We start from the raw sequence: 42,868 nt of genomic DNA, 5'->3' as shown, positions 1-42,868 counted from the left end.
GACGGCGCCTTCGACGCCCTCAAGGACAAGCAGCGGGCCGAGGAAGCCCTCATCCGCCTCGAACACGGACAGCCCATCCGCTTCGGCGCCGACGGGGCCAAGGGGGTCGTCCGCAACCAGACCACCGGCGACCTCGAAGTGGTCACCGTCACCGAGGACAACGCCTCCCGGGTCCTGGTCCACGACGCCCACGCAGAGTCGCCGACCACCGCGTTCGCGCTGTCGCGCCTGGCCGACGCGGACACCCTGCACCACACCCCCATCGGCGTCCTGCGCGCCGCCCCACGCCCGGTCTATGACGCGCTGATGAGCGACCAGCTCGACGCGGCCGTGGAGCAGCAGGGCAAGGGCGACCTCGCCGCCCTCCTCGCGGGCGGCGACACCTGGACCGTCATCGGCTGACGCCCCCACCCGGTACGGCCGGGTACGGGCCCGGCACGGCGTGCGCCGTGCCGGGCCGTACCGCGTCAGCGAGACCCCCGGGCGTCGTACGCCTCCCTGGCCGCGGCGACCTCCTCCTGGCGCCGACGCGTCCACTCCGCGAGGGACCGCACCTGCCCGGCCGCCTCGCGGCCCAGGTCCGTCAGCGAGTAGTCGACGCGGGGCGGGATCACCGGCCGGGCCTCGCGGTGCACGAGGCCGTCCCGCTCCAGGGTCTGGAGGGTCTGCGTGAGCATCTTCTCGCTGACACCGCCGATCTCGCGGCGCAGTTCGCCGGGGCGGTAGGCGCGGTCCAGCAGGCGGTCGAGGATCAGCACGCCCCAGCGGCTGGTCACGTGTTCGAGCAGCACCCGGTGCGGACAGGCCGCCAGGTTGTCGACGCCGGACGTCCGGGCTGCCCGTTCTTCGCTCACCTTCACGCCCGTACCTTACTTCAAGGTGGGTACTTTCAGAAAGTTAGTAATGGTTCTACGGTGGAGACCGTCCACCCGCATCCACCGTTTTCCCAGGAGCCCCCCATGAGCATCGTCGTCACCGGAGTCACCGGCCACCTCGGCCGTCTCGTCGTCGAGCAGTTGCTGGACGACGCCGCGGTTCCGGCGGACCAGGTGACCGCGGTCGTGCGTGACCCGGCCAGGGTCGCCGACCTCGCCGAACGCGGCGTCCGTGTCGCCGTCGCCGACTACAACGAGCCCGAGACGCTCACCGGCCTCTTCGCCGAGGGCGACAAGGTGCTGCTCGTGTCGGGCAACGAGTTCCACCGCGACCGGGTCGCCCAGCACCGCGCGGTCCTCGAAGCGGCGAAGGCGGCCGGCGTCGCGCTCTTCGCCTACACCAGCGCCCCCGGCACGCTGACCGCCGCGCTCGCGGACGACCACCGCGCCACCGAGGAGGCCGTCGTCGCCTCCGGCGTCCCGTACGTGCTGCTGCGCAACGGCTGGTACCACGAGAACTACACCGAGAACCTCGCCCCCGTCCTCGAACACGGCGCCGTCGTGCAGGCCGCGGGCGACGGCCGGGTCGCGTCCGCCTCGCGCGCCGACTACGCCGCCGCCGCGGTCGCGGTGCTGACCGGCGAGGGCCACGAGAACGCCACGTACGAACTGGGCGGCGACACCGCCTGGAGCTTCGACGAGTACACGGCCGAGCTGAGCCGTCGGACCGGCCGCGAGATCGCGTACAAGCGGGTCACCGAGGAGGAGGTCGCGGGGATCCTGACCGGCGCCGGGGTGCCCGCGCCCGTCGCCGCCGTCCTCGCCTCCGTCGACACCTCCATCGCGAAGGGTGAACTGGGCGTGGTCACCGGCGACCTGTCCCGGCTCGCGGGACGCCCCACCTCGCCGATCGCCGAGTCGATCGCCGCCGCCCTCAAGGGCTGACCGCGCCCCCGCACGCCCAACTCCCGTACGGCAAGGGGCCGTACGGGAGTCGCACCCGGCCTGTCATGACCGAATCGCGATACGGACATGACAGCCGACGCGGGCGGAGTTACGTTCGTGCACGGCTGCACCCGCGCAGCCGCGCACGAAGGAGGGGCCGTGGCCGCCAGGTCGAGGAGCGACGCGAGGGTCGGACTGCTGAACGGCTTCGCGGCCTACGGGATGTGGGGCCTCGTCCCCCTGTTCTGGCCACTGTTGAAGCCGGCCGGCGCCGCGGAGATCCTCGCCCACCGGATGGTCTGGTCGCTCGCCTTCGTCGCCGTCTCCCTGATCGTGGTGCGGCGCTGGGCGTGGGCCGGTGAACTCCTGCGCCAGCCACGGCGCCTGGCCCTCGTGACGGTCGCCGCCGCGGTGATCACCGTCAACTGGGGTGTCTACATCTGGGCGGTGAACAGCGGCCACGTCGTCGAAGCCTCGCTCGGCTACTTCATCAACCCCCTCGTGACCATCGCGATGGGCGTGCTGATCCTCAAGGAACGGCTGCGGCCCGCGCAGTGGGCGGCGGTCGGCGTCGGCCTCGCCGCCGTGGTCGTCCTGAGCGTCGGCCACGGCCGCCCGCCGTGGATCTCGCTCTGCCTGGCGTTCAGCTTCGCCACGTACGGGCTGGTGAAGAAGAAGGTCAACCTCGGCGGCGTCGAGTCGCTGGCCGCCGAGACCGCGATCCAGTTCCTGCCCGCCCTCGGCTACCTGCTGTGGCTCTCGGCGCACGGCGACGCCACGTTCGGCTCCCGGGGCGCCGGCCACGCCGCCCTGCTCGCCTCGACCGGCGTCGTCACGGCGGTGCCGCTGGTGTGCTTCGGGGCGGCCGCGATCCGCGTCCCGCTGTCGACGCTGGGGCTGTTGCAGTACCTCGCCCCGGTCTTCCAGTTCGGGCTGGGCATCCTGTACTTCCACGAGGCCATGCCGGCCGAACGCTGGGCCGGATTCGCCCTGGTCTGGCTGGCGTTGACCCTGCTCACCTGGGACGCCCTGCGCACCGCCCACCGCCGCGCTGCCCGACCGCGGCTCGCGGCGGGCCTCCCGGGGCCCGGGACCGGCACGCCCCGCGCGCCACGGCCGGCGGCGAGCACGGGTCCCGTCGGGGGCGGGGACACGGACGGCCCGGGACCCGTCGCCAACCGCGACGTGCAGGTCTGACGCCCGGCCGGGGCGCCGTAGCCCCGCGCGACCACTCGGCGCAGCCTGACGGCAGGTCAACTTCACGTGTGGTTACCGGCGGTGTCCGTTGCCCGGCCCTTCCCCCAGCAAGTATGAGTGGGGTCATGACGACGCAGACGCCATCGCCCGCCGCCGCCCCGCTGCACTGGAAGCTGGTCATCGACGCCGCCGCCCCGCACACCCAGGCCGACTTCTGGGCCGCCGCGCTCGGCTACGTGGTGGAGGACAACAGCACCCTCGTCGGGCAGTTGCTGGAACAGGGCGCCCTCCCGCCCGCCGCCGCCGTCGAGTTCCACGGGCGGCTCGCCTTCCGGGACCTGATCGCCGTGCGCCACCCCGACGACCCGTACGACGAGGCGACGGGCACCGGGCTGGGCCGGCGGCTGCTCTTCCAGCGGGTGCCGGAACCGAAGACCGCCAAGAACCGCCTCCACCTCGACCTGCACGTCGGCGCGGAACGCCGCACGGCCGAGGTCGAGCGCCTGGAGGCGCTGGGCGCCGCCCTGGTGCGGCACGTGAGGGAACCGGCCGGCGAATGGGTCGTGATGACCGACCCCGAGGGCAACGAGTTCTGCGTGCAGTGACGCCCGGGGAGCCGCCCCGGGCGGCCTCTTCCGTCAGTCGGCGGTGGGGGCGGACGCCCGGCGGGCGCGTTCGGCCAGGCGGCCCATGCGGGCGCGGGCGGACTCCAGCTCCTCGATGTCCTCGGCCGCCGGGCCGTCCTCGTCGGCGAGTTCGGTCCACAGGGCGATCAGCTCACGCCCCAGCCGCAGCCCCAGCTCCGGGTCCCGCACGGCACGCCACGCCGACGCGGCGCTCTGCACATTGCCGTACGCGGCCTCCGCGTCGCCCGTGCGCCTGCGCACGCGCACGAGGTCCAGCGACAGCCCGAGGGACCGCACCGGGTCGCCCGCCAAGTACGCGATGTACGCGCTGAGTTCGCGCAGCCGCAGCACTTCGGGGTGGTTCTCGCCAAGGGTGTGGGCCGCCTGTGCCACGGTCTGCTCGGACAGCTCGGCGGCGGCCGCGATCCGGCCCTCCTTGACGGCGTCGTTGATCAGGGCGATCGGCTCCGCGAGCAGCGCGGACACCCCTCCCTCACCCGCCAGGGACGCCGGTTCGTCGCTCAGGACCGCCTCGGCGACGGCGTCGAAGCCGCGCGCCGGGGTCGGCCTGGGGTCGGGTTCCGGTTCCAGCCCGAGGAACGCGGGCGACACGGGGTCGGCGGCCGGCCGGACCTCGCTCCGCACGGGCCCGGCCCCCGCGTCCGGTGCGGGCGACCGCGGGGCGACGTCCCGGACGGGCGCGCGGCCGGCCTCGTGGCCCGGTGCGCGGACGGTGTCCGGGACCGGCGGACGGGAGTCCATGACCGGCGGCGGCCCGAACGCGCCGAGCGGAGCCGGGGGTTGGGGCTGCGGCTGCGGCTGCGGCTGCGGCTGCGGCTGCGGCTGCGGCTGCGGCTGCGGCGAGGCTGTCCCGGGGACCGCGCGGAGCGGGAACGTCGGCACGTTCGTCCGCGCGTCGCCCTCGGGTCCTCCCGCGCCGGGCGCGGGGTCCTCGGCCGTGGCACCGTCCGCGGCCACGTCGGCCGCGGCTCCGTCGGGCGCCGCCGTGTGGTCGACCGGGACGTCGCCGGGCGGCGCGTCGTCCGACGCCGCGTCGCCCGGTCCCGGCACGGGCTCCGGTACCGCGCGCAGGGGGAACGTCGGCGCGGTCTCCCCGGTCCCGGCGGACGCCGCGCGCAGGGCGTGGGTCGCCTTGTCGCGGTGCGGCGGCAGCGGCTCGTACGGCTGCGGAAGCGGCGGCGGTGACTGGGGCCGTTCCGTCGGTCCGGACGGCTGCGGGGCCATCGGCACCGGCTCGCCCGCGAGGCTGCTCGAACCGTCGCCGTGCACCCGGAGCGGGACGACGTAGCCGATGCGCTCGTCATGGACGGTGGCCAGGACGGGTCCGCCCGTGGTGAGCGCGAGGCGTTGCAGGTGGTTCAGGACGGCGTGCTGGATCTCCTGGCCGGGCGCCGCGACGATCCCGGCACCGTCGACGGACGCGCCGGCCGCGGCCGTCCCCGGTCCCCCGGGCACCGGGACGCGGACGTCGACCGGAACACCCGCGGGCGGGGGCACGGGGGTGGACGACGGGCCCGCCGAACGCGCCGCGCGCTTCGCTTCCCGCTTGTTGTCGCGGCTGAGTCGAGACATCGGTTCCCTCAATCGGAAGCGCCGGGAAGCCGGCGGACGACGCGTGCGGGTTCCATGGTGCTCCTCCCGGCGCGAGGTTCGCGTTCCTCGGCGTCACGATGGGGTTCCTGGGGCGATGGGCCCACTGCCGAGTGTCGCCGCCCGCACGCGGTTCTCGGGTCACCGTGACGTCACAGACTCGCACCAGGAACGCCCGTCCCCACGCGGTGCCGTGCCGGGGAACGGGAAGGCTTCGGGAAGGTCGTGGAGTGCGGGACACTCGTCGCTCGCACCGCGCACGTCCTCGCGGCGGCCTCACGATTCGCACCGCGCGCGTGATGCGCGCGACACTCGTCGCTCGCGGCGGGCGCGACGGCCCGCGATGCCGCCCGGACCACCGCGGCGACCACGAGCGGCACACGGCCACGACGGCAACAGCGACAGCGACAGCGACGAAGGAGGCGGGCGGCCATGGAGCCGGACGTACGGCGGGGGCCGGAGATCTGGATCCGTGGCCCGGTGGACGCGGACGCGCACACGCGGGCGGCGGCGAACCCGCCTGCGGCGGGCACCGCGTGGCCCGAGGCCGCGGGATCCCAGGCACCGGTCCGGCACCAGACACCGGACGCGTCGATGCCGGGTTCCCCGGCGCTCCCCGCGCCCGCGCCCGGTGCCGCCGTCCCTTCCCCCGGCGGGCCGTTCGGCGCCCCGGTGCCGCACGTGTCGCCCGCCGCCCGGCGGTTCTCCTGGCTGGGCGCGCACGGCGGTGCGGGAGTGACCACGCTCGCCGCCGTGTTCGGCGGGCACGACTGCGGACGGGACTGGCCCTCCCCCGGCGATCCGCAGTCCCTGCTGCTCGTCGCCCGCACGCACGCGGCCGGTCTGGCCGCCGTGCTGCACGTCCTGGAGATCTTCCGCCGGGGCGAGGCACCGCACGGGCTGGACCTGGACGCGGTCGTCCTGGTGCCGGACGCCCCGGGACGGCTGCCCCGGCCGCTCGCCCAGCACGTACGGCTCGTCGAGTCCGTCATCGACGTCTACCGAGTGCCCTGGGTGCCCGCCTGGCGGCTGGGCGACCTCGACGGGGGCCCGCCGCGCGAGGCACAGCCACTGGCCCGCCTCACGGGCACCGCGCACCGCACACGCTGAACGGGGCCGCCGGGCAACGGAGTTGGGTCCGGTCCGCCGGGCCCGGCGCGAAGTCCGCTACGCGGTGACGTCCTTCGCCGTGAACCGCGCCCAGGCGGCCGACCCGAACACCACGGCGTACAGGGCCTGGACCCCGAGGTTGCGGACCATGTCGTGCCAGTAGACCGGGTCGCGGACCAGGTCGGCGAACGACAACCAGTAGTGGGAGAAGAAGTACGGCTGGAGCGCGTGCAGTTGGGGGATCTGGTCGAGGATCTGCACGGTGATCAGCAGGCCCACCGTCGTCGCCATCGCCGCGATGCCGCTGTTGGTGAGGGTGGAGACGAACAGGCCCAGGGCGGCGATGCCGACGAGGGACGCCGCGACGAGGACGGCGATCAGGGCCGCCCGGCCGAGGCCCTCCGCGAAGCCGATGCGGGTGCCGGAGATGGTCGTGACGTCGCCCAGCGGGAAGAGCGCGGCCCCGACCGCCAGCGCCGAACCGGCGACCACGAAGGTGGCGGTGAGGCAGAACACCATCGTGGTCGCGTACTTGACGAGCAGCAGCCGGGTGCGGCCGGCCGGGGCGACCAGCAGGTAGCGCAGCGTTCCCGCGTTCGCCTCCCCCGCGATCGCGTCCCCCGCCACGACGCCGACCGCCATGGGCAGGAAGAACGGCAGCGTCGCCGCCAGCGCGGTGAAGACCAGGAACAGGCCGTTGTTGGTGACCTGGGAGATGAACGCCGTTCCCGCGCCGCCCTGTTCACCGCCGGCCGGGGACCCGTCCCCCGTCTCGATCCTCACCGCGATGCCGACGAGCACCGGGACGGCCGCCAGCACCGCGAGGAGCGCGAGCGTGCGCCAGCGCCGGAAGGTGATCGCGAGCTCGCTGCGCAGCAGCCCGAGGGTCCACAACGGGCTTGTCCCGCGCACCGGTCGGGCCGGTCCGTCGTCCCGCGGGGCCCCGTCCGGGACGGCGGTGTCCGCCGCCGTCACCGCCGACGTCGGCCGCTCGTCATCCCGCGACATCGAAGCCCTCTCCCGTCAGTGCCACGAACGCGTCCTCCAGCGAGGCCCGTTCGACGACGAACCCCCGTACGCGGACGCCCGCCGCGACGAGGGCGGCGTTCACCTCGGCCAGGTCGCGGCCGGGCGGCGGCTCGGCGGTCAGCCGGTCGCCGGTGACGTCGACGTCGGTGGCGCCCTGCTCCTTCAGCACCCCCGCCGCCGCGCCGGCGTCGGGCGTGGTCACCACCAGGCGGCCCCGCAGGCCCTCGGCGAGGTCGGCCACGGTGCCCTGCGCCAGGAGCCGGCCCCGGGCCATGACGGCCGCGTGGGTGCAGATCTGCTCGATCTCGTCGAGCAGATGCGAGGAGAGGAAGACCGTCGTGCCGTCGGACGCCAACTCCCGTACCAGCGAACGGATCTCCCGCATGCCCTGCGGGTCGAGGCCGTTGGTCGGTTCGTCCAACACCAGCAGTCTGCGCGGCTGGAGGAGGGCCGCCGCCAGTCCGAGGCGCTGCTTCATGCCCAGCGAGTACGCCCGCGCCTTGCGCCCCGCCGCGGCGGCGAGCCCCACCCGGTCCAGCGCCGCGCCGACCCGCTCCCGGCGGGTGCGCGGATCGGCCGTCGGGTCGGCGGAGTCGTAGCGGACGAGGTTGTCGCGGCCCGAGAGGAAGCCGTACAGAGCCGGGCCCTCGATGAGCGCGCCGACCTGCGGGAGCACGGTGCGCACCGACCTCGGCACGGGACGGCCCAGCACCTGGGCGGTGCCGGATGTCGGTGCGACCAGGCCCATGAGCATGCGGATGGTGGTGGTCTTGCCGGAGCCGTTCGGCCCGAGGAAGCCGAAGACACTGCCCGCCGGGACGGTCAGGTCCAGCCCGTCCACGGCGAGTTGACCACCGCCGTAGCGCTTGGTCAGTCCCCGGGTCCGGATCGCCGGGACGGTCTGCGGTTGCCCCATCTGGCTTCCTCACTTTCCGCACCGGCGCCGACCCGCCCCGGTGACAGCCGACTCGGCCCCGCCCGCGGGGCCGTCACGGACGCGTCCCGCCCGTACGGAGTGACCGTACGGGCGGGACGACGGGCCGACTCGCGGGCGACGGCGGTCAGTTGGCCGCGTCGGCCACCTTGACCAGGGCCGCCTTGTTGACGGCGCCGACGTAGACCTTGCCGTCGTCGGTGACGAGGGCGTTGACCAGCCGGGTCGAGAAGACGGTGCCCTTGCCGAAGTCGCCGCTCACGCGGTCGCCCAAGGAGGCGAGGAATCCGCCCGGTTCACCGCCGCCGGAGCCCGAGGGCACGCCCTTGCCGCCGGTGTCGAAGGTGGCGACGGAGTTCCAGCCGGTGCCGACGACCTTGGCGCCGTCCAGTTCGTCCAGCCCGCCGCCGAGCGGGCCGCCGGACCGTTCCGCGTGGCCCTTGGCCGCACCGGCGGCCGAGTCGCCCTCGGTCACCTTCGCGCCCTTGGGCGGGGTGAAGTCGAAGGTCGACGCGGCCGGCTTCGCGAAACTGACCTTGGTGAAACCGGCGTCCACGGCGGCCGCGCCGCCACCGGCGGGCGTCAGCGTGAACTTGAGCGGTGCCCCGGTCTTCGCGTCCACCGCCACGGCGATCCGGCCGACCGTGCTGGCCCCGGACGACGCGGGCCTGATCACCAGCTTGTACGCGTCGCGTCCGGCCACCCGCTCGGTGCCGTCGACGCTCAGGGAGGTCGTCCCGTCGGCCGCCTTCAGCGCCTGGTCGGTGAGCTGCTTCGGCGTGAGCTCCGCGCCCTCGTCGCGCTGCGCGGCCGCGTCGCCGGAGACGGTGCTGTGGTACACCGTGTTCGACTTGCTGTCGTAGCCCCAGACGTTCTTGCCGTTGTGGATCAGGCTGTACTCGGCGGCGTCCTCCAGGAGCGAGACCTTCGAGCGGTCGGGGCCGTCGGCGGCGACCCTCAACGTGTGCGTGCCCGTGGCGAGTTCGGTGAGCTTGGACGTCGGGTCGGCGGAGGAGCCGCCGCCCGTCGCGTCCGCGCCGAGCGAGGACTCCAGGCCGCCGAGGTCGGGCAGGCCCAGGTCGGTGCTCACCTTCACGGTGCCGGACAGTTGCTCCACGTCGGACGCGGCGATCTTCTCGACGAGCTGCCGCGCCGTGATCTTCGGCAGGTCGGGGTCGCCGGAGGCAGCGAGCGCCGGGACCAGCCCGATGGTCGCCGCCGCCACTCCCACCACAGCGACGGGAACGACGTACCGCACCGCTCTGCCCCGCCCGGTCCGCGTGTCCTCGGTCTCGTCGGCGGTCGTGCTGTTCTCGGATTCGTACGGTGCCATGTCTGCCTTACCTCCGTCGTCGGCGGCGGCTGTCCGTCGTGTGTCCTCGCGTTCTCGTTCCCGGTCCACCCCGCGCCGCCATTCTCACCCGAATCGGTGAGGTGTGGTGTTTTCCGTGCTTCCCATCTGACCAAAACGGGCGCGGCGAATCGTCAGACCGCGGGCTCAACTCCGCGTACTGCTGCGGTATGACACGGACGGCCGCCACCGGCCCCGACCCGTAGGGGTCCGCGCGGGCCGCGCAACCGCGAGCACCGGGACGGGAGGGCCGGGCAACGGAGGGACGGGGCGAACGGGCCCGGGAAGAACGGCATCCCGCACTGTGACGCGGATCACATCACCGGGCGCGCCGCCGTGCGGGTGGTCCGGGGGCCGCCGCGCGCCGGCGCGGACGGCACGTCATCCGGCGCGGTGCACCACGGCGTCGCAGAGTTCGACCAGCGAGTCCTTCGCGTCGCACTCGGGCAGGGGCGCGAGGGCGGCGCGCGCATCCTCGGCGTACCTGACCGTGTCGCGGCGGGCCTGCTCCAGCGCGGGGTGCGCGCGCAGGGCCGTCAGCGCCTCGGCGAGCCGGGCGTCGTCGGACAGGTCGGAGTCGAGCAGCTCGCACAGCGCGGCGTCCTCGGCGAGCCCGAGCCGGGCGGCACGCTCCCGCAGCCGCAGCACCGGCAGCGTCGGCACGCCCTCGCGCAGGTCGGTGCCGGGGGTCTTGCCGGACTCGTGCGAGTCGGAGGCGATGTCCAGCACGTCGTCGGCGAGCTGGAAGGCGACGCCGAGCCGCTCGCCGTACTGGGTGAGGACGTCCACGACCGTGTCGTCGGCGCCGGACATCATCGCGCCGAAGCGGCACGCGACCGCCACCAGCGAACCCGTCTTGCCGCCCAGGACGTCGAGGTAGTGCTCGACCGGGTCACGGCCGTCCGTGGGGCCCGCGGTCTCCAGGATCTGGCCGGTGACCAGCCGTTCGAACGCCTCCGCCTGCACCCGCACCGCCTCCGGGCCGAGGTCGGCCAGGATGTACGAGGCACGGGCGAAGAGGAAGTCCCCGGTGAGGACGGCGACGGAGTTGCCCCAGCGGGTGTTCGCGCTCGGGACCCCGCGGCGCACGGCCGCCTCGTCCATCACGTCGTCGTGGTACAGCGTCGCCAGGTGGGTCAGCTCCACGACCACGGCCGACGGGACCACGCCCGGCGCGTACGGATCGCCGAACTGGGCCGCGAGCATCACGAGCAGCGGACGGAACCGCTTGCCCCCCGCGCGCACCAGGTGCTGGGCGGCCTCCGTGATGAAGGGGACCTCGCTCTTGGTGGCTTCGAGCAAACCTTCCTCGACGGCCGCCATTCCGGCCTGGACATCGGCTTCCAGAGCCTGGTCCCGCACGCTCAGCCCGAACGGCCCGACGACGGTCACGAGGGGTCTCCTGTCTGCTGACGTCTGATGACGATTACACGGTCGGTCTCAAGGTCGGTCATGCGATCGACGACATGTTTGTCGATCTGTCGCTGCCATCACTCAAGTCAGCGTATCCGGTCACGTTTCGATCACCGATAGCGCCCACGGTTACAGGCCAGGCGGTATTGGAGCACGCCGGGCATCCTTCCCATCGGCCGGTAAGAAAGGATATTTGCCGACCGCGCTTCCGCCCACCGGGAAGCCCGCCCGCCGCACCCTCTCCGCCTCCCCCTTCTACCCCCGTTCGACGTGCGCAGCGTGACACGGAGAAGGGGAGAAAGGGCAGGAGACCCCCGCCTCCCGCGCGCACGCCGATCCCGATGCCCGATTCGCACCTCTTGCGGTTCACCGCCCCTTTGGTCACTGATTGCGCTCCGGTCGCCTCCCCAGTGAGTTGGGTCACGCGGGCCGCCGGCCCCTCCGGCGCCCCACACCTCGCGTACAGGCTTGCCGCGCAAGCGAGTTGAGCGTTGGCGATCGCAAAGGATCAAGGCCGCGATACCTCCCAGAACAAGATCAATCGGACGTTGTGTGCATCGCATACTTGTTCCGGACATGCGCGGTCGCATACGTTCCCGGCCTGTCGGGCGGACGCCTAATCCTGCCGCCGCCCGGTGCCACCCATCGACCGAGACACTCACGCACGGCAGGAGCGGGGGACCCAGGTAAGTCGCCGGGTCGCACGGCACACGCCGTGACGGACCGGCTTGGGGTGAAGACGCGACCGCGAGGCCGCGACCGGGCACCTCCCAGCCCGAACCCGACAGCTCACCTCGCAGGCGCCGGAGAGGAAAACACCATGTCCCGACTGGGTCTTCGTCGTCACGCCCGAACCAACCGCATCACCCGTGCCCTGGCCATCGCCGGCACCGGTGCCGCCGTCGTCGCCGTGCCGCTGCTCGGCGCGAACACCGCCTCGGCCGCCACCACGACGTCCACCGCGACGACCGCCACCACCACCGCGGCCCTCACCGCCTCCGCCGGGTACGGCAACAACCTCGACGGCTGGATCCGCGAGTCGCTCTCGATCATGTCGCAGCAGGGCATCCCCGGTACCTACAACGGGATCTACCGCAACGTGATCCGCGAGTCGTCCGGCAACCCCCAGGCCATCAATAACTGGGACTCCAACGCCGTGGCCGGCACGCCCTCGAAGGGCCTCCTCCAGGTCATCGACCCGACCTTCCTGGCCTACCACGTGTCCGGCACCTCGTACGACCCGTACGACCCGGTCGCCAACATCACCGCGGCCTGCAAGTACGCGGCCGCCCGGTACGGCTCCATCGACAACGTGTACGGCGCGTACTGACCGTTCCGTTCCCGGCAGGGAACACGGCCGGACGGCCGGCGGGGCGGGCACGGCGGTCCCGCCCGGCCGGTCGGGCCGGCCCCGCCCGGCCGCCCCGCACGGGGTGCTCAGGCAAATATGCGATCGAGGACGACGGCGATGCCGTCGTCCTCGTTCGACGTCGTGATCTCGTCGGCCACCGCCTTGAGTTCGGGATGGGCGTTGGCCATGGCGACGCCGTGGGCGGCCCACCCGAACATGGGCACGTCGTTGGGCATGTCCCCGAAGGCCACGGCCTGCTCCGCGCGCAGTCCCAGGTGGCCGGCGGCCAGCGAGAGGCCCGTGGCCTTGGTGATGCCGCACGGCTGGAGTTCGACCATGCCCGGCCCCGACATGGTGACCGTGGCGAGCGACCCCACCACCGCGCGGGCGGCGGCGGCCAGGTCGTCGTCCGGCAGCCCGGGGCGGCGCAGCAGCACCTTGCTGATCGGCGCGCGCCACAGGTCGTCGCGCCGTCCGACCCGCACGGCGGGCAGCGTGGGATGCGGCATCGCGTACCCGGGCTCGATCAGGGTCAGCCCGTCGACCCCGTCCTGGTCCACGGCCGCGTACACCTGGCCGACCTCCGCCTCGATCTTGCCGAGCGCGGTCTCCGCCAGCTCCCGGTCCAGGGTGACCGACCACAGCAGCCGGTCCGACCCGACGTCGTAGAGCTGGGCGCCCTGCGCGCACACCGCGAGTCCGGCACCGCCGGATCCGCCCGGTCCGCCGAGGCCGTGCAGCAGCGGGCGTACGCGGGGAGCCGGCCGGCCCGTCACCACCAGGTGCCGGGCACCGGCCGCGGCGGCCCGCGCGAGCGCGGCGAGCGACCGTTCGGACACCGTGTCGTCGCCGCGCAGCAGCGTGCCGTCCAGGTCAGTGGCGATGAGGGCATATGCGGTGGGTGCGGCCATGCCCAGAGAATACGGAGACGGCGCCCCCGCGTTCCCCCTGTGAACAGGACTGACGGAACTCCCCCTGTTCCCCGCGCCCCTCCCCTATCCTGCCCTCCGCACTCACCGGGGCCCCCGTGCTCACGGCGGCCCCGGCAGCCCCACCCGCCCCACCGTTTCTGGACCTCGCGCCCGGCCCCGCGGCGGCCCCCCTCCCGGCCCTCCTCACGGCCTCAGACGTCACCGCCGTGGGCCGCCGCCAGGTGCCGGGCCAGCCGCGGCGAGGCGAACTCCGTGCCGCACACGAACCGCATCACCGGACCGTACGACGACGCCGCCGGCAGGCCCGTGAAGTACAGGCCCGGCACCGAGGAGACGTAACCCGCGCCGAGCTTCGGCGTCCCGCGGCTCACGGCGAGATCCGTCCGCAGCTCGTGCCCGAGGAAGTCCATCGCCGCGATGTCCACCCGGTACCCGGTCGCCGCGATGACGTGGTCCGCGGTCAGTTCGGCGGCCCGACCGGCCGCCGTCCGCACGGTCAGCACCGGCCTGCCCTCCCGGATGCCCGCCCCCGTGACGGCGGCGACCTCCCGCACCTCGACCGCGTCCTCGAACCGCTCCCGCAGCCACCATGCGCCGAGCGGGCCGAGGACGCGGCGCACCAGGAAGTGCCGTGTCCTTGCCGGGAGATAGCGGTACGGGTGGGGGTAGTAGCTGAGCGCCCACAGCGACCACGCCCGGCCGAAGGGCGACTCCGGGCGCAGCCTCGGCTGGCCCCACGGGGGCGCGCCGAAGGCGACCCGGCCGGTGCCCCGCGACACCACCCGGACCCGCGCCCCGGCCTCCGCCACGAGCACCGCCGTCTCCAGCGCGGACTGGCCCGCGCCCACGACGACGACGTCCTTGCCCTCGTACCGGGTCAGGTCGTGGTGCTGCGAACTGTGCGACACGGCTGCCGCCGGGCTCGGCCCGTCCGGTGCCGCGCCCGCCAGTTCGGGCGGCAGATGGGCCAGGCCCGACAGGCCCGTGGCCACCACGACGGCCCGCGCCGAGAACAACTCCCCCGAGTCCAGCTTCAGTTCGAAGCCCCCGGCCGGCCGCCTGTCGACCGACACGACCCGGACGCGTTCCAGTTCGGGCACCAGCCGCTGCTGGAACCAGTCCCCGTACCCGATGAAGGTCTCCACCGGGATGATGTCCTCGTCCGTGACCAGCCGGGGTGTGCCCACGGCGTCGCAGTAGTCGGCGAGGGTGTGCCCCGGCTGCGGTGCGTCGATGCTGGACGCGGCGGGGGTCGACTTCAGCAGCATCCCCGCGGGCATGTGGTCGCGCCAGCTCACCATGGGCTCGCCGAAGACCCGTACGGGAATGCCGCCGGCTCGCAGGTGGGCGGCGGTAGACAGGCCGAACGGGCCCGCGCCGATGACCGCCACCGGTCCGTCCGGATGTGTCCGCCGCTTCGGCTGCGTCTGACGAGTCGGTTGGTTCACGAAATCCCTCCCCGGGACGTCATGTGGTCACTTCGTGAAAGCAAAGGCCGGGGTCCCGTGCGAGCGGGGCGACGGCTCGTGGCGGAGGAGGCCGAGGCCTCGCGGCAGGAACAGGACAGGTGCGGGAGGGCGCGGGAGGCCCGGAAGGCGCGACGGGCCGGGGCCCTGCGCACGGACGGAAGCTCCAAGGTCTCGACGCGGAGGCCGAGTTGCGCGTCGGCGCGACGGCGCGACGGCGCGTCAGCCGGGCGGGGGCGGGGCCGGCCGGTCCTCCGGCCCGGCCGGGTCACCGGGTCCGGAGGGGGCACCGGGGCGGGCGGGGCCGCCCGGTCCGGAGGGTCCACTCGGTCCGGCCAGGCCGTCGGGTCCGGCCAGGCCGACCGGTCCGTCCAGGCCGGTCGCACCGCTGCGGCGCCCCGTGCGCCAGAGCTGGTAGAGGTGCTTGGCGCCCGGCCGCACGAACCGGGCGAGCATGGTGAAGAAGGGCCGCATGTCGTCGCGGGCGAACCAGGCCAGTTCCGTCCCGCTCGCCCGGACCGGCGCGTGCGGTGTCGTGTAACCGCTGCGGCGGTAGGCGAGAAGGGCGGGCAGGTCGATGTTCTCCACGACGTAGCGGTTGCCGGCCCGCTGCTCGCCCTCGGGGACGGCGCGGCCCGTCAGGTCGAGATGCATGGCGCGGACGACGTCCACCCCCGACTCGTTCTCGAAGAGCCGGAACTGGGCGCCCATGCGGGGGTTGAAGTCGAGGAGCTTGTAGCGACCGTCGCGACGGTCGAAGCGGATGTCGAGGTCGATGATGCCGGCGAAGCCGATCTGCTTGATGAAACGGGCGGCGAGGTCCGAGAGTTCCGGATTGTCGACCACGTACGCGTTCGCCGTCATTCCCGCGTGCGGCGGCCACGAACGGACCTTCACCCCGGTGAACATCGCGAGCGGCGTCGAGTCCGCGTCGAAGTACGCGTGCACGATCCAGTCCTCCGCGGACTCCCGCGGCAGGTACTCCTGGAGGATCACCCCCGGCCGTTCGCCCCAGTCACGGGCCAGCGCGAGCAGCGCCGCACGGTTCCCGATCCGGGTGGTACCCGCCACCGCCGGGCGTCTGCGCCGTACGAAGGCCTCCCGGTTCTTGGCCACCAGCGGGAAACTCGCCTTCTCCGCGAACGCGACGACGTCCTCGTACGACTCCGGGAAGGCGGCGGCCGGGCTGGGAACGCCGTGCTCACCGCACAGTTCGTGCAGTCCCTGCTTGCTGGCGAGGCGGCGCGGCAGGCCCGCGTCGACCCTCGGGAAGAGGAAGAGGTCGCCGAGTTCGTCCTGGTGCTCCGCGACGAGGACGGCCGCCTCCTCGTCGGTCGGGATCAGCAGGGTGGGTCTGCCGATGCGGCGTCCCACCCGCCGCAGCCCCTCCACCAGCCGCTCCGGGTCCTCCGTGCCCGTCGTCGGCCAGACGAACGCGCCGCGCAGATAGCGGGACAGGGCCGCCGGCGTGTAACGGTCCTCGCAGATCGCGTACATGGGCACACCGAGCCGCCCGAGGCTGCGGATCGCGCCCACACCGCCGTGGTGCAGTGGATAGTTTCCGAACTTGACGATCAGGCCCGGCACTTCACAATTGGCGCGCGGCATGCCGACGCCCTGGACGGTATGACTGGCCACGGGTTCCCCCCACGTGTACCCCGGGGACCGGATCCACCCCGTCCGAGTCCCCCAAAGGACGCTAAGCCGGAATTGACCGCTCCGACAACACCTATCCGGACATTGCGAACTCTTTAGACACCAGCCACGAGGGGCACCCGCCCCTAACCTGGGACGCGGCAGGGCCGCGCGCCCCGCGCGAACCGGTCCGCCGGCCCACCGACCCCGCACCACGACCCGCCCGTCCGACGACCCGGCCCCCGGCCGGTGCCCCGCCGACCCGACCGACCGACCGCCCGAACGACCGCCCCGCGGGCGCCCGGCCGCCCCGCACTCCCGGGCACGCCACCGGCGCCCGCCCGGCCCGCACCACCGACCCCGCTCCGGCGCCCGCCCGGAGCACGCACCACGCACCACCACGTCATGAGGTACGGCGTCACCCACGCCGCCGACGATCACCAGCGCACTCCCGAACACCCCGACGAAGAGGAAAGAGAGGCCGCACCGCCATGCCCCCCTTCGACGTCCCCGAGGGCGACCCCTTCGGCCCGCACAACCTTCCGTACGGCGTCTTCAGCCCCGCCGGCTCGACCCGGCGGACCGTCGGCGTCCGCCTCGGCGACCACGTGCTCGACGCGGGCGCCGCCGCCCTGACCCTCGGTTCCCCCTACGCGTCGCTGCTCGCCCGCCCCAGCCTCGGCCCCCTGCTCGCCGCCGGCCGCACCGCCTGGTCGGACGTGCGCCGCGCCCTCACGGCGTGGACGACCGTCCCCTCCCACCAGGAGACCGTCGCCCCGCTGTTCCACCCGCTGTCCTCGGTGACCCTGCACCTCCCCTTCGAGGTCGCCGACTACGTCGACTTCTACGCCTCCGAGCACCACGCCCGTAACGTCGGGCAGATCTTCCGCCCGGACGCCGCCGACTCCCTCACCCCCAACTGGAAGCACCTGCCGATCGGTTACCACGGCCGTGCCGGAACCGTCGTGGTGTCCGGCACCGACGTCGTACGGCCCTCCGGGCAGCGCAAGGCGCCGACCGACCCCGCACCGGTGTTCGGCCCGTCCGTCCGCCTCGACATCGAGGCGGAGGTCGGCTTCGTCGTCGGCACCCCCTCCCGGCAGGGCGAACCGGTGGCCCTGGCCGACTTCCGCGAGCACGTGTTCGGGCTGTGCCTCCTCAACGACTGGTCCGCCCGCGACATCCAGGCCTGGGAGTACGTGCCGCTCGGCCCGTTCCTCGGCAAGTCGTTCGCCACGTCGGTGTCCGCCTGGATCACCCCGCTCGACGCCCTCGACGCGGCCCGTGTCGCCCCGCCGCCCCGCACCCACCCGCTGCTGCCCTACCTCGACGACAGCGCCGGCGCCGTCGGCGGCAGCCCGGACGAACCCGGCGGCTACGACCTGCGGATCTCCGTCGCCGTGAACGGGCACACCGTGTCCACGCCGCCGTTCTCCGCCATGTACTGGACCGCCGCGCAGCAGTTGGCCCACCTGACCGTGAACGGCGCCTCCCTGCGCACCGGCGACCTCTTCGCCTCCGGGACGGTCAGCGGGCCGGCCGAGGACGAGCGCGGCTCCCTGCTGGAGCTGACCTGGAACGGCAGCCGCCCTCTCCAACTCCCGGGCGGCGCGCGGGCGTTCCTGGAGGACGGCGACGTCGTCACCCTCACGGCACGGGCACCCGGCGCGAACGGGACCCTGCTCGGGCTCGGAGAGGTGACCGGGCGCGTGGTGGCGGGGCGGGGGGAGAGCGGGGCGGCGGGGGCGTGACCCCCCGGGGGCCCTCCCCCCTCCCCCTCCCGCCCCGCCCCCGCCGAATTCGCTCCCGGGTTCGGCGTGCCACAGCCACTGACGTGGGCCGCCAACGCCGTCATACTGGCGGCGGACGACAGCCCGCCTCCCGGCCGCGCTGCGCGCCCTCCCCGATCTCCGCCCTCCTCCGATCGATTCCGGAGTCCGTGGCATGACCGTCTGCCTGCTCCTGCTGAGCATGGTCGCCCTGATGGCGGCCGTGCCCGTCCCGCGCGCGCTGACCAGGGCCGAGTGGCCCGACCGGGACCCCGTGGTCGCGCTGTGGACCTGGCAGTGCCTGGTCGTCACCGTTCTGCTGTGCTGCCTGGCCGCCCTGACGCTGGGGGCGGCCGCCGTGTTCCACACCGTGCGCGACCACGTGTTCGCCCCGGCCCCGCCCCGGGTGACCGCCGCGTACGACCTGTCCGCCACGCCCGCCTGGGCCGCCACGCTGACCCTGCTGCTGGCGTGCGGCGCCGCCTGGACCACCGCCATGCTCGGCCGGGAGCTGGTCGAGGCCCGCCGGCGTCGCCGCCACGACCGGGCGCGGCTGCGGGAACGCGCCCCCGACCTGCCCGCCGGACTGCCCTCCGCGCGGGGGCCGTTGCTGGTGCTGGAGGACGAGTACCCGGACGCCTGGTGGCTGCCCGGCCATCCCGCCCGGCTGATCGTCACCACCGGCGCGCTGCACCGGCTGACCGCGCACCAGCTCGACGCGGTCCTCGCCCACGAACGCGGTCACGCCCGCGCCCACCACGACTGGCTGCTGCACCTGTCGACCGCGCTGGCCACCGGCTTCCCGCGCGTCCCGCTGTTCGCCCACTTCTGCGACCAGACCCACCGCCTGGTGGAACTCTCCGCGGACGACACCGCCTCCCGTCGTTACGGCCACCTGACCACGGCGCTGGCCCTGATCGAACTCAACCAGCACCGCGGCGTGCTCTCCTGCGCCTCCAGCCACCGGCTCCTGGGCGAGCGGGTCGACCGGCTCCTCCAGCCGCAGCCGCGCCCCGACCGCAGGCACCGGGCCCTCGCCACGACGGCCGCGGCACTGGTGCCGCTGCTGCCGCTGCTGATCACCTTCGCCCCGGCGCTCGGCGTCCTCGGCTGACCTCCGGGACCGCCCCGCCGCCCGCCTTCACCGACGCGGCCGCCGCGGTCTCCGCGGCTGCCGCCGAGAGCGCCTCGGCCGTCGCCGCGTCGGCCGGCAGGAACGCCTCCAGCTTCAGCTCGGAGAGCGTCACGTCGACCGCGGTGGCGAACGTCGTCACCGTCGTCATCAGGCACAGGTCCCCGAACCGCGACCGCAGCCGGAGCGGGACGGCGAACCCGAGAACCCCGGCCGACGGCCCCGGTTCGGGAACGTACGCGGCGAGTTCGGCGCGCAGGTCCGCCTGGTGCCCGAGCCGGGCCAGGATGTGACGCGCCCACTCGGCGAGGTTGCGGACGCGGGGCGCCAGGCCGTCGGGGTGCAGGGCCAGGCGGTAGACGTTCGAGCCCGGCCCCACCAGCTCGGGCGCCGCGCCCTCGGTGATCAGACCGACCGCCGGGTTCGCGGCGATCAGGGTCCCGGCCCTGTCCACGACCAGCGCCGGGTAGGGCATGTGACCGCGCAGGAGGTGGTCGATCGCCGTGCGCACCGGGGCCAGTTCCGGGCCGTCCAGCGACGACTCCGGGAGGACCGGCGCGTAACCGGCGGACAGCAGAAGCTCGTTGAGATCGCGCGGCGACAGCTCCAGGGACTCGCCGAGCCGTACGACCATGGTCCGGCCGGGGACGGATCTGCCCGACTCGATGAAGCTGAGGTGCCGCTGGGTGGTGCCCGCCCGCAGCGCCAGGTCGAGCTGACTGAGGTGGTGACGGGTGCGGTGCTCGCGCAGCACCCCGGGGAGGCCGGCCACCGGTGTTTCCGCTCGAGAAGAGTCCACCGCCCCGTTGTAGTCGCCCCCGGAGGCAACGGGCCATTCCCTGCCGGGAATTGTCGTCCTTCCCTCCGGGCCCGAGTCTCGTCGGCATGGACATCGGTGTACTGCTTCCGACCGGAACCACCCTGTGGGGCGCGGGCGAGGGCCCGCGTGAACTGCTCGCTCTCGGCCGCCGCGCCGAGCGCTCCGGGTTCTCCTCGCTCTTCGTCAACGACTCCCTGACCGGGCCCCGCGTCGAGGCGCTCACCGCACTCGCCGCGCTCGCCCCGGTGACGGACAACGTCACCCTTGGCACGGCCGCGCTGCTTCCGTTCCTGCGCCGACCGGTCCAGGCCGCGCAGTCACTCGCGTCGCTCGACCTGCTGTCCGGAGGGCGGCTCGTGGTGACCGTCGGCGCGGGTTTCCCCGGCCGCTTCGGCCGCCCCCTCTACGCGTTGTCCCAGGTGCCCTGGGAGCGGCGGTTCGCCCGCCTGGACGAGACCGTCGCGCTGTGGCGGGCCCTGTGGGACGGCGCCCCCTCCTTTCACGGCGAGTTCTTCCACGCCGACGAACTCCCGTCCACGACACGGCCGTTCCGCACCGCGCACCCTCCGGTCTGGCTCGGCGGCGCGACTCCCGCCGCCCTGGAACGGGCCGGCCGGCTGTACGACGGCTGGCTGCCCTACCCGCCCGACCCCGCCGACTACGCCTCCGGTCTCGCCGCCGTCCACGGCGCCGCCGCGGGAGCCGGACGCGACCGCGGGGGCATCACGCCCGCGCTGTTCGTCTCCGTACGGATCGACGACGACGCCGCAGGCGGACGCCGCGTACTGGACGACTACGCCCGCGCCGCGTACGGCTTGCCCCTGACGGAGCTCGAAAAGATCCAGGCGGTGGTGACCGGGACCGCCGCCCACGTGCTCGACCGCCTGCTGGAGTACGCGGCGGCCGGTGCCCGGCACCTCGTCGTGCGCCTCGCGGCGCCGGACCTGCGCTCCCAGAGCGAGCAGCTCGACCGTCTCGCCGCCCTGATCCCGGCCGGCGGGGCCCCGACGGCCACCGGCGCCGCCCCTGCCTCCGGCAGGCAGTGACCCGGGACCAGGGCCCTTCCGTCACCGGCGGGTCGCCCGCCGCCTTCGGGATCCGCCCTCCCGGCGGGCCCTCGGTCCCGTCGCCCGTCAGCCCGCCCGTCCCCCGTCCCCCCTCACATCCAGTCGTCGTCCGGCTCGGGCTCCGGCTCGAACTCGAAGTCGTCCGGCTCCCGTTCGGGCTCACCCGCCAGTTGCTGCGCCCGCTGGTCCGCGGACGTCGCGGCACCCGCACCCGCGGCACGGCCACCGGCCCGCGCACCGGTGCTCGCCGCACCGGCCGGGGCGTCGGCCCCGCTCCCGCTTCCGGTGCCGCCGGGGGCGTCCAGCCCGGCGAGCACCCCGAGCACTCCCTCGCCGTAGTTCACGAGCTTCTTCTCGCCGACCCCGCCGATCGTGCCCAGTTGGGCGACCGAGGTGGGCCAGACCGTGGCGATCTCGCGGAGCGTGGCGTCGTGGAAGATCACGTACGCCGGGACGCCCTGTTCCCTGGCCTGCTCGGCGCGCCACGCGCGCAGTGCCTCGAAGGCGGGGAGCAGCTCCGGCGGCAGTTCGACGGCCGCGGCCTTGGACTTGCGTTCGCCCCGGCCCGCGGAACCGCGCGCGGTGGCCGCCTTCTTGGGTTCCTTGCGCAGCGGCACCTCCCGCTCGCGCCGCAGCACGGTGCCGCTGTCCTCGGTGAGGACGAGGGTGCCGTACTCGCCCTCGACCGCGAGGAGGCCCTGCGCGAGCAACTGCCGTACGACGCCCCGCCATTCGCCCTCGGTCAGCTCCTCGCCGATGCCGAACACGGAGAGCTGGTCGTGGTCGAACTGGATCACCTTCGCCGAGCGCCTGCCCAGCAGGATGTCGATGATCTGCACGGCGCCGAACTTCTGTCCGCGCTCGCGCTGGAGGCGCACCACGGTCGAGAGGACCTTCTGCGCCGCGACGGTGCCGTCCCAGGTCTCGGGCTTGGTGAGGCAGGTGTCGCAGTTGCCGCAGCCCTCCGAGCCGGGTTCCTGGCCGAAGTAGGCGAGGAGCTGCCCCCGGCGGCACTGGGCGGTCTCGCACAGGGCGAGCATCGCGTCCAGGTGGGCGGCGGCACGGCGGCGGAACGCCTCGTCGCCCTCGCCGGACTGGATCATCTTGCGCTGCTGTATGACGTCGTTGAGGCCGTAGGCCATCCAGGCCGTGGAGGGCAGTCCGTCGCGGCCGGCGCGGCCCGTCTCCTGGTAGTAGCCCTCGATGGACTTCGGCAGGTCGAGGTGGGCGACGAAGCGCACGTCGGGCTTGTCGATGCCCATGCCGAACGCGATGGTGGCGACGACGACCAGGCCCTCCTCCCGCAGGAACCGGGACTGGTGCGCGGCGCGGGTGCCGGCGTCCAGGCCCGCGTGGTACGGCACGGCCTCGATGCCGTTGCGGGAGAGGAACTCGGCGGTCTTCTCCACGGAGTTGCGCGACAGGCAGTAGACGATGCCCGCGTCGCCGGGGTGTTCCTCGCTGAGGAAGGCGAGCAGCTGCTTCTTCGGGTCGGCCTTGGGGACGATCCGGTACTGGATGTTGGGCCGGTCGAAGCTCGCCTCGAAGTGGCGGGCCGCCGGCATCCGCAGCCGCTCGGTGATCTCGCGGTGGGTGGCGTGGGTGGCGGTGGCGGTGAGGGCGATGCGCGGGACGTCGGGCCAGCGCTCGCCGAGCACGGACAGGGCGAGGTAGTCGGGGCGGAAGTCGTGGCCCCACTGGGCGACGCAGTGCGCCTCGTCGATGGCGAAGACGGAGATCTTGCCGCGGGAGAGCAGGGCGAGACTGCTGTCCAGGCGCAGCCGCTCGGGCGCGAGGTAGAGGAGGTCGAGCTCTCCGGCGAGGAACTCTGCCTCGACCAGGCGGCGCTCCTCGTAGTCCTGGGTGGAGTTGACGAAGCCCGCCCGGACGCCGAGTGCGCGCAGCGCGTCGACCTGGTCCTGCATGAGGGCGATGAGCGGGGAGACGACGACGCCGGTGCCCGGCCTGACCAGGGCGGGGATCTGGTAGCAGAGGGACTTGCCGCCGCCGGTCGGCATGAGGACGACCGCGTCGCCGCCCGCGACGACGTGCTCGATGACGGCTTCCTGCTCGCCGCGGAACGCGTCGTACCCGAAGACCCGGTTCAGCGTGGCCAGGGCCTCGCTCTCCGCGCCCCGGCCCAGCCCCACGCCCACGTCCCCGCCCGTGCCTGTGCCCGTCTCCCTGTCCGTGCCCGTCTGCGGGCCCCTGTCCGTTTCCGTGTCCGCGTCTGTCGTGCCTGCCTCGGTCATCGCACCTGTCCTGCCCGTCGCGCCCGTCGTCCTGGTCACTCGCGTGGTTCCCGGTCCACCCCGTCCCGACCACTCCGTCAACGATAGGGGCCCGCGCCGACACCCTCCGAGTTATCCACAGGTTGCGGACCGCCACGGCCGGTAATCGGCGGGCAACCGTTTCCCGTGCATACACATGTACGAGCAGGCGCGCTGGGACGACGAAGCGGGAGCCAAGCGCACCCGCCCCGCCCCACGGACGCGCCGCGGACACGCCACGGACGCGCCTCGGCCCGGCACCAGGTTCCGGTGCCGGGCCGAGGCGGCGTGAGGGAGTGACGGGGGGGGACCCCTACCGCACGAACACCCCCGCCGAGTCCGCCAGGCTCAGGAAGTACTGCGGCGCGACGCCCAGCACCAGCGTCACGGCCACGCCCACGCCGATCGCCGTCATGGTCAGCGGCGAGGGCACGGCGACGGTGGGCCCGTCGGGGCGCGGCTCGCTGAAGAACATCAGGACGATCACGCGGATGTAGAAGAACGCCGCGACGGCCGAGGAGATCACACCGACCACGACGAGCGGCGCGGCCCCGCCCTCCGCCGCCGCCTTGAACACGGCGAACTTCCCCGCGAACCCGGAGGTCAGCGGGATACCGGCGAAGGCCAGCAGGAACACCGCGAAGACCGCCGCGACCAGCGGCGACCTGCGGCCGAGCCCGGCCCACTTCGACAGGTGCGTGGCCTCGCCGCCCGCGTCGCGGACCAGGGTGACGACGGCGAAGGCGCCGATCGTCACGAAGGAGTACGCGGCCAGGTAGAAGAGGACGGACGAGATGCCGTCGGGGGTGGTGGCGATGACGCCGGCGAGGATGAAGCCGGCGTGCGCGATCGACGAGTAGGCGAGCAGGCGCTTGATGTCGGTCTGGGTGATCGCGACGATGGCGCCGCCCAGCATGGTGACGATCGCCACGCCCCACATCACCGGCCGCCAGTCCCAGCGCAGGCCGGGCAGCACCACGTACAGCAGGCGCAGCAGCGCGCCGAACGCGGCGACCTTCGTGGCGGAGGCCATGAAGCCGGTGACCGGGGTCGGGGCGCCCTGGTAGACGTCGGGGGTCCACATGTGGAACGGGACGGCGCCGACCTTGAACAGCAGCCCCATGGTGATCATGGCGGTGCCGATGAGGAGCAGCGCGTCGTTGCCCATGGTGTTGGCGAGCGCGGGGTCGACGGTGGTGACGGTGCCGTCGACGACCTGCGAGATCGTCGCGTAGGAGACCGAGCCGGCGTATCCGTACAGCAGGGCGATGCCGAACAGGGTGAACGCGGACGCGAACGCGCCGAGCAGGAAGTACTTGACGGCGGACTCCTGCGACATGAGCCGCTTGCGGCGGGCCAGGGCGCACAGGAGGTAGAGCGGCAGGGAGAAGACCTCCAGTGCCACGAACAGGGTCAGCAGGTCGTTGGCGGCCGGGAAGACCAGCATGCCGGCGACCGCGAACAGCAGCAGCGGGAAGACCTCGGTGGTGGTGAACCCGGCCTTCACCGCGGCCTGTTCGCTCTCGCTGCCCGGTACGGAGGCGGCCTGCGCGGCGAAGGAGTCGACGTGGTTGCCGTGCGCGGCGGGGTCGAGCCGGCGTTCCGCGAAGGTGAACAGGCCGACCAGGCCGGCCAGGACGATGGTGCCCTGGAGGAAGAGGGCCGGGCCGTCGACCGCGACGGCGCCCATGGCGGCGATGTGCGCCTTGGTGGTGCCGTAGCCCCCGGCGGCGAGCGCGACGATCGCCGCGAAGGCGGCGACGAGCGCGACGGCGGAGACGAACAACTGGGTGTGGTAACGGGCCCTGCGCGGGACGAAGGCCTCGACCAGGACGCCGACGAGTGCCGCGCCGAGAATGATCAGGACGGGCGAGAGCTGCCCGTACTCGATCTTCGGCGCGTCGATCTTGGCGATCGGGTCGGCCGCGGTTGTCCACAGGCTGTGGACGGCTGCTGCGCTCACTTGGTCGCCTCCACGTCGGGCTTCGGGTCCTTCTGGTGCACGTCCGACATGGTCTGCTTGACCGCCGGGTTGACGATGTCCGTGACGGGCTTCGGGTAGACGCCCAGGAAGATCAGCAGCACGATCAGCGGTGTCACGACGGCGAGTTCACGCAGCCGCAGGTCCGGCATCCTGGCGACGTCCGGCTTCACCGGGCCGGTCATCGTGCGCTGGTAGAGCACCAGCGTGTAGAGGGCGGCCAGGACGATGCCGACGGTGGCGACGATGCCGATCACCGGGTACCGCGAGAACGTGCCGACGAGCACCAGGAACTCGCTCACGAACGGCGCGAGTCCGGGCAGTGACAGGGTGGCGAGACCGCCGATCAGGAACGTGCCGGCGAGCACCGGCGCGACCTTCTGCACGCCGCCGTAGTCGGCGATGAGCCGGGAGCCGCGCCGGGAGATCAGGAACCCGGCGACCAGCATCAGCGCGGCCGTGGAGATGCCGTGGTTGACCATGTAGAGCGTGGCGCCGGACTGGCCCTGGCTGGTCATCGCGAAGATGCCCAGGATGATGAAGCCGAAGTGCGACACGGACGCGTAGGCCACCAGGCGCTTGATGTCCCGCTGCCCGACCGCCACCAGCGCCCCGTAGACGATGCTGATCACGGCGAGGACCAGGATCACCGGCGTCGCCCACCTGCTGGCCTCCGGGAAGAGCTGGAGGCAGTAGCGCAGCATCGCGAACGTGCCGACCTTGTCGACGACCGCGGTGATGAGGACGGCGACCGGGGCGGTGGCCTCCCCCATCGCGTTGGGCAGCCAGGTGTGCAGCGGCCACAGCGGGGCCTTCACCGCGAAGGCGAAGAAGAACCCGAGGAACAGCCAGCGCTCGGTGCTGGTCGCCATGTGCAGGGAGCCGTTGGCGCGGGCCGCGGCGATCTCCTGGAGGGAGAAGTTGCCGGCGACGACGTACAGGCCGATCACCGCGGCGAGCATGATGAGGCCGCCGACCAGGTTGTAGAGGAGGAACTTCACCGCCGCGTACGACCGTTGGGTCGCGGCGGCCTCCTCGCCGTGCTGGTGCGCGCGGTCGCCGAAGCCGCCGATGAGGAAGTACATCGGGATGAGCATGGCTTCGAAGAAGATGTAGAAGAGGAAGACGTCCGTGGCCTCGAAGGAGATGATCACCATCGCCTCGACCGCCAGGATGAGGGCGAAGAAGCCCTGCGTGGGGCGCCAGCGGCGGCTGCCGGTCTCCAGCGGGTCGGCGTCGTGCCAGCCCGCGAGGATCACGAACGGGATCAGCAGCGCGGTGAGCGCGAGCAGCGCGACCCCGATGCCGTCGACCCCCAGCTCGTACCTGACCCCGAACTCCTTGATCCAGGAGTGGGACTCGGTGAGCTGGTAGCGGTCGCCGTCCGGGTCGAAGCGGACCAGGACGACCACCGCGAGGGCGAGCGTGGCGAGGGAGACGACCAGCGCCAGCCACTTCGCCGCGGTGCGCCGCGCGGCCGGCACGGCGGCCGTCGCGATCGCGCCGACGGCCGGGAGCGCCGCCGTCACTGTCAGATAAGGAAAGGACATCGGTATCAGACCGCCCTCATCAGCAGGGTCGCGGCGACGAGGACCGCCGCGCCGCCGAACATCGAGACCGCGTAGGAACGCGCGAAGCCGTTCTGCAGCCTGCGCAGCCGCCCGGACAGGCCGCCGACGGAGGCCGCGGTGCCGTTGACGACGCCGTCGACCAGGGAGTGGTCGACGTACACCAGGGAGCGCGTGAGGTGTTCGCCGCCGCGGACCAGGACGACGTGGTTGAAGTCGTCCTGGAGCAGGTCGCGCCGGGCGGCCCGGGTGAGCAGCGAGCCGCGCGGGGCGACCGCCGGGACGGGACGGCGCCCGTACTGGGCCCACGCGATCGCGACGCCGACGACCAGGACGACCATGGTGGCGACGGTGACGGTGAGCGCGCTGACGGGCGAGTCGCCCTCGGCGTGCCCGGTGACCGGCTCCAGCCAGTGCAGGAAGCGGTCGCCGATGCTGAAGAAGCCGCCCGCGAACACCGAGCCGAAGGCCAGCACGATCATGGGGATCGTCATGGATTTCGGGGACTCGTGCGGGTGCGGCTCGTGGCCGTCCGCGTCGGGCTGCCAGCGCTTCTCGCCGAAGAACGTCATCAGCATCACGCGCGTCATGTAGAACGCGGTGATCGCGGCGCCCAGCAGGGCCGCGCCGCCGAGGATCCAGCCCTCGGTGCCGCCCTTGGCGAACGCCGCCTCGATGATCTTGTCCTTGGAGAAGAAGCCGGACAGGCCCGGGAAGCCGATGATCGCGAGGTAGCCGAGGCCGAAGGTGATGAAGGTGACCGGCATGTACTTGCGCAGGCCGCCGAACTTCCGCATGTCGACCTCGTCGTTCATGCCGTGCATGACCGAGCCCGCGCCGAGGAACAGCCCGGCCTTGAAGAAGCCGTGCGTCACCAGGTGCATGATCGCGAAGACGTAGCCGATCGGGCCGAGGCCCGCGGCGAGCACCATGTAGCCGATCTGCGACATCGTCGAGCCGGCCAGCGCCTTCTTGATGTCGTCCTTCGCGCAACCGACGATCGCGCCGAACAGCAGCGTGACGGCACCGACGACGGTGACGACGAGCTGCGCGTCCGGGGCGCCGTTGAAGATCGCGCCGGAGCGGACGATCAGGTAGACGCCGGCGGTGACCATGGTCGCGGCGTGGATGAGGGCGGAGACCGGGGTCGGGCCCTCCATCGCGTCGCCGAGCCAGGACTGGAGCGGCACCTGCGCGGACTTGCCGCACGCGGCGAGCAGCAGCATCAGCGCGATCGCGGTGAGCTTGCCCTCGCCGGTGTCGCCCACGGCGTCGAACACGGGCCCGAAGGCGAAGGTGCCGAACGTGGTGAACATCAGCATGATCGCGATGGACAGGCCCACGTCACCGACACGGTTGACGAGGAACGCCTTCTTGGCGGCGGTCGCCGCGCTCGGCTTGTGCTGCCAGAAGCCGATCAGCAGGTAGGAGGCGAGCCCGACGCCCTCCCAGCCGACGTACAGCAGGAGGTAGTTGTCGGCGAGGACCAGCAGGAGCATCGCCGCGAGGAACAGGTTCAGGTAACCGAAGAAACGGCGGCGGCGCTCGTCGTGCTCCATGTAGCCCACGGAGTACAGGTGGATCAGCGAACCGACGCCGGTGATCAGCAGGACGAACGTCACCGAGAGCTGGTCCAGCCGGAACGCGACGTCCGCCTGGAAGCCCTCGACGGGGACCCAGGTGAACAAGTGCTGGAGCAGCGTGCGGTGTTCGGCGTCCTGGCCGAGCAGGTCGGCGAAGAGGACGGCGCCGATGACGAAGGAGGCGGCGGCCAGCGCCGTGCCGATCCAGTGGCCGACGGCGTCGAGCCTGCGTCCGCCGCACAGCAGGACGGCGGCTCCGAGCAGGGGCGCCGCGATCAGCAGCGCGATGAGGTTATCCACGATTCAGCGACCCCTCACAGCTTCATCAGGCTGGCGTCGTCGACCGAGGCCGAGTGGCGGGAACGGAAGAGGGACACGATGATCGCGAGCCCGACCACGACCTCCGCGGCGGCGACGACCATCGTGAAGAACGCGATGATCTGGCCGTCGAGGTTGCCGTGCATGCGCGAGAAGGTGACGAACGCGAGGTTGCAGGCGTTCAGCATGAGCTCGATGCACATGAAGACGACGATCGCGTTGCGCCTGATCAGTACGCCGGTGGCGCCGATCGTGAACAACAGGGATGCGAGATAGAGGTAGTTGACCGGATTCACTTCGACGCCTCCTCGGTCCGCCGGCGGTCCGTCCGCTCGTCGTCGGGGCGCTCCAGGCGCTCCGCCGAGCGCTGCTCCAGCGCCCGCAGGTCGCTGACGGCCTCGGCCGACACGTCCCGGATCTGGCCGCGGCGGCGCAGCGTCTTGTTGACGGTGAGTTCGGACGGGGTGCCGTCGGGCAGCAGGCCGGCGACGTCGACCGCGTTGTGCCGGGCGTACACGCCGGGGGCGGGCAGCGGCGGCAGGTGGACGCCGTCGCGGACGCGCTTCTCGGACATCTCCCGCTGTGTCGGGGGCCGTTCGGTGCGCTCGCGGTGGGTGAGGACCATCGCGCCGACCGCCGCGGTGATCAGCAGCGCGCCGGTGATCTCGAAGGCGAAGACGTACTTGGTGAAGATGAGGGCGGCCAGGCCCTCGACGTTTCCGCCCGCGTTGGCCCTGCCGACGCCGTCGAAGTCCTTCAGGGAGGCGTTGGCGACGCCCGCGAACAGCAGGATGCCGAAGCCGAGTCCGCACAGCAGGGCCAGCCAGCGCTGGCCCTGGATGGTCTCCTTCAGGGAGTCGGCGGCGGTCACGCCGACGAGCATCACCACGAAGAGGAACAGCATCATGATCGCGCCGGTGTAGACGACGATCTGGACGACGCCGAGGAAGTAGGCACCGTTGGCGAGGTAGAACACCGCAAGGACGATCATGGTCCCGGCGAGACACAGCGCGCTGTGCACGGACTTGCGCATCAGCACCGTGCACAGGGCGCCGATCACGGCGACCGTGCCGAGGATCCAGAACTGGAAGGCCTCGCCGGTGGACGTGGAGTAGGCGGCCAACGTCTGCGCCTGGGCGGCGAGTTGGGCGGTCATCGGCCGACCGCCTTCCCCGACGCCGGTTCGTCCGCGCCGAAGGTGGAGGCGGCCTCCTGGGCCACCTCGCCCTTGGACAGGGCCACTTGGCGCTCGGTGCCGGGGGCGGCCTCGGTGACCAGGCCCCGGTAGTAGTCCTGCTCGTCGGTGCCCGGGAAGATGGAGTGCGGGCTGTCGACCATGCCCTCCTCCAGGCCGGCCAGCAGCTGTTCCTTGGTGTAGATGAGGTTGGCGCGGCTGGAGTCGGCCAGTTCGAACTCGTTGGTCATCGTCAGCGCGCGCGTGGGGCACGCCTCGATGCACAGCCCGCACAGGATGCAGCGGGCGTAGTTGATCTGGTAGACGCGGCCGTACCGCTCGCCCGGCGAGTAGCGCTCCTCGTCGGTGTTGTCGGCGCCCTCCACGTAGATGGCGTCGGCGGGGCAGGCCCAGGCGCACAGCTCGCAGCCGACGCACTTCTCCAGGCCGTCCGGATGGCGGTTGAGCTGGTGCCGTCCGTGGAATCGCGGAGCGGTGGTCTTCTCCTGCTCCGGGTACTGCTCGGTGAGCCGCTTCTTGAACATGGCCTTGAAGGTCACGCCGAAGCCGGCCACGGGGTTCTGGAAGCCGGGCTTCGTCTGCCCGGTCTCCGTCGGCTCCTCAGCCATCGGACGCCTCCTTTCCATCCAGGGATCCGGCACCGGCGCTGTCCGGGCCACCACTGACGATCAGCTCCCGCTCGCGGCGCGAGGGGCGCCGCGGTACCGGCGGCAGTTCCTGTCCGGGCAGCGGCGGTACGGGGTAGCCGCCGGCCATCGGGTCGAAGCCGGCCGGCTGTTCGGTGGGGGTGGCGTCCTTCGCCTTCGACCGCTCGTGGAAGACGTCGATCACGAAGGAGATCACCAGGAGCGTCAGGACGCCGCCGCCGACGTACAGCAGGATGTCGCTGAAGCCGTAGTTCTCGTTGCGCAGGACCCGCACGGTCGCGACGAGCATCAGCCACACCACGGAGGCGGGGATGAGGACCTTCCAGCCGAGCTTCATGAGCTGGTCGTAGCGCACGCGCGGGAGGGTGCCGCGCAGCCAGATGAAGAAGAACAGCAGCAGCTGCACCTTCACGACGAACCAGAGGATCGGCCACCAGCCGTGGTTGGCGCCCTCCCAGAAGGTGCTGATCGGCCAGGGTGCCCGCCAGCCGCCCAGGAAGAGGGTGGTCGCGACGGCCGAGACGGTGACCATGTTGACGTACTCGGCGAGCATGAACATCGCGAACTTGATCGACGAGTACTCGGTGTTGAAGCCGCCCACGAGGTCGCCCTCGGACTCCGGCATGTCGAACGGGGCGCGGTTCGTCTCGCCGATCATCGTCACGATGTAGATGACGAAGGAGACCGGCAGCAGCACGATGTACCAGCGGTCGTGCTGCTGCTCGACGATCGCGGACGTCGACATGGAGCCCGAGTACAGGAACACCGACGCGAACGCGGCGCCCATGGCGATCTCGTACGAGATCATCTGCGCGCAGGACCGCAGGCCGCCGAGCAGCGGATACGTGGAGCCGGAGCTCCAGCCGGCGAGCACGATGCCGTAGATGCCCACGGAGGCGACCGCGAGGATGTAGAGCATCGCGATCGGCAGGTCGGTGAGCTGCATCGTGGTGCGGTGGCCGAAGATCGAGATCTCGTTGCCGGCCGGGCCGAACGGGATCACGGCGAACGCCATGAAGGCGGGGATCGCCGCGACCACGGGCGCGATGACGTAGACCACCTTGTCGGCGCGCTTGACGATCAGGTCTTCCTTGAGCATCAGCTTCACGCCGTCGGCGAGCGACTGGAGCATGCCCCAGGGGCCGTGCCGGTTGGGGCCGATGCGCAGCTGCATCCAGGCGACGACCTTGCGTTCCCAGACGATGGAGAACAGCACGGTCACCATCAGGAAGGCGAAGCAGAAGACCGCCTTGACGACGACCAGCCACCACGGGTCGCGGCCGAACATCGAGAGGTCCTCAGCGGCCAGGAACGGGCTCATGCCTCCACCTCCTTCGGGGCCTCGGCGGCGGACGCCGCGGGGCCGATGCGGACGAGGGCGCCGGGCAGGGCGCCGGTGTCCGACGCGACGCCGGAACCGGTGGAGTTCAGCGGGAGCCAGACCACCCGGTCGGGCATCTCGGTGATCTCCAGCGGCAGTTCGACCGCGCCCGCGGGCCCCGTCACCGTCAGGACGGAGCCCTCGGTGACGCCCGCCTCGGCCGCCGTGGCGGCCGACACGCGCGCGCGGGCGGCGTGCCGGGTGCCGGCGAGCGCCTCGTCGCCCTGCTGCAGGACGCCCTGGTCGAGCAGCAGGCGGTGTCCGGCGAGGACGGCCTCTCCGGCGGCCGGCCGGGGCAGCGCGCCCGCGCTCTCCGACGGCTCGCCCGCGCGTGCGCCGTCCCAGGCGCCGAGGCGGTCGATCTCGGCGCGCGCGGTGCGCAGGTCGGGCAGTCCCAGGTGGACGTCCATGGCGTCGGCGATCATCTGCAGTACGCGGCCGTCCGTGGGTGCCAGGCGCCGGGTCATCTGCTCGGGCTTGAGCGCCGCGTCGAAGAAGCGGACCCTGCCCTCCCAGTTGAGGAAGGCGCCGCCCTTCTCGGCGACGGCGGCGACCGGCAGCACGACGTCCGCGTGCTCGGTGACCTCGCTCGGCCGCAGCTCCAGCGAGACCAGGAAGCCCGCCCCGGCCAGCGCGGCACGCGCGCGTGCCGGGTCCGGCAGGTCGGCGACCTCGACGCCCGCGACCAGCAGGGCGCTGAGCTCGCCGGTGGCGGCGGCCTCGACGATCTGGCCGGTGTCACGGCCGTAGCGGTGCGGGAGTCCGGCGACGCCCCAGGCGGCGGCGACCTCCTCGCGCGCGTGCGGGTCGGTCGCGGGACGCCCTCCCGGCAGCAGGGACGGCAGCGCGCCCGCCTCGATCGCGCCGCGCTCACCGGCCCGGCGCGGGATCCACACGAGCCGGGCGCCGGTGGCGGTGGCGGCGCGGGCGGCGGCGGTGAGCCCGCCGGCCACGGCGGCCAGCCGCTCGCCGACGACGATCACCGCGCCCGGGGTGCGCAGCGCCTCGGCCGCCGTGGTGCCGGCGTCCTCCAGGTCGTGGCCGCCGGCCAGCGCGTCGAGCCACTCGGTCTCGGTGCCGGGGGCGGCCGGCAGCAGCGTGCCGCCGGCCTTCACCAGGCCGCGCGTGGCGTGCGTGGCGAGCGAGAAGACCTGCTGGCCGTGCTTGCGCCACGCCTTGCGCAGCCGCAGGAAGACGCCGGGCGCCTCCTCCTCGGACTCGAACCCGACGAGCAGGACCGCGGGCGCCTTCTCCAGCGAGGTGTACGTGACACCCGTGCCGTCGAGGTCCCGGCCGCGCCCGGCGACGCGGGCGGCCAGGAAGTCGGCCTCCTCGCCGCTGTGCACGCGCGCGCGGAAGTCGATGTCGTTGGTGTCGAGCGCCACGCGCGCGAACTTGCTGTACGCGTACGCGTCCTCGACGGTGAGCCGGCCGCCGGTCAGGACGCCCGTGCGGCCGCGCGCGGCGAGCAGACCGGCCGCGGCGGCCTCCAGCGCCTGCGGCCAGGAGGCGACTTCGAGCTCGCCCTCGGCGTTGCGCACCAGGGGCGTCTGGAGCCGGTCCCGCTGCTGCTGGTACCGGAAGGCGAACCGCCCCTTGTCGCAGACCCAGTCCTCGTTGACCTCCGGGTCGTTCTCCGCCAGCCGCCGCATGACCTTGCCGCGGCGGTGGTCGGTGCGGGTGGCGCAGCCGCCCGCGCAGTGCTCGCACACCGACGGCGAGGACACCAGGTCGAAGGGGCGCGAACGGAAGCGGTAGGCGGCCGAGGTGAGCGCGCCGACCGGGCAGATCTGGATGGTGTTGCCGGAGAAGTACGACTCGAAGGGGTCGCCCTCGCCGGTGCCGACCTGCTGGAGGGCGCCCCGCTCGATCAGTTCGATCATGGGGTCGCCGGCGACCTGGTTGGAGAAGCGGGTGCAGCGCGCGCACAGCACGCACCGCTCCCGGTCGAGCAGCACCTGCGTGGAGATCGGCAGGGGCTTCTCGTAGGTGCGTTTGCGGCCCTGGAAACGGGACTCGGCGTTGCCGTGCGACATCGCCTGGTTCTGCAGCGGGCACTCGCCGCCCTTGTCGCAGACGGGGCAGTCCAGCGGGTGGTTGATGAGCAGCAGCTCCATCACACCGTGCTGGGCCTTCTCGGCGACGGGCGAGGTCAGGTGCGTCTTGACGACCATGCCGTCGGTGCAGGTGATCGTGCACGACGCCATCGGCTTGCGCTGGCCCTCGACCTCGACGATGCACTGCCGGCAGGCGCCGGCCGGGTCGAGGAGCGGGTGGTCGCAGAAGCGCGGGATCTCGATGCCGAGCTGCTCCGCGGCGCGGATGACCAGGGTTCCCTTGGGGACGCTGGTCTCGATGCCGTCGATCGTCACGGTCACGAGATCTTCCGGCGGGACCGCCGCTTCGCCCCCTCCGGAGGGAGCGCTGGTGGTCACAGTCATGCGTTCACCTCCGTACGGTCGGCCCAGGCGGTGGACCTGGCGGGGTCGAAGGGGCAGCCCCGGCCCGTGATGTGCTCCTCGTACTCGTCGCGGAAGTGCTTGAGCGAGGAGAAGATCGGTGAGGCGGCGCCGTCACCGAGGGCGCAGAAGGACTTGCCGTTGATGTTGTCGGCGATGTCGGCGAGCTTGTCGAGGTCGCTCATGGCGCCCTTGCCGGCCTCGATGTCGCGCAGCAACTGCACGAGCCAGTACGTCCCTTCGCGGCACGGCGTGCACTTGCCGCAGGACTCGTGGGCGTAGAACTCGGTCCAGCGGGTCACCGCGCGGACCACGCAGGTCGTCTCGTCGAAGCACTGGAGCGCCTTCGTGCCGAGCATGGAACCCGCGGCGCCCACTCCCTCGTAGTCGAGGGGGACGTCGAGGTGCTCGTCGGTGAACATCGGGGTCGACGAGCCGCCCGGCGTCCAGAACTTGAGCCGGTGGCCCGCCCGCATGCCGCCGCTCATGTCGAGGAGCTGGCGCAGGGTGATGCCGAGCGGCGCCTCGTACTGGCCGGGGCGGGCGACGTGCCCGCTGAGGGAGTAGAGCGTGAAGCCGGGGGACTTCTCGCTCCCCATCGACCGGAACCAGTCCTTGCCCCGGTTCAGGATCGCGGGAACGGAGGCGATGGACTCGACGTTGTTCACCACGGTGGGGCACGCGTAGAGGCCCTCGACGGCGGGGAAGGGGGGACGCAGTCGCGGCTGGCCGCGGCGGCCTTCGAGCGAGTCGAGCAGCGCGGTCTCCTCACCGCAGATGTACGCGCCGGCGCCCGCGTGCACGGTGAGTTCGAGGTCGACACCGCTGCCGAGGATGTCCTTGCCGAGGTAGCCGGCTTCGTACGCCTCGCGCACGGCCTCGTGCAACCGCCGCAGTACGGGGACGACTTCGCCCCGGAGATAGATGAACGCGTGCGACGACCTGATGGCGTAGCACGCGATGACGATGCCCTCGACGAGGCTGTGCGGGTTCGCGAAGAGGAGCGGGATGTCCTTGCAGGTCCCGGGTTCCGACTCGTCGGCGTTGACGACGAGGTAGTGCGGCTTCCCGTCCCCCTGGGGGATGAACTGCCACTTCATCCCGGTGGGGAAGCCCGCGCCGCCGCGGCCGCGCAGTCCGGACTCCTTGACGTAGGCGATCAGGTCGTCCGGCGCCATCGCGAGCGCCTTGCGCAGGCCCTCGTAGCCGTCGTGCCGCCGGTAGGTGTCCAGCGTCCAGGACTTCTCCTCGTCCCAGAAGGCCGACAGGACGGGCGCCAGCAGTTTCTCGGGGCCGTCCGTCCCGCCCGCACGGGGCTGGGAGGTGCCCCCGTATTGAGTGGACAAGGTCATCACTCCCCCTCCTCGGCGGTGGGCCCGGCCGGGTGGGCCGGGTCGGAGGCCGACGTGTCCTGCGGCGCGTCGTGGGAGCTGCGGTGCTCGGCCGCCGTCTCGCTCCCGGTGCCCGTGTTCTGGCGCGTACCGGTACCGGGCGCGTGCCCGGAGTCGGGGGTGCGGCCGTCGCGGTCCTGCGCCTCGTCGTGCGGTCCGCCGTCCCGCGGGTGCACGACCCGGGCGGGGGCGGTCTCGCCCTTGGCCAGGCGCAGCCCCTCCAGGGAGGCGTGGCCCGCGCCGCCGCCGGCCTCGACGGCGCCCTCGCGCTCGTCGGGGAAGCCGGCCAGGATGCGGGCCGTCTCCTTGAAGGTGCACAGCGGCGCCCCGCGCGTGGGGCTGACGGTGCGGCCGTCGCGCAGGTCGTCGACGAGGCGGCGGGCGGTGGCCGGGGTCTGGTTGTCGAAGAACTCCCAGTTGACCATCACCACCGGCGCGAAGTCGCAGGCCGCGTTGCACTCGATGTGCTCCAGGGTGACCTTGCCGTCGTCAGTGGTCTCCCCGTTGCCGACGCCCAGGTGCTCCTGGAGCGACTCGAAGATCGCGTCGCCGCCCATCACCGCGCACAGCGTGTTGGTGCACACGCCGACCTGGTAGTCGCCGCTGGGCCGGCGCCGGTACATGGAGTAGAAGGTGGCGACGGCGGTGACCTCGGCCGTGGTGAGGCCGAGCACCTCCGCGCAGAACCGCATGCCGGTGCGGGTGACGTGCCCCTCCTCCGCCTGCATGAGGTGCAGCAGGGGCAGCAGGGCGGACCGGGAGTCCGGGTAGCGGGCGACGATGGCGCGCGCGTCCTGTTCCAGCCGGGTCCGGACGTCGTCCGGGAAGCCGGGGGCGGGCAGTTCGGGCATGCCCAGGCTGACGCCCCGCTCCGAAGAACTGGTGGTCACCGGTCGACGCCTCCCATCACGGGGTCGATGGAGGCCACGGCGACGATCACGTCGGCGACCTGGCCGCCCTCGCACATCGCCGCCATGGCCTGAAGGTTGGTGAAGGACGGGTCGCGGAAGTGGACCCGGTAGGGGCGGGTGCCTCCGTCGGAGACGGCGTGCACCCCGAGTTCGCCCTTGGGCGACTCGACCGCCGCGTACGTCTGTCCGGGCGGGACGCGGAAGCCCTCGGTCACCAGCTTGAAGTGGTGGATCAGGGCCTCCATGGAGGTGCCCATGATCTTCTTGATGTGGTCGAGGGAGTTGCCCAACCCGTCCGGCCCCAGGGCCAGTTGGGCGGGCCAGGCGATCTTCTTGTCGGCGACCATGACCGGGCCGGGCTGGAGCCGGTCCAAGCACTGCTCGACGATGCGCAGCGACTGGCGCATCTCCTCCAGGCGGATCAGGAAGCGGCCGTAGGCGTCGCAGGTGTCGGCGGTCGGGACGTCGAAGTCGTACGTCTCGTAGCCGCAGTAGGGCTGCGACTTGCGCAGGTCGTGCGGCAGGCCGGTGGAGCGCAGGATCGGGCCGGTGGCGCCCAGCGCCATGCAGCCGGCCAGGTCGAGGTAGCCGACGTCCTGCATGCGGGCCTTGAAGATGGGGTTCCCGGTGGCGAGCTTGTCGTACTCGGGGAGGTTCTTCTTCATCTTCTTGACGAACTCGCGGATGTGGTCGACCGCGCCGGGCGGCAGGTCCTGGGCGAGTCCGCCGGGGCGGATGTACGCGTGGTTCATCCGCAGGCCGGTGATGAGTTCGTAGATGTCGAGAATCAGTTCACGATCGCGGAACCCGTAGATCATGATCGTGGTCGCGCCGAGCTCCATGCCGCCGGTGGCGATGCACACCAGGTGCGACGACATCCGGTTCAGCTCCATCAGGAGCACGCGGATGATCTCGGTGCGTTCGGTGATCTGGTCCTCGATGCCGAGGAGCTTCTCGACGGCGAGACAGTAGGCGGTCTCGTTGAAGAAGGACGTCAGGTAGTCCATGCGCGTGACGAAGGTGGTGCCCTGCGTCCACGTGCGGTACTCGAGGTTCTTCTCGATGCCGGTGTGCAGGTAGCCGATGCCGCAGCGGGCCTCGGTCACCGTCTCGCCGTCGATCTCCAGGATGAGCCGGAGCACTCCGTGGGTGGACGGGTGCTGGGGGCCCATGTTGACGACGATGCGCTCGTCGTCGGCACGGGCCGCGGACTGGACGACCTCGTCCCAGTCGCCGCCGGTGACCGTGTAGACGGTGCCCTCGGTGGTCTCGCGAGGGGATGCCGTGGTCATTGCTGCCTCCCGAAGGGAGTGGGTGCGGAGGGGGTGCCGGGCGGGAGAGCTGCGCGGGAGGCGGTCACGTGTACGACCTCCGCTGGTCGGGGGCGGGGATCTGGGCGCCCTTGTACTCGACGGGGATGCCGCCGAGGGGGTAGTCCTTGCGCTGCGGGTGGCCCGGCCAGTCGTCCGGCATCATGATCCGCGTCAGCGCGGGATGCCCGTCGAAGACGATGCCGAAGAAGTCGTACGCCTCGCGCTCGTGCCAGTCGTTCGTCGGATAGACGGAGACCAGGGACGGGACGTGCGGGTCGCTGTCGGGGGCGCTGACCTCGACGCGCACCAGCCTGTTGTGCGTGATGGAGCGCAGGTGGTGCACGGCGTGCAGCTCGCGGCCCTTGTCGTTCGGGTAGTGCACGCCGCTGACGCCGGTGCACAGTTCGAACCGCAGGGCGGGGTCGTCGCGCAGGGTGCGGGCGACGCGGACGAGGTGCTCGCGCTCGACGTGGAAGGTGAGTTCCCCGCGGTCGACGACCGTCTTCTCGATGGCGTTGTCCGGCAGCAGCCCCTGTTCCTCCAGGGCGCCCTCCAGCTCGTCGGCGACCTCGTCGAACCAGCCGCCGTAGGGGCGGACGGCCGGGCCGGGCAGCCGGACCGAGCGGACCAGGCCGCCGTAGCCGGAGGTGTCGCCGCCGTTCGCGGCACCGAACATGCCGCGCTGGACGCGGATCTCCTCGCCGCCCCGGCCGCGCTGGCCGGGCAGGTTGTCGGTGGCGAGGTCCTTCTCCGGGTTCACCCCGCCCTCGGGCCCCGCCTCGCCCTCGGCGGGCTTGGCGTCACCGGCGGGCTTGGCGTCACCGGCGGGCTTGGCGTCACCGGCGGGCTTGGCGTCACCGGTCGGCTTCGCAGCCTCGGCCGGCCTGGCGTCACCGGCCGGCTTCGCAGCCTCGGCCGGCCTGGCGTCACCGGCCGGCTTGGCGTCACCGGCCGGCATCGCGCCCTCGGCCGCCTTCGCGTCACCGGCGCCCGCGGCGCCCTCCGGCCGCTTCCCGTCCTCGGCGTTCGCGTCGCTCATCGCAGCAGCCCCTTCATCTCGATCGTGGGGAGCGCCTTGAGCGCCGCCTCCTCCGCCTCGCGGGCCGCCTCACGGGCGTTGACGCCGAGCTTGGTGTTCTGGATCTTCTGGTGGAGCTTGAGGATCGCGTCCATCAGCATCTCGGGCCGCGGCGGGCAGCCGGGCAGGTAGATGTCCACCGGCACGACGTGGTCGACGCCCTGCACGATCGCGTAGTTGTTGAACATGCCGCCCGACGAGGCGCAAACCCCCATGGAGATGACCCACTTGGGGTTCGGCATCTGGTCGTAGACCTGCCGCAGGACGGGCGCCATCTTCTGGCTGACGCGGCCGGCGACGATCATCAGGTCGGCCTGGCGGGGCGAACCGCGGAACACCTCCATGCCGAAGCGCGCCAGGTCGTACCGGCCCGCGCCCGTGGTCATCATCTCGATGGCGCAGCAGGCGAGTCCGAACGTGGCGGGGAAGACGGACGACTTGCGCACCCACCCCGCGGCCTGCTCGACGGTGGTCAGCAGGAATCCGCTCGGCAGCTTTTCTTCGAGTCCCATGTCCTATGGCCCCTCAGTCCCATTCCAGGCCGCCGCGCCGCCATACGTACGCGTACGCGACGAAGACGGTGAGCACGAAGAGCAGCATCTCCACGAGCCCGAAAACACCCAGGGCGTCGAAGGTGACGGCCCACGGGTAGAGGAAGACGATCTCGATGTCGAAGACGATGAAGAGCATCGCCGTCAGGTAGTACTTGATGGGGAAGCGCCCGCCGCCGGCCGGCGTGGGGGTCGGCTCGATGCCGCACTCGTAGGCTTCGAGCTTCGCGCGGTTGTACCGCTTCGGACCGATCAGCGTGGCCATGACCACGGAGAAGATCGCAAAGCCTGCCCCGAGGGCTCCCAGTACGAGGATCGGCGCATACGCGTTCACGCTCCTCGCTCCTCTCAGTCGGCACTGACTGCTGGCGGTAGCCGGGCTTCGGCGCGGGTGCCGCACCCGTCCCGCGGCCCCCGCCCGTCCGGACGAAGATCGCGAACATGTGAAGCAGGTCACAAGCCCAACTGCGCTGCATCCTATGCCTGTGTATCTGTGATCTGCGACACGGGGTATTCCACAACCTTTGTGATCTCCACCACCTGACGAAGGATCATGAAGTCGGATGAGCGGCGATCTTCGTACGCGAAGCAGTCGAGCGATCACCAGCCGTGATATTTCCGCCTGTTGTCGCAAGTCAGAGGGGCATCTCCATATCAAGAGAGTTCTCGTGCATGCAAATTGGCAGGGCACAGGATGATCTGATAACGCGCCGCATCACACGTCGGAGCGAGCCGGGCGGCGCGATGTGGACGGCCGGAGACGTCGGGCGGAACGCCGAGTACGTGCACGCGTTCACGAGGTCCTCACGTCCCGCGGGGGCCGCGCGCGGGGGACGCGGCCGGCCCGGTGACCGTTCCGTGACCTCGGACACATCGATGAGAACCGGCTGAGAACCGGGCTTGGCCACCGGTGTCAACGGATGGTAAGCGAGGGGCAATTCGGGCGTACCGACGAAAACCCATGATCACAGGCTTGATCATCGTTGTCCGCAATGTCCGTTACGGCGTCAATAAGGAGTGACACGCGTGGTGTTCGGGGGCCCGATTGAACAACTGTGGCGCACCACACGTTCCTTGTAGGTATGGAGAAGGGCCTGATACCGCTTGTACCCATGTCCCACACCGCTCACATACGCAGCCACCGGAAACCCCGCCGCAGCGCGTCGAAGATCGCGATGCGGGCCGGAGTTGCCGGCGGCGTTCTCAGCACCTTGGCCGTGGCCGGAGCCTCGACCTCGGCCAGCGCCGCAGAACCTGTTACGCAGACGCTCGAACTGCCCACCCTGACAGCCGACCTGGCGAGCCAGGCCGCCCAGGCCGCGGACGCCACCCAGCAGACCGCGGCCAACTACGAACTGCAGGCCGAGCGCGACTCCGCCGCCGCGACCGCCGCCAAGCAGGCCAAGACCGACCTGGCGCACGCCAAGGCGAAGGCGGAGGCCAAGAAGAAGGCCGAGCAGGCCGCCGCCCGCAAGGCCGCCGCCGAGCGCGCCTCGCGCACCGCCGAGCGCACCACGCTCGCCACCACGGCGAGCAGCAGCACCGGCACCGGCACCAGCACGAGCTCCAGCAGCTCCACCAGCTCGTCCACGGCCACCGGTTCGGCCGCGGCCGTCGTCTCCTTCGTGAAGGCGCAGCTCGGGGACGCGTACGTCTCCGGCGGCACCGGTCCCAGCTCGTGGGACTGCTCGGGCCTGGTGCAGGCCGCCTTCAAGCAGGTCGGCGTGAGCCTGCCCCGCGTCTCGCAGGACCAGTCCACCGCCGGCACGCAGGTGTCGCTGGACAACCTCCAGGCGGGCGACATCCTTTACTGGGGCAGCGCGGGCAGCGCGTACCACGTGGCGGTGTACGTCGGTGACGGCATGTTCGTCGGCGCGCAGAACCCGTCGAGCGGTGTGGTCGAGAAGCCCCTCTCGTACGACCCGCCCACCGGCGCGGTGCGGGTGCTCTGACGGCACCCCTCCCCCACCCGTCGTCCGCAGGGCCGCAACCGCTCGGGGGTTGCGGCCCTTCGGCACGCCCGCACCGCGCCGTACGTCCCCCGCCACGCCCCTCGCAGGCGCCGGGCCGCTCCTGAAAGGCTGCCGTCCGGGCCGCCGTTCGGCGGTCCGGAGACGAGGGGCGCCGCGAGGGCGCTCCCGCAGCGAGGGAGACACCGCATGCCGAGTGTGTTCGTGCAGGGCAGGCCCGTGGACGCGTATCCGCGGCACGCGCCCGAGGCCGGGAACGGCACCGTGCGACGCGTCACCGAGGTCGGCGAGGAGGTGCTGCACAAGAGCTCCCGCGAGTGCACGGAGTTCGGGCCCGACCTGGCCGCGCTGATCGACGACATGTTCGTGACCATGTACGTGGCCGAGGGCGCCGGGCTGGCGGCGAACCAAGTGGGCGTCGATCTGGCCCTGTTCGTGTACGACTGCCCCGACGACGACGGTGTCCGGCATGTCGGACACATCGTCAACCCGGTCCTGGACGAACAGGGTCCGGCCGGCCGGGTGCTGCTGGACGAGACCGAGGGGTGCCTGTCGGTCCCGGGCGCCGCGATGCGGGTGCCGCGACCGGATCGCGCGGTGGTGCGCGGGTTCGACAAGGACGGCGCCCCGCTGGTGATCGAGGGCACCGGGTACTTCGCGCGCTGCCTGGCGCACGAGACGGACCACGTCGACGGGCGGGTCTACCTGGACCGGCTCTCCGGGCGGGAACGGCGCCGGGCGCTGCGGCAGGTGGAGGACAACCGCGAGGAGGTCCTCGCCCGACGGGCGGCCCGCCAGGCGCAGTTGACCTGAAACGCGCCAATCATGCCCGTTTCGGCCTGAATCGGCCCGGCGGGGGCGGGGCCGGGGCGGGGCCCCCCCCCCCCGGCCCCCCGGGGCCCCCCCCCCGGCCCCCCCCGGGGGGGGCCGTGGTTTGGCCCGCCCCCGCCGCCCCCCCCCGCGGGTAGGGGGGGTTTGCCCCGGCCGTA

The 42,868-nt window shown here is 72.4% G+C and carries 35 protein-coding genes, 1 pseudogene and 1 riboswitch; of the genes and pseudogenes, 11 read left to right on the top strand and 25 right to left on the bottom strand.

Going from position 1 to position 42,868, the window contains the following annotated elements; all coding sequences use genetic code 11:
- Window positions 1-402: pseudogene (locus tag ACFZA0_RS37125) on the top strand (2-oxoacid:ferredoxin oxidoreductase subunit beta); the annotation flags it as partial.
- A 65-nt stretch (window positions 403-467) separates the two neighbouring features.
- On the opposite strand, the gene ACFZA0_RS37120 reads toward ACFZA0_RS37125, so the two are convergent.
- Entirely contained in the window at window positions 468-860 is a 393-nt protein-coding gene (locus ACFZA0_RS37120) for a winged helix-turn-helix transcriptional regulator (protein ID WP_391025245.1), read from the bottom strand.
- A 99-nt stretch (window positions 861-959) separates the two neighbouring features.
- On the opposite strand from ACFZA0_RS37120, the gene ACFZA0_RS37115 reads away from it, so the two are divergent.
- From ACFZA0_RS37115 to ACFZA0_RS37105, 3 genes are all read left to right on the top strand, one after another.
- Window positions 960-1,820 carry an NAD(P)H-binding protein gene (locus tag ACFZA0_RS37115; RefSeq protein WP_391025243.1) on the top strand — a complete coding sequence of 287 codons (861 nt, stop codon included), beginning with the start codon at window positions 960-962 and terminating at the stop codon, window positions 1,818-1,820.
- Between the two features lie 159 nt (window positions 1,821-1,979).
- A complete protein-coding gene (rarD, locus tag ACFZA0_RS37110) occupies window positions 1,980-3,017 on the top strand; it encodes an EamA family transporter RarD (protein WP_391025241.1) in 1,038 nt (345 codons plus the stop codon).
- A 125-nt stretch (window positions 3,018-3,142) separates the two neighbouring features.
- Window positions 3,143-3,622 carry a VOC family protein gene (locus tag ACFZA0_RS37105; protein WP_391025239.1) on the top strand — a complete coding sequence of 160 codons (480 nt, stop codon included), beginning with the start codon at window positions 3,143-3,145 and terminating at the stop codon, window positions 3,620-3,622.
- 33 nt (window positions 3,623-3,655) lie between these two features.
- Here ACFZA0_RS37105 and ACFZA0_RS37100 read toward each other — a convergent pair whose 3' ends face one another.
- Window positions 3,656-5,236 (bottom strand): tetratricopeptide repeat protein, encoded by a 1,581-nt coding sequence (locus ACFZA0_RS37100; protein WP_391025237.1) that lies wholly within the window; start codon window positions 5,234-5,236, stop codon window positions 3,656-3,658.
- Between the two features lie 612 nt (window positions 5,237-5,848).
- Between ACFZA0_RS37100 and ACFZA0_RS37095 the strand changes: the two genes are divergently transcribed.
- On the top strand, window positions 5,849-6,364 hold the full coding sequence (locus ACFZA0_RS37095) for a DUF6668 family protein (protein WP_391025251.1): 516 nt from the start codon (window positions 5,849-5,851) through the stop codon (window positions 6,362-6,364).
- 57 nt (window positions 6,365-6,421) lie between these two features.
- Here the strand turns inward: ACFZA0_RS37095 and ACFZA0_RS37090 are convergent, their stop codons facing one another.
- From ACFZA0_RS37090 to ACFZA0_RS37075, 4 genes are all read right to left on the bottom strand, one after another.
- On the bottom strand, window positions 6,422-7,372 hold the full coding sequence (locus tag ACFZA0_RS37090; RefSeq protein WP_391025235.1) for an ABC transporter permease subunit: 951 nt from the start codon (window positions 7,370-7,372) through the stop codon (window positions 6,422-6,424).
- Window positions 7,359-8,309 carry an ATP-binding cassette domain-containing protein gene (locus ACFZA0_RS37085; protein WP_391025232.1) on the bottom strand — a complete coding sequence of 317 codons (951 nt, stop codon included), beginning with the start codon at window positions 8,307-8,309 and terminating at the stop codon, window positions 7,359-7,361. The genes ACFZA0_RS37090 and ACFZA0_RS37085 overlap by 14 nt, the downstream gene beginning before the upstream one ends.
- Before the next feature lie 145 nt (window positions 8,310-8,454).
- Window positions 8,455-9,660, bottom strand: coding sequence for an outer membrane lipoprotein carrier protein LolA (locus ACFZA0_RS37080; RefSeq protein ID WP_391025230.1), 1,206 nt, complete (start codon window positions 9,658-9,660; stop codon window positions 8,455-8,457).
- 399 nt (window positions 9,661-10,059) lie between these two features.
- Window positions 10,060-11,070, bottom strand: coding sequence for a polyprenyl synthetase family protein (locus ACFZA0_RS37075; protein ID WP_391025228.1), 1,011 nt, complete (start codon window positions 11,068-11,070; stop codon window positions 10,060-10,062).
- A gap of 666 nt (window positions 11,071-11,736) precedes the next feature.
- A riboswitch (cyclic di-AMP (ydaO/yuaA leader) is annotated at window positions 11,737-11,909 on the top strand.
- A 2-nt stretch (window positions 11,910-11,911) separates the two neighbouring features.
- On the opposite strand from ACFZA0_RS37075, the gene ACFZA0_RS37070 reads away from it, so the two are divergent.
- The gene (locus ACFZA0_RS37070; RefSeq protein WP_391025226.1) at window positions 11,912-12,421 is read left to right on the top strand and encodes a transglycosylase SLT domain-containing protein; all 510 of its coding nucleotides are present in this window, start codon (window positions 11,912-11,914) and stop codon (window positions 12,419-12,421) included.
- 107 nt (window positions 12,422-12,528) lie between these two features.
- Here ACFZA0_RS37070 and ACFZA0_RS37065 read toward each other — a convergent pair whose 3' ends face one another.
- The 3 genes from ACFZA0_RS37065 to ACFZA0_RS37055 all read right to left on the bottom strand — a co-directional run bounded on the left by ACFZA0_RS37065 (window position 12,529) and on the right by ACFZA0_RS37055 (window position 16,448).
- Window positions 12,529-13,353, bottom strand: a complete 825-nt coding sequence (locus ACFZA0_RS37065; RefSeq protein ID WP_391025224.1) for an HAD hydrolase family protein — start codon at window positions 13,351-13,353, stop codon at window positions 12,529-12,531.
- Between the two features lie 212 nt (window positions 13,354-13,565).
- On the bottom strand, window positions 13,566-14,822 hold the full coding sequence (locus tag ACFZA0_RS37060) for an NAD(P)-binding domain-containing protein (protein WP_391025222.1): 1,257 nt from the start codon (window positions 14,820-14,822) through the stop codon (window positions 13,566-13,568).
- A gap of 240 nt (window positions 14,823-15,062) precedes the next feature.
- Window positions 15,063-16,448 (bottom strand): ATP-grasp domain-containing protein, encoded by a 1,386-nt coding sequence (locus tag ACFZA0_RS37055; protein ID WP_391025249.1) that lies wholly within the window; start codon window positions 16,446-16,448, stop codon window positions 15,063-15,065.
- A gap of 518 nt (window positions 16,449-16,966) precedes the next feature.
- Here ACFZA0_RS37055 and fahA point away from each other — a divergent pair.
- Together fahA and ACFZA0_RS37045 are read left to right on the top strand one after the other, a co-directional pair.
- The gene (gene fahA / locus ACFZA0_RS37050; protein ID WP_391025220.1) at window positions 16,967-18,226 is read left to right on the top strand and encodes a fumarylacetoacetase; all 1,260 of its coding nucleotides are present in this window, start codon (window positions 16,967-16,969) and stop codon (window positions 18,224-18,226) included.
- Between the two features lie 193 nt (window positions 18,227-18,419).
- On the top strand, window positions 18,420-19,358 hold the full coding sequence (locus ACFZA0_RS37045) for a M48 family metalloprotease (protein WP_391025218.1): 939 nt from the start codon (window positions 18,420-18,422) through the stop codon (window positions 19,356-19,358).
- Here the strand turns inward: ACFZA0_RS37045 and ACFZA0_RS37040 are convergent.
- The gene (locus tag ACFZA0_RS37040; protein WP_391025216.1) at window positions 19,324-20,175 is read right to left on the bottom strand and encodes a helix-turn-helix domain-containing protein; all 852 of its coding nucleotides are present in this window, start codon (window positions 20,173-20,175) and stop codon (window positions 19,324-19,326) included. The two genes, ACFZA0_RS37045 and ACFZA0_RS37040, sit on opposite strands and share 35 nt — an antisense overlap.
- An 86-nt stretch (window positions 20,176-20,261) precedes the next feature.
- Between ACFZA0_RS37040 and ACFZA0_RS37035 the strand changes: the two genes are divergently transcribed.
- On the top strand, window positions 20,262-21,242 hold the full coding sequence (locus ACFZA0_RS37035) for an LLM class flavin-dependent oxidoreductase (RefSeq protein ID WP_391025214.1): 981 nt from the start codon (window positions 20,262-20,264) through the stop codon (window positions 21,240-21,242).
- A 113-nt stretch (window positions 21,243-21,355) separates the two neighbouring features.
- On the opposite strand, the gene recQ is transcribed toward ACFZA0_RS37035, so the two are convergent.
- The 15 genes from recQ to ACFZA0_RS36960 form a co-directional block, all read right to left on the bottom strand.
- Window positions 21,356-23,515, bottom strand: coding sequence for a DNA helicase RecQ (recQ, locus tag ACFZA0_RS37030; protein ID WP_391025213.1), 2,160 nt, complete (start codon window positions 23,513-23,515; stop codon window positions 21,356-21,358).
- 331 nt (window positions 23,516-23,846) lie between these two features.
- On the bottom strand, window positions 23,847-25,496 hold the full coding sequence (nuoN, locus tag ACFZA0_RS37025) for an NADH-quinone oxidoreductase subunit NuoN (protein WP_391025211.1): 1,650 nt from the start codon (window positions 25,494-25,496) through the stop codon (window positions 23,847-23,849).
- Window positions 25,493-27,064 carry an NADH-quinone oxidoreductase subunit M gene (locus tag ACFZA0_RS37020; protein WP_391025210.1) on the bottom strand — a complete coding sequence of 524 codons (1,572 nt, stop codon included), beginning with the start codon at window positions 27,062-27,064 and terminating at the stop codon, window positions 25,493-25,495. Before ACFZA0_RS37020 ends, nuoN begins: the two co-directional genes overlap by 4 nt.
- Before the next feature lie 5 nt (window positions 27,065-27,069).
- Window positions 27,070-28,965, bottom strand: coding sequence for an NADH-quinone oxidoreductase subunit L (gene nuoL, locus ACFZA0_RS37015; protein ID WP_391025208.1), 1,896 nt, complete (start codon window positions 28,963-28,965; stop codon window positions 27,070-27,072).
- Between the two features lie 14 nt (window positions 28,966-28,979).
- Entirely contained in the window at window positions 28,980-29,279 is a 300-nt protein-coding gene (gene nuoK, locus ACFZA0_RS37010) for an NADH-quinone oxidoreductase subunit NuoK (protein ID WP_391025207.1), read from the bottom strand.
- Window positions 29,276-30,139, bottom strand: a complete 864-nt coding sequence (locus ACFZA0_RS37005; protein ID WP_391025205.1) for an NADH-quinone oxidoreductase subunit J — start codon at window positions 30,137-30,139, stop codon at window positions 29,276-29,278. Before ACFZA0_RS37005 ends, nuoK begins: the two co-directional genes overlap by 4 nt.
- The gene (gene nuoI / locus ACFZA0_RS37000) at window positions 30,136-30,786 is read right to left on the bottom strand and encodes an NADH-quinone oxidoreductase subunit NuoI (protein WP_391025204.1); all 651 of its coding nucleotides are present in this window, start codon (window positions 30,784-30,786) and stop codon (window positions 30,136-30,138) included. The genes ACFZA0_RS37005 and nuoI overlap by 4 nt, the downstream gene beginning before the upstream one ends.
- Window positions 30,779-32,146: an NADH-quinone oxidoreductase subunit NuoH gene (gene nuoH, locus ACFZA0_RS36995; protein ID WP_391025203.1), complete on the bottom strand. Its 1,368-nt coding sequence runs from the start codon at window positions 32,144-32,146 to the stop codon at window positions 30,779-30,781. The genes nuoI and nuoH overlap by 8 nt, the downstream gene beginning before the upstream one ends.
- Complete coding sequence (locus tag ACFZA0_RS36990) at window positions 32,143-34,647, bottom strand: NADH-quinone oxidoreductase subunit G (RefSeq protein ID WP_391025201.1); 2,505 nt, start codon at window positions 34,645-34,647, stop codon at window positions 32,143-32,145. The genes nuoH and ACFZA0_RS36990 overlap by 4 nt, the downstream gene beginning before the upstream one ends.
- A complete protein-coding gene (nuoF, locus tag ACFZA0_RS36985) occupies window positions 34,644-36,017 on the bottom strand; it encodes an NADH-quinone oxidoreductase subunit NuoF (RefSeq protein WP_391025199.1) in 1,374 nt (457 codons plus the stop codon). The genes ACFZA0_RS36990 and nuoF overlap by 4 nt, the downstream gene beginning before the upstream one ends.
- Window positions 36,017-36,946 carry an NADH-quinone oxidoreductase subunit NuoE gene (gene nuoE, locus ACFZA0_RS36980; protein WP_391025196.1) on the bottom strand — a complete coding sequence of 310 codons (930 nt, stop codon included), beginning with the start codon at window positions 36,944-36,946 and terminating at the stop codon, window positions 36,017-36,019. Before nuoE ends, nuoF begins: the two co-directional genes overlap by 1 nt.
- Complete coding sequence (locus ACFZA0_RS36975) at window positions 36,943-38,259, bottom strand: NADH-quinone oxidoreductase subunit D (RefSeq protein ID WP_391025194.1); 1,317 nt, start codon at window positions 38,257-38,259, stop codon at window positions 36,943-36,945. Before ACFZA0_RS36975 ends, nuoE begins: the two co-directional genes overlap by 4 nt.
- Before the next feature lie 64 nt (window positions 38,260-38,323).
- The gene (locus tag ACFZA0_RS36970) at window positions 38,324-39,238 is read right to left on the bottom strand and encodes an NADH-quinone oxidoreductase subunit C (RefSeq protein ID WP_391025247.1); all 915 of its coding nucleotides are present in this window, start codon (window positions 39,236-39,238) and stop codon (window positions 38,324-38,326) included.
- Window positions 39,239-39,315: 77 nt separating this feature from the next.
- Complete coding sequence (locus ACFZA0_RS36965) at window positions 39,316-39,870, bottom strand: NADH-quinone oxidoreductase subunit NuoB (protein WP_391025193.1); 555 nt, start codon at window positions 39,868-39,870, stop codon at window positions 39,316-39,318.
- Between the two features lie 13 nt (window positions 39,871-39,883).
- On the bottom strand, window positions 39,884-40,243 hold the full coding sequence (locus tag ACFZA0_RS36960) for an NADH-quinone oxidoreductase subunit A (protein WP_007383963.1): 360 nt from the start codon (window positions 40,241-40,243) through the stop codon (window positions 39,884-39,886).
- Between the two features lie 778 nt (window positions 40,244-41,021).
- Between ACFZA0_RS36960 and ACFZA0_RS36955 the strand changes: the two genes are divergently transcribed.
- Both ACFZA0_RS36955 and def read left to right on the top strand, forming a co-directional pair.
- Window positions 41,022-41,861 carry an NlpC/P60 family protein gene (locus ACFZA0_RS36955; RefSeq protein ID WP_391025191.1) on the top strand — a complete coding sequence of 280 codons (840 nt, stop codon included), beginning with the start codon at window positions 41,022-41,024 and terminating at the stop codon, window positions 41,859-41,861.
- 207 nt (window positions 41,862-42,068) lie between these two features.
- Window positions 42,069-42,692: a peptide deformylase gene (def, locus tag ACFZA0_RS36950; RefSeq protein WP_391025190.1), complete on the top strand. Its 624-nt coding sequence runs from the start codon at window positions 42,069-42,071 to the stop codon at window positions 42,690-42,692.
- The last annotated feature ends 176 nt before the right edge of the window (window positions 42,693-42,868 follow it).

It is taken from the genome of Streptomyces sp. NPDC008150 (assembly GCF_042956945.1).
Taxonomy (GTDB): domain Bacteria; phylum Actinomycetota; class Actinomycetes; order Streptomycetales; family Streptomycetaceae; genus Streptomyces.
This window is presented reverse-complemented; position numbering and strand designations above follow the sequence as displayed.

What these genes read in the sequence shown, in the direction of transcription:
- ACFZA0_RS37115 (WP_391025243.1), top strand. Translation starts at nt 960, where the DNA reads ATGAGCATCGTCGTCACCGGAGTCACCGGCCACCTCGGCCGTCTCGTC.
- ACFZA0_RS37105 (WP_391025239.1), top strand. Translation starts at nt 3,143, where the DNA reads ATGACGACGCAGACGCCATCGCCCGCCGCCGCCCCGCTGCACTGGAAG.
- ACFZA0_RS37100 (WP_391025237.1), bottom strand. Translation starts at nt 5,236, where the DNA reads ATGTCTCGACTCAGCCGCGACAACAAGCGGGAAGCGAAGCGCGCGGCG.
- ACFZA0_RS37095 (WP_391025251.1), top strand. Translation starts at nt 5,849, where the DNA reads ATGCCGGGTTCCCCGGCGCTCCCCGCGCCCGCGCCCGGTGCCGCCGTC.
- ACFZA0_RS37090 (WP_391025235.1), bottom strand. Translation starts at nt 7,372, where the DNA reads ATGTCGCGGGATGACGAGCGGCCGACGTCGGCGGTGACGGCGGCGGAC.
- ACFZA0_RS37085 (WP_391025232.1), bottom strand. Translation starts at nt 8,309, where the DNA reads ATGGGGCAACCGCAGACCGTCCCGGCGATCCGGACCCGGGGACTGACC.
- ACFZA0_RS37080 (WP_391025230.1), bottom strand. Translation starts at nt 9,660, where the DNA reads ATGGCACCGTACGAATCCGAGAACAGCACGACCGCCGACGAGACCGAG.
- ACFZA0_RS37070 (WP_391025226.1), top strand. Translation starts at nt 11,912, where the DNA reads ATGTCCCGACTGGGTCTTCGTCGTCACGCCCGAACCAACCGCATCACC.
- ACFZA0_RS37065 (WP_391025224.1), bottom strand. Translation starts at nt 13,353, where the DNA reads ATGGCCGCACCCACCGCATATGCCCTCATCGCCACTGACCTGGACGGC.
- ACFZA0_RS37055 (WP_391025249.1), bottom strand. Translation starts at nt 16,448, where the DNA reads ATGCCGCGCGCCAATTGTGAAGTGCCGGGCCTGATCGTCAAGTTCGGA.
- fahA (WP_391025220.1), top strand. Translation starts at nt 16,967, where the DNA reads ATGCCCCCCTTCGACGTCCCCGAGGGCGACCCCTTCGGCCCGCACAAC.
- ACFZA0_RS37045 (WP_391025218.1), top strand. Translation starts at nt 18,420, where the DNA reads ATGACCGTCTGCCTGCTCCTGCTGAGCATGGTCGCCCTGATGGCGGCC.
- ACFZA0_RS37035 (WP_391025214.1), top strand. Translation starts at nt 20,262, where the DNA reads ATGGACATCGGTGTACTGCTTCCGACCGGAACCACCCTGTGGGGCGCG.
- recQ (WP_391025213.1), bottom strand. Translation starts at nt 23,515, where the DNA reads ATGACCGAGGCAGGCACGACAGACGCGGACACGGAAACGGACAGGGGC.
- ACFZA0_RS37020 (WP_391025210.1), bottom strand. Translation starts at nt 27,064, where the DNA reads ATGTCCTTTCCTTATCTGACAGTGACGGCGGCGCTCCCGGCCGTCGGC.
- ACFZA0_RS37005 (WP_391025205.1), bottom strand. Translation starts at nt 30,139, where the DNA reads ATGACCGCCCAACTCGCCGCCCAGGCGCAGACGTTGGCCGCCTACTCC.
- nuoI (WP_391025204.1), bottom strand. Translation starts at nt 30,786, where the DNA reads ATGGCTGAGGAGCCGACGGAGACCGGGCAGACGAAGCCCGGCTTCCAG.
- nuoH (WP_391025203.1), bottom strand. Translation starts at nt 32,146, where the DNA reads ATGAGCCCGTTCCTGGCCGCTGAGGACCTCTCGATGTTCGGCCGCGAC.
- ACFZA0_RS36990 (WP_391025201.1), bottom strand. Translation starts at nt 34,647, where the DNA reads ATGACTGTGACCACCAGCGCTCCCTCCGGAGGGGGCGAAGCGGCGGTC.
- nuoF (WP_391025199.1), bottom strand. Translation starts at nt 36,017, where the DNA reads ATGACCTTGTCCACTCAATACGGGGGCACCTCCCAGCCCCGTGCGGGC.
- ACFZA0_RS36975 (WP_391025194.1), bottom strand. Translation starts at nt 38,259, where the DNA reads ATGACCACGGCATCCCCTCGCGAGACCACCGAGGGCACCGTCTACACG.
- ACFZA0_RS36970 (WP_391025247.1), bottom strand. Translation starts at nt 39,238, where the DNA reads ATGCCGGCCGGTGACGCCAAGCCGGCCGGTGACGCCAGGCCGGCCGAG.
- ACFZA0_RS36965 (WP_391025193.1), bottom strand. Translation starts at nt 39,870, where the DNA reads ATGGGACTCGAAGAAAAGCTGCCGAGCGGATTCCTGCTGACCACCGTC.
- ACFZA0_RS36955 (WP_391025191.1), top strand. Translation starts at nt 41,022, where the DNA reads ATGTCCCACACCGCTCACATACGCAGCCACCGGAAACCCCGCCGCAGC.
- def (WP_391025190.1), top strand. Translation starts at nt 42,069, where the DNA reads ATGCCGAGTGTGTTCGTGCAGGGCAGGCCCGTGGACGCGTATCCGCGG.